50 protein-coding genes and 1 tRNA gene are annotated in these 49,542 nt (G+C 56.0%); 42 read left to right on the forward strand and 9 right to left on the reverse strand.

Features of this window, described 5'->3' with window-relative positions; translation table 11 throughout:
• The first annotated feature begins 77 nt into the window (after positions 1–77).
• From WMO26_RS10105 to WMO26_RS10240, 28 genes are all read left to right on the forward strand, one after another.
• A complete protein-coding gene (locus tag WMO26_RS10105; RefSeq protein ID WP_349220111.1) occupies positions 78–917 on the forward strand; it encodes a heme-binding Shp domain-containing protein in 840 nt (279 codons plus the stop codon).
• A gap of 13 nt (positions 918–930) precedes the next feature.
• Positions 931–1,821, forward strand: coding sequence for a heme ABC transporter substrate-binding protein IsdE (isdE, locus tag WMO26_RS10110; protein WP_349220113.1), 891 nt, complete (start codon positions 931–933; stop codon positions 1,819–1,821).
• Positions 1,822–1,901: 80 nt separating this feature from the next.
• Complete coding sequence (locus WMO26_RS10115; protein WP_349220115.1) at positions 1,902–2,894, forward strand: FecCD family ABC transporter permease; 993 nt, start codon at positions 1,902–1,904, stop codon at positions 2,892–2,894.
• Positions 2,884–3,660 (forward strand): ABC transporter ATP-binding protein, encoded by a 777-nt coding sequence (locus WMO26_RS10120; protein ID WP_349220116.1) that lies wholly within the window; start codon positions 2,884–2,886, stop codon positions 3,658–3,660. Before WMO26_RS10115 ends, WMO26_RS10120 begins: the two co-directional genes overlap by 11 nt.
• Positions 3,661–3,697: 37 nt before the next feature.
• Entirely contained in the window at positions 3,698–4,081 is a 384-nt protein-coding gene (locus WMO26_RS10125; protein ID WP_349220118.1) for a metal-dependent transcriptional regulator, read from the forward strand.
• 118 nt (positions 4,082–4,199) lie between these two features.
• Positions 4,200–5,936, forward strand: a complete 1,737-nt coding sequence (locus tag WMO26_RS10130) for an ABC transporter ATP-binding protein/permease (RefSeq protein ID WP_349220191.1) — start codon at positions 4,200–4,202, stop codon at positions 5,934–5,936.
• Entirely contained in the window at positions 5,933–7,591 is a 1,659-nt protein-coding gene (gene cydC / locus WMO26_RS10135; RefSeq protein WP_349220120.1) for a thiol reductant ABC exporter subunit CydC, read from the forward strand. Before WMO26_RS10130 ends, cydC begins: the two co-directional genes overlap by 4 nt.
• A gap of 99 nt (positions 7,592–7,690) precedes the next feature.
• Positions 7,691–7,903, forward strand: a complete 213-nt coding sequence (locus WMO26_RS10140) for a YbaN family protein (protein WP_349220192.1) — start codon at positions 7,691–7,693, stop codon at positions 7,901–7,903.
• Positions 7,904–8,207: 304 nt separating this feature from the next.
• Positions 8,208–9,104, forward strand: a complete 897-nt coding sequence (locus tag WMO26_RS10145; protein WP_349220121.1) for a YitT family protein — start codon at positions 8,208–8,210, stop codon at positions 9,102–9,104.
• 202 nt (positions 9,105–9,306) lie between these two features.
• Positions 9,307–10,218 carry a DMT family transporter gene (locus tag WMO26_RS10150; protein WP_349220123.1) on the forward strand — a complete coding sequence of 304 codons (912 nt, stop codon included), beginning with the start codon at positions 9,307–9,309 and terminating at the stop codon, positions 10,216–10,218.
• On the forward strand, positions 10,215–10,880 hold the full coding sequence (locus WMO26_RS10155; RefSeq protein WP_349220125.1) for a hypothetical protein: 666 nt from the start codon (positions 10,215–10,217) through the stop codon (positions 10,878–10,880). The genes WMO26_RS10150 and WMO26_RS10155 overlap by 4 nt, the downstream gene beginning before the upstream one ends.
• Positions 10,881–10,973: 93 nt before the next feature.
• Complete coding sequence (locus WMO26_RS10160) at positions 10,974–12,746, forward strand: bifunctional metallophosphatase/5'-nucleotidase (RefSeq protein WP_349220127.1); 1,773 nt, start codon at positions 10,974–10,976, stop codon at positions 12,744–12,746.
• Positions 12,747–12,913: 167 nt separating this feature from the next.
• Positions 12,914–13,843, forward strand: coding sequence for an LCP family protein (locus WMO26_RS10165; protein WP_349220129.1), 930 nt, complete (start codon positions 12,914–12,916; stop codon positions 13,841–13,843).
• Between the two features lie 18 nt (positions 13,844–13,861).
• A complete protein-coding gene (locus WMO26_RS10170; RefSeq protein WP_349220131.1) occupies positions 13,862–15,064 on the forward strand; it encodes a transglutaminase domain-containing protein in 1,203 nt (400 codons plus the stop codon).
• 15 nt (positions 15,065–15,079) lie between these two features.
• The gene (locus WMO26_RS10175) at positions 15,080–15,283 is read left to right on the forward strand and encodes a hypothetical protein (protein ID WP_349220133.1); all 204 of its coding nucleotides are present in this window, start codon (positions 15,080–15,082) and stop codon (positions 15,281–15,283) included.
• 126 nt (positions 15,284–15,409) lie between these two features.
• Entirely contained in the window at positions 15,410–15,970 is a 561-nt protein-coding gene (folE, locus tag WMO26_RS10180; RefSeq protein ID WP_494338190.1) for a GTP cyclohydrolase I FolE, read from the forward strand.
• A gap of 14 nt (positions 15,971–15,984) precedes the next feature.
• Positions 15,985–16,824: a dihydropteroate synthase gene (folP, locus tag WMO26_RS10185; RefSeq protein WP_349220135.1), complete on the forward strand. Its 840-nt coding sequence runs from the start codon at positions 15,985–15,987 to the stop codon at positions 16,822–16,824.
• A gap of 73 nt (positions 16,825–16,897) precedes the next feature.
• Positions 16,898–17,266 carry a dihydroneopterin aldolase gene (folB, locus tag WMO26_RS10190; protein WP_349220137.1) on the forward strand — a complete coding sequence of 123 codons (369 nt, stop codon included), beginning with the start codon at positions 16,898–16,900 and terminating at the stop codon, positions 17,264–17,266.
• Positions 17,267–17,270: 4 nt separating this feature from the next.
• Positions 17,271–17,798 carry a 2-amino-4-hydroxy-6-hydroxymethyldihydropteridine diphosphokinase gene (gene folK / locus WMO26_RS10195; RefSeq protein WP_349220139.1) on the forward strand — a complete coding sequence of 176 codons (528 nt, stop codon included), beginning with the start codon at positions 17,271–17,273 and terminating at the stop codon, positions 17,796–17,798.
• Positions 17,799–17,802: 4 nt separating this feature from the next.
• Positions 17,803–19,779 (forward strand): fructose-1,6-bisphosphatase, encoded by a 1,977-nt coding sequence (locus WMO26_RS10200; protein ID WP_349220140.1) that lies wholly within the window; start codon positions 17,803–17,805, stop codon positions 19,777–19,779.
• Between the two features lie 171 nt (positions 19,780–19,950).
• Entirely contained in the window at positions 19,951–20,217 is a 267-nt protein-coding gene (gene rpsO / locus WMO26_RS10205; RefSeq protein WP_349220142.1) for a 30S ribosomal protein S15, read from the forward strand.
• A 198-nt stretch (positions 20,218–20,415) separates the two neighbouring features.
• Positions 20,416–22,602, forward strand: a complete 2,187-nt coding sequence (locus tag WMO26_RS10210; RefSeq protein ID WP_349220143.1) for a polyribonucleotide nucleotidyltransferase — start codon at positions 20,416–20,418, stop codon at positions 22,600–22,602.
• Between the two features lie 178 nt (positions 22,603–22,780).
• A complete protein-coding gene (locus tag WMO26_RS10215) occupies positions 22,781–24,067 on the forward strand; it encodes a M16 family metallopeptidase (protein ID WP_349220144.1) in 1,287 nt (428 codons plus the stop codon).
• A gap of 31 nt (positions 24,068–24,098) precedes the next feature.
• Positions 24,099–24,896, forward strand: coding sequence for a glutamate 5-kinase (proB, locus tag WMO26_RS10220; RefSeq protein WP_349220146.1), 798 nt, complete (start codon positions 24,099–24,101; stop codon positions 24,894–24,896).
• A gap of 28 nt (positions 24,897–24,924) precedes the next feature.
• Positions 24,925–26,169: a glutamate-5-semialdehyde dehydrogenase gene (locus WMO26_RS10225; RefSeq protein WP_349220148.1), complete on the forward strand. Its 1,245-nt coding sequence runs from the start codon at positions 24,925–24,927 to the stop codon at positions 26,167–26,169.
• Positions 26,170–26,200: 31 nt separating this feature from the next.
• Complete coding sequence (locus WMO26_RS10230) at positions 26,201–26,890, forward strand: hypothetical protein (RefSeq protein WP_349220149.1); 690 nt, start codon at positions 26,201–26,203, stop codon at positions 26,888–26,890.
• A 184-nt stretch (positions 26,891–27,074) separates the two neighbouring features.
• Complete coding sequence (locus WMO26_RS10235; RefSeq protein WP_349220151.1) at positions 27,075–28,778, forward strand: GDSL-type esterase/lipase family protein; 1,704 nt, start codon at positions 27,075–27,077, stop codon at positions 28,776–28,778.
• A 37-nt stretch (positions 28,779–28,815) separates the two neighbouring features.
• Positions 28,816–29,127 carry a hypothetical protein gene (locus tag WMO26_RS10240; RefSeq protein ID WP_349220152.1) on the forward strand — a complete coding sequence of 104 codons (312 nt, stop codon included), beginning with the start codon at positions 28,816–28,818 and terminating at the stop codon, positions 29,125–29,127.
• A 72-nt stretch (positions 29,128–29,199) separates the two neighbouring features.
• Here the strand turns inward: WMO26_RS10240 and WMO26_RS10245 are convergent, their stop codons facing one another.
• The 5 genes from WMO26_RS10245 to WMO26_RS10265 all read right to left on the reverse strand — a co-directional run bounded on the left by WMO26_RS10245 (position 29,200) and on the right by WMO26_RS10265 (position 33,654).
• Positions 29,200–29,679, reverse strand: a complete 480-nt coding sequence (locus WMO26_RS10245; RefSeq protein ID WP_349220154.1) for an acyl-CoA thioesterase — start codon at positions 29,677–29,679, stop codon at positions 29,200–29,202.
• A 188-nt stretch (positions 29,680–29,867) separates the two neighbouring features.
• Positions 29,868–31,391 carry a YifB family Mg chelatase-like AAA ATPase gene (locus WMO26_RS10250; RefSeq protein ID WP_349220156.1) on the reverse strand — a complete coding sequence of 508 codons (1,524 nt, stop codon included), beginning with the start codon at positions 31,389–31,391 and terminating at the stop codon, positions 29,868–29,870.
• A gap of 118 nt (positions 31,392–31,509) precedes the next feature.
• Positions 31,510–32,391 carry a hypothetical protein gene (locus WMO26_RS10255; protein ID WP_349220158.1) on the reverse strand — a complete coding sequence of 294 codons (882 nt, stop codon included), beginning with the start codon at positions 32,389–32,391 and terminating at the stop codon, positions 31,510–31,512.
• 1 nt (position 32,392) lies between these two features.
• Complete coding sequence (locus WMO26_RS10260; protein WP_349220159.1) at positions 32,393–33,073, reverse strand: class D sortase; 681 nt, start codon at positions 33,071–33,073, stop codon at positions 32,393–32,395.
• Between the two features lie 2 nt (positions 33,074–33,075).
• The gene (locus WMO26_RS10265; protein WP_349220161.1) at positions 33,076–33,654 is read right to left on the reverse strand and encodes a hypothetical protein; all 579 of its coding nucleotides are present in this window, start codon (positions 33,652–33,654) and stop codon (positions 33,076–33,078) included.
• Positions 33,655–33,915: 261 nt separating this feature from the next.
• Between WMO26_RS10265 and WMO26_RS10270 the strand changes: the two genes are divergently transcribed.
• From WMO26_RS10270 to WMO26_RS10300, 7 genes are all read left to right on the forward strand, one after another.
• Complete coding sequence (locus WMO26_RS10270) at positions 33,916–35,322, forward strand: hypothetical protein (RefSeq protein WP_349220163.1); 1,407 nt, start codon at positions 33,916–33,918, stop codon at positions 35,320–35,322.
• A 36-nt stretch (positions 35,323–35,358) separates the two neighbouring features.
• Positions 35,359–36,060 (forward strand): response regulator transcription factor, encoded by a 702-nt coding sequence (locus tag WMO26_RS10275; protein WP_349220165.1) that lies wholly within the window; start codon positions 35,359–35,361, stop codon positions 36,058–36,060.
• 2 nt (positions 36,061–36,062) lie between these two features.
• A complete protein-coding gene (locus tag WMO26_RS10280; RefSeq protein ID WP_349220166.1) occupies positions 36,063–37,559 on the forward strand; it encodes a sensor histidine kinase in 1,497 nt (498 codons plus the stop codon).
• A 277-nt stretch (positions 37,560–37,836) separates the two neighbouring features.
• Complete coding sequence (locus WMO26_RS10285; protein WP_349220167.1) at positions 37,837–38,658, forward strand: zf-HC2 domain-containing protein; 822 nt, start codon at positions 37,837–37,839, stop codon at positions 38,656–38,658.
• 79 nt (positions 38,659–38,737) lie between these two features.
• The gene (locus WMO26_RS10290; protein ID WP_349220169.1) at positions 38,738–38,851 is read left to right on the forward strand and encodes a zf-HC2 domain-containing protein; all 114 of its coding nucleotides are present in this window, start codon (positions 38,738–38,740) and stop codon (positions 38,849–38,851) included.
• Positions 38,852–39,146: 295 nt separating this feature from the next.
• Positions 39,147–39,641, forward strand: coding sequence for an RNA polymerase sigma factor (locus WMO26_RS10295; protein ID WP_349220171.1), 495 nt, complete (start codon positions 39,147–39,149; stop codon positions 39,639–39,641).
• Complete coding sequence (locus WMO26_RS10300; protein WP_349220173.1) at positions 39,638–40,477, forward strand: zf-HC2 domain-containing protein; 840 nt, start codon at positions 39,638–39,640, stop codon at positions 40,475–40,477. The genes WMO26_RS10295 and WMO26_RS10300 overlap by 4 nt, the downstream gene beginning before the upstream one ends.
• Positions 40,478–40,509: 32 nt before the next feature.
• Here the strand turns inward: WMO26_RS10300 and WMO26_RS10305 are convergent, their stop codons facing one another.
• The 3 genes from WMO26_RS10305 to cimA all read right to left on the reverse strand — a co-directional run bounded on the left by WMO26_RS10305 (position 40,510) and on the right by cimA (position 43,878).
• Positions 40,510–40,917, reverse strand: a complete 408-nt coding sequence (locus WMO26_RS10305; RefSeq protein WP_349220175.1) for a Mini-ribonuclease 3 — start codon at positions 40,915–40,917, stop codon at positions 40,510–40,512.
• An 18-nt stretch (positions 40,918–40,935) separates the two neighbouring features.
• On the reverse strand, positions 40,936–42,204 hold the full coding sequence (gene obgE, locus WMO26_RS10310; RefSeq protein ID WP_349220176.1) for a GTPase ObgE: 1,269 nt from the start codon (positions 42,202–42,204) through the stop codon (positions 40,936–40,938).
• 93 nt (positions 42,205–42,297) lie between these two features.
• Entirely contained in the window at positions 42,298–43,878 is a 1,581-nt protein-coding gene (cimA, locus tag WMO26_RS10315; RefSeq protein WP_349220178.1) for a citramalate synthase, read from the reverse strand.
• 142 nt (positions 43,879–44,020) lie between these two features.
• Here cimA and WMO26_RS10320 point away from each other — a divergent pair, with 142 nt between their 5' ends.
• The 4 genes from WMO26_RS10320 (at position 44,021) to WMO26_RS10335 (ending at position 45,900) form a co-directional block, all read left to right on the forward strand.
• Positions 44,021–44,374, forward strand: coding sequence for a cupin domain-containing protein (locus WMO26_RS10320; RefSeq protein WP_349220180.1), 354 nt, complete (start codon positions 44,021–44,023; stop codon positions 44,372–44,374).
• A gap of 71 nt (positions 44,375–44,445) precedes the next feature.
• Positions 44,446–44,530: transfer RNA gene (locus WMO26_RS10325), tRNA-Leu, on the forward strand.
• A 449-nt stretch (positions 44,531–44,979) separates the two neighbouring features.
• Positions 44,980–45,177 (forward strand): hypothetical protein, encoded by a 198-nt coding sequence (locus WMO26_RS10330; RefSeq protein ID WP_349220182.1) that lies wholly within the window; start codon positions 44,980–44,982, stop codon positions 45,175–45,177.
• 519 nt (positions 45,178–45,696) lie between these two features.
• On the forward strand, positions 45,697–45,900 hold the full coding sequence (locus tag WMO26_RS10335; RefSeq protein ID WP_349220184.1) for a helix-turn-helix domain-containing protein: 204 nt from the start codon (positions 45,697–45,699) through the stop codon (positions 45,898–45,900).
• Between the two features lie 150 nt (positions 45,901–46,050).
• Here the strand turns inward: WMO26_RS10335 and mscL are convergent, their stop codons facing one another.
• Positions 46,051–46,464, reverse strand: a complete 414-nt coding sequence (gene mscL / locus WMO26_RS10340; RefSeq protein WP_349220185.1) for a large conductance mechanosensitive channel protein MscL — start codon at positions 46,462–46,464, stop codon at positions 46,051–46,053.
• Positions 46,465–46,690: 226 nt separating this feature from the next.
• Here mscL and tsaA point away from each other — a divergent pair, with 226 nt between their 5' ends.
• The 3 genes from tsaA to WMO26_RS10355 all read left to right on the forward strand — a co-directional run bounded on the left by tsaA (position 46,691) and on the right by WMO26_RS10355 (position 49,473).
• Entirely contained in the window at positions 46,691–47,413 is a 723-nt protein-coding gene (tsaA, locus tag WMO26_RS10345) for a tRNA (N6-threonylcarbamoyladenosine(37)-N6)-methyltransferase TrmO (RefSeq protein WP_349220186.1), read from the forward strand.
• A 72-nt stretch (positions 47,414–47,485) separates the two neighbouring features.
• Positions 47,486–48,262 (forward strand): DUF4253 domain-containing protein, encoded by a 777-nt coding sequence (locus WMO26_RS10350; protein ID WP_349220188.1) that lies wholly within the window; start codon positions 47,486–47,488, stop codon positions 48,260–48,262.
• A 38-nt stretch (positions 48,263–48,300) separates the two neighbouring features.
• A complete protein-coding gene (locus WMO26_RS10355; protein ID WP_349220190.1) occupies positions 48,301–49,473 on the forward strand; it encodes a MalY/PatB family protein in 1,173 nt (390 codons plus the stop codon).
• The last annotated feature ends 69 nt before the right edge of the window (positions 49,474–49,542 follow it).

Raw genomic sequence — 49,542 nt, forward strand, 5'->3', positions numbered from 1 at the left:
GATGTTATACTGGACGGTATAATTGGCGTCGCCGTAGATTTCCCCGTTATGGGTGCTCAAGGGCACGTAGTAATCCATTGGCGAGCATCACTGCTATACCGGCCTTTGCCGCCTCCAACGGCATCTATACCGCGACTGCCGCTTCTCATTACAAGCATCCCACCACCGGGAAAATCGAGGATTCCGGCGGCGAAGGTTCCTACGTTCTCGGCCAGTCCATGACCGAAAGCGCCCTGAATAAAGCCGCCCTGGTGGAGGTGGACTCCAGTGGGAACACGTGGGTGACCATCCGCTTAAACCTGATGGACAATATCCAGTCCCCTCAGTTCCAAGTGGACGGCAGCCGCAACGGGAACTTTTCCGCCGTTTCCGCAACGGTGATGCAGGAGGATTTTACCACAAACACCACCGACTTCCGGATGCAGGTACCCAGTGAGAATGCCGTCATCCGCTGCAATATGTACGTCGTTCCCATGGGGCGCGAGGTGATCTTCTACATAACCGTAGGAAACCTTCAGTCTGGTTCCGGGGATTTTGTCACCAGCATAAAGGTGGAGCAACCGAAAAACCCTGAGCCGAAACCGGAACAGCCTGCCGCCACCGCACCGTCCGTCCAGGCGCCAGCCAGCCAGACGCCCGTCTCCGCCGCCCCTTCTTCGGAAGCTTCTTCCAGCAGCGAGGCGGCCGGCAGTGAAGCTGCTTCTGAAGCATCTTCGAAAGAAAGCAGTTCCTCCACCGCGGGCGGCCTGGAGGAATTCGATGAATCCGGGAATGAGGTGAGCAGCGCCTCCACCGAAACGGAGATAATCAGCAGCAGCGGGGATCCGGTCATCTGGTGGGTGATCGGCGGCATTGTCGTCGTGGCGATTGCTGGCGGCTGCGTGTGGTATTTTGGATTCTTCCGCAAAAAGAAATGAGGCGTGACATCCGATGAGATTTCGAAAGATTATTTCCCTCTGCCTTGCCGGGACATTGGCACTGTCCATAACCGGCTGCGTCAACCAACATCCGGAGGAAACGGGCGGGACGGAAGAGAGCGAAAGCCCCCGTCTCATCGCCACTTCTCCGGCGGCCGTCACCATCTGCGACAAGCTGAACCTGGATTTAGTCGGGATTTGCGAATCCAGCAGCGACCTGCCGGAACGGTACGGCGGCGTGACCACAGTGGGCATGGCCATGAACCCGGATCTAGAGATTATCAAGTCCCTCAATCCGGATTATGTGCTATCTCCCAACACCCTGCAAAACGATCTGCAGCCCAAGTACGCCTCCATCGGAGTCAGCTCCCTGTTTCTGAACCTGCGGAGCGTAGAGGGAATGTACGCCTCCATCTCGGATTTGGGCAAGAAGTTTGACCGGGAGGAAGAAGCACAGAGCTTAGTGGATGAATACAGCGCCTTTATGGAGGAGTACCGCGGCAAAAACGTGGGCAAGGAATCTCCCCAGGTGCTGGTGCTCATGGGCCTGCCCGGTTCCTATATTGTGGCTACCGACAACAGCTATGTGGGCAGCCTGGTAAAGCTGGCGGGCGGAACCAACGTCTACGGTGACGGGGGCGGGCAGGAATTTCTGTTCGCCAACACCGAGGATATCAAAACCAAGGAGCCGGACGTCATCGTTCGCGCCGCCCACGGCCTGCCGGACCAGGCCAGGGAGATGTTTGCGGAGGAATTTGAAGCCAACGACATCTGGAAGCATTTCAAGGCGGTGCAGGAGGGCCGGGTGTACGACCTGGATCCCAACCTGTTCAATATGAGCGCCAACTTCAATTATGAGGAAGCATTGGAGCAGCTCCAACCCATGCTCTACGGCGAGGAATAACCCCTAAAACAAAACGCGAGGCGGCCGGGCTTTTCCTGTCTGGAGAATTCCGGCCGTTTTTCTTGAAGGAGATTTTGCTTATGGTAAGCAACCGAAAGAAAATTCTCTCCTTTGTAATCACCGCTCTGGGGCTGCTGATTCTGTTTCTGGTTGCCGTGAATACCGGCAGCCTGAAGGTGACGCCCCCTGAGCTGTTCAAAGGATTGTTTGTGGAATACAACGAAAACGTGGCGACAATTTATGATTTGCGGTTTCCCCGTATCTTTATTGCCATCTTCGGCGGCGCAGCGACTGCTGTTTCCGGCGTGTTGCTGCAGGCCGTGATGAAAAATCCTCTGGCCGACCCCGGCATCATCGGCATCAGCTCCGGAGCAAGCCTGACGGCGGTGCTCATTACCGCCTTTTTCCCGACACTGTACTTTTTTACCCCCTTGTTTGCTTTTTTAGGCGGAATGATCGCCTTTCTGCTGGTTTATTCTTTGTCCTGGAAAGGTGGACTCAGCCCCCTGCGGATTATCCTGGTAGGCGTGGCGGTGAACGCCATGTTCACTGGCCTTATGAGCGCTTTCAATTCCGGCACTGGGAGCAGCTATTCCGGCGTGGCCAGCATCGTCAACGCCAACATCACCATGAAGACCTGGGACGATTTTCAAACTCTGCTGCTCTATGTGGTAATTGGTTTAATTGCCTCCCTCTTCGTGCTGGGGCAGTGCAATCTGCTGGCGCTGGAGGATAAGACGGCGAGGAGCCTGGGGGTAAACGTCACAAGAAGCCGGATCATTATTTCGGTGATTGCGGTGCTTTTGGCTTCCATCAGCACGGCAGTCATCGGCCCCATCAGCTTCCTGGGTTTGATCGTCCCGCATATTGCAAGACTGCTGGTGGGGAGCGACCACAAGGTGCTGGTTGCGTACAGCATTTTGCTGGGGGCGTTTACCCTGCTGCTGGCGGATACGCTGGGCCGGACCATTGCTTCCCCCTATGAAATCAGCGCAGCTATCATCATGTCGGTGGTCGGCGGCCCGTTCTTTATCATTCTGCTGAGGAGGTCGAGACAAAGCTATGGCCCGTAATGTATTTACCGTAAAAAGCCTCTCCTTTGCCTACGGCAAACAGCAGGTGCTCAACGGGCTGGATTTAGAACTCCACGAAGGGAAAATTACCACCCTTATCGGAGCCAACGGCTGTGGGAAGAGTACCCTGTTCAACCTGATGACCAAAAACTTAAGGCCGGATAAAGGAGAAATCCTTCTGCGGGACGGCAACGTCGCTGATATGCGGCTTAAGGACTTCGCTAAAGAAGTTTCCATCGTTCACCAGTACAACACCGCTCCGGTAGATCTCTCCGTGGAAAATCTAGTGGCATATGGAAGAACGCCCTACCATACTATGGGGCTGTCCTCCGATTCGAAGGAGGACGCGGAGAAGATCCGCTGGGCGCTGGAGATCACCCACACCCTCAAGCACAAGGATAAACCGGTATCCGAGCTGTCCGGCGGACAGAAGCAGCGGGTGTGGATTGCCATGGCATTGGCCCAGGACACAAAAGTTCTGTTTTTAGACGAACCTACCACCTATCTGGATATCCGGTATCAGCTGCAAATACTCAAACTGATTCGCCAGCTCAATCGGGAATACGGCATCACCATTGTTATGGTATTGCACGATATTAACCAGTCGCTGTATTACAGCGACGAAATCGTCGCCATGAAGGACGGAAAGATGATCGCCCACGGTCTGCCTGGGAAAATCATTACAAGCAAACTGGTTCAAGAGGTTTACGACGTCGATTTGAATATCCAAAGCGTGGACGGCAAACCCTTTGTGATTCCAGTTTGAGTTTTCCGAGGCTGGCAAAAAGGAGGTGGAAAGCCGCATGAAACAAAAGAAAACCGTAGAGGATTATCTGAAAACCATCTATCTTCTGCAAAAGCAGAACAGCTGTGTCCGGGGCGTGCATATCGCCGTACAGCTGGGCGTATCCAAGCCTACCGTCTCCATTTCCCTTAAGGGGCTGGAACAGGAAGGGTACCTGTTCCTGGACGAAACTCATGAGGTGCATCTGACCGACACCGGGCGGAAAATCGCCGAAGCAACCTGGGAACGGCACCAGACCTTTCAGGCCCTTCTGGAAAATCTGGGGGTAGACGGAAAAACAGCAGCGGCAGACGCCTGCCGTATGGAGCATGCCGTCAGTCCCGAAAGCTATCGGGCACTGAAAAAGCTGGCAAAAGGAAAGAAGGCGGGCGACCGTGAATGAGGCAATACAGCCTTTGGGATACGGCCTATTGTCTTTCCTGTTTGCAGCGGCCATCGCCGTGTTGTGCTCCGGCATCAAGACGGCGTTAAAAAATCATTAAAAGGCGGACAAAAACATGATGATCAACAAACGGCTCATCGGCACAGTGGCTGAGAGCAAAAAATATATTGCTGGAAACGTCATGCTGCAATGGTGCTCTTTAGCGGCGAATATCGCCATGATGTTCAGCATTACAGACCTGCTCGCCGGGCTTTATTACAGAAACACCAACGCCGGTACTCTATGGACGACGGCGGCCGTTGTCGCAGCGGCGCTTCTGATCCGCTTCCTTTGTGCTACCCTGGCCAGCCGGATGAGCTATCTGTCCTCCAAGGCGGTCAAGAAAACCCTGCGGGAACGGATTTATGAGAAGCTGCTGCGCCTGGGCGCTTCCTACAACGAACAGGTGAAAACCAGCGAAGTCGTGCAGGTGGCCGTCGAGGGTGTGGATCAGCTGGAAACCTACTTTGGCGCATACCTGCCCCAGTTTTTCTATGCCATGCTGGCCCCTTTGACTCTGTTTGCGGTGCTCTGCTTTGTGAATATCCCGGCAGCCGTTGTGCTGCTCATCTGCGTGCCGCTGATTCCCATAGCAATCGCGGCGGTACAGACCTGGGCAAAAAAACTACTCACCAAATACTGGGGGCAGTACACGGCATTAGGGGACACCTTTTTAGAAAATCTGCAGGGACTCACCACCCTGAAAATCTACCAGGCGGATGAATTCAAGCACAAAGAGATGAACGCCGAAGCCGAAAAATTCCGCAAAATCACCATGAAGGTGCTGACTATGCAGCTCAATTCCATTACTATTATGGATTTGATTGCCTACGGCGGCGCGGCCCTGGGCGTGATTATGGCGGTGACGCAGTACACAAGCAATCGTGTATCTTTGGCTGGATGCCTGCTGATTATCCTGCTGGCGGCGGACTTTTTCCTCCCCATGCGGCAGCTTGGTTCCTTCTTCCACATCGCCATGAACGGCATGGCGGCCAGCGACAAGATTTTTCGGTTGCTGGATTTGGAGGAGCCGGAACAAAAAGAAACGGAAACACCGAAAGACCGTTCCATTGTATGTTCTAATCTGCATTTTTCGTATGAAGCAGACCGTGAGATCCTCCACGGCGTGGATTTGCACCTTCCACAGGGCGGCTTTACTGCCCTGGTGGGAGAAAGCGGCTGCGGAAAGTCCACCATTGCGTCTATCCTGATGGGGCGGAACAAGGGATATACCGGTTCGGTTTCTGTCGGCGGCGTGGAGCTGAAAGAAATCAGCGAAATTTCCCTGCTGCAAAACATCACCTACATCAGCCACCAAAGCTATTTGTTCAAAGGCACGGTGCGGGACAATATGCTCATGGGCAGGCCAACTGCTTCGGAAGAAGAATTATGGGCAGTGCTGGAACGGGTTAATCTGGCCGGATTCCTGAAAGCGGAGCAGGGCTTAGACACGCCGCTTTTGGAAAAGGCGGGGAATCTCTCCGGCGGGCAGCGCCAGCGCCTTGCACTGGCCCGCGCCCTGCTCCACGACAGCCCGGTGTATATCTTCGACGAAGCTACTTCCAACATCGACATAGAGAGCGAAAACGACATTATGACTGAAATCCATAAACTAGCGAAACAGAAAACGGTGGTTCTCATCTCCCATCGGCTGGCAAATGTGGTGCAGGCGGACAATATCTATGTACTGGAAAACGGCTGCGTCGCGGAAAGCGGCAGCCACAAGGAATTGCTAAACCGCCACGGCCTGTATGAACGCCTGTGGAACGCCCAGCAGGCGCTGGAAAACTACCGAAAGGAGGACGGCATAGCATGAAAAGACGAAGCGGATTTGAAGTCATGGCCCGGCTGATCGGGCTGGTAAAGCCGCTGACTGGCTTTATGCTCCTTGCCATCCTTATGGGTCTCATCGGGCACCTGTGCGCCGCCTTTATCACTATCTTCGGCGGCTATGCGGTGCTCACTGCCCTGCGGTTTGATACGCCCTTCACTCTTACCGCCCTGTTTGTCTGCGTAGCGGTCTTTGCCATCGTGCGCGGTTTCCTCCGCTATGCAGAGCAGGCGTGCAATCACTTCATCGCTTTCAAACTGCTGGCGCTCATTCGGGACAAAATATTCCGGGCGCTGCGGCGGCTCTGTCCTGCCAAGCTGGAGGGCCGGGACAAGGGAGATTTGATTTCGGTTATTACCTCCGACATTGAACTGCTGGAGGTCTTCTACGCTCACACCATCTCCCCGGCGGCGATTGCTTTCCTGTTTACCATTGTGATGTGCCTGTTCATCGGCAGTTACCACTGGCTGCTTGGAATTTTGGCGCTGGCGGCATACCTCGTGGTGGGTATCGCGGTTCCCCTGATTACCTCCAAGCTCAGCGGGGACGATGGGATGCGGTTGCGTACTAAGTCCGGAGAGCTTTCCGGCTTTGTGCTGGACAGCCTGCGGGGGCTCTCCGAAACCCAGCAGTACGGCCAGGGCAAGAAACGGCTGGCACAGATAAATGAGAAAACAGATGAGTTGGCAAAGGACGAGGAAAAAATGAAGCGCACCGCCGGGCGCAATTCTGCGGTGACCAGCACCGTGGTGCTGGCCTTTGACCTGATTATGCTGTTCGTATCTGCTCTGCTGTGCCAAAACGGAGAGGTGGGCTTCGACGGCGTTCTGATCCCCACTATCGCCTTGTTTTCCTCCTTTGGCCCGGTAATCGCGTTGGCGGCCCTGGGGAGCAGCCTGCAAAACACCTTTGCGGCGGGGAACCGGGTGCTGGATATCTTGGACGAGACGCCTGTGGTGGAGGAAGTCACCGGCCGGCCTGAGATCGCCTTCACCGGCGCGGCGGCGGAGCACGTCACCTTTTCCTACGGAAACGAAACCATCCTGTCGGACGTGTCGGCAGAGATCCCGCAGCACAGTGTGGTCGGTATTGTGGGACGCAGCGGCAGCGGGAAATCCACGCTGCTGAAGCTCCTGATGCGGTTTTGGGACGTGCAGCGGGGCAGCGTAAAGCTTTCCGGCACAAAGGCGGCGGATATCAATACCAAGAACCTGCGGGAGATGGAGAGCTTCGTCACCCAGGAAACCCACCTGTTCCACGACAGCGTTCGCAACAATTTAAAAATTGCGAAACTGGACGCCACAGATGAAGAAATCAAGGAGGCCTGCAAAAAGGCGTCGGTGCATCATTTCATCATGATGCTGCCGCAGGGTTACGACACCCCCGTAGGCGAGCTGGGCGACACCCTTTCCGGCGGGGAACGGCAGCGGCTGGGTCTGGCGCGGGCCTTTCTGCACAACGCGCCCTTTCTGCTGCTGGACGAACCCACCAGTAACCTGGACAGCTTAAATGAGGCGGTGATCCTAAAGTCGCTGCATGAAGAACGGGAGGGCAAAACCGTGGTACTGGTATCCCACCGGCAGTCTACCATGCGGATTGCGGATACCGTCTACTCCGTTGAGCATGGGAGGATGAGTTAAATTGCATAGAGGGATACTTCATTCTATGATACTGAAACGGCTGGTTTTTTGATTATAGGTTTTATCTGCCTGGGCTTGGCTGTGTAGACGTTGCCCACCGTGCCCTTCTTTCCGGCGACAATGTTTTGCTTCACCAATTCATCACAGAAGCTGCACAACAGGTTTGTGAATACCAAGCTTTACAAAAAGCATCTGGAGCGCTTTAAGGACGGCGCTCTAAACCGAACGGTTAGCAGAAATATGGGAAAGGCTCCATACAAACGGACGGCCGCCATCTTTGCAGATGGCGGCTGTTTGCTTGAGGAAAGATGAACGGATCGAGCAAACATACTCGTGCGAGAAGCTCATACCGATTATGCTCTCAATCACAAAAGAAAAGATGCTTCGATGCCCGAATGGAAGCCCGATGATCTTCAGAACCGCCTTCGCTTTTTCAGTCTTCCAAAATCCTCCGCACCTGGCATCCGGGCGAGACAGCCCTTCTCCGCCGGCATGCCCCAGCCCGTCTTTTTTCCCATGTACGCCTGCTTTTTCTTTCCATTGCGCCCTGACTTTTCTTATGTCTTATGATAAAATAAGGATATCTATATGGACTTTTCAGTTGGAGGGTCGCTTTATGAAATACCATCGTTCCTCTGTTCCTTCGCGTCCAACGCTTTCCGCAATACGGGAGCATGCCCTGCGATTGAGCCTCATTGTCCTGGCTTCCGTCATCATGGCCGTCAACATCAAAAGCTTTGTGGACGCAGGCGGCCTGTTCCCGGGCGGGTTCAACGGCCTGACCCTTCTCATCCAGAGAAGCGCGCAGCAGTATCTGAGCCTTTCTCTTTCCTTTTCGCTCATCAATTTCCTGCTAAACGCCATTCCCGCCGTCATCAGCTTTCGCTTCATCGGCAAGCGGTTCACTTTGTATTCCTGTCTGATGATCGTGCTGACAAGCGTACTTACCGACCTGCTCCCCTCCATGCCTCTGACCAACGACGTGCTGCTCATCTGCATCTTCGGCGGTATCATCAACGGTCTCGCCATCAGCCTGTGCCTACTGGGGCACGCCACCAGCGGCGGCACCGACTTTATCGCTGTGGCCCTTTCGCAGCGTCTGAATGTAGATTCCTGGAACTATATTTTTTTGGGAAACGTAGCAATGCTGATCGTGGCGGGCCTTTTGTTCGGATGGGACAAGGCCCTTTACTCCATCATCTTCCAGTTCGCATCCACGCAGATTGTAAAGATGCTCGACCCCCGCTACAAACGTACCACTTTGTTTATTATTTCCGACAAGTCGGAGAAAATCTACGAGCACATCCGGGAATCCACCCATCACGGCGCTACGCTGTTTCGGGGGACCGGGCTTTATAATGGAGAGGACCGGTCGATGATCTATTCCGTCATTTCCGGCGATCAGGTCAAAAAGGTGACCAAAGAGGTGCGAAAGGTGGACCCAAAGGCCTTCATCAATATTCTGAAAACGGACCAGGTGGCAGGAAACTTTTACCAGAAGCCCCGCGACTAAGCGGTACATCCAATTTTCTTCGCGGTTTTTGCACGGTCTGCTTTGAAAAAGCTGCTTCTCCCTTAAAAAACATGGAAAAGGTGAAGACATATTTCCGAAAAACATGTATAATTGTAACGAATCATGCATGTTTATGCAAATAAAAGAAACGCCGGTCTTTCTTTGCCCTAGTAAACGGCCGGTTTGAATCGGGGGAGATTTTTTGAATAAAGCCCAGTCCAATTTTTGTCTTCTTTGTGTGACGCTATGCTGGTCAACGGAAGTCATCTTACTCAAAAACATTCCGACCGAGATTCCGTCCATTGCCATCACCGCCATGACCAATTTTATCGGCTGTGTGATTCTGATCGCCATCTTCTTTAAAAAGATCTTCCAGCCGCTTGCAAAACGCCAGTTGTTGCGGGTGGCGGGGCTGGGCGTGCTGAATATGGCCTATAACCTGTTGATGCTGTTTGGGCTTCAGTATCTCAACGTCTCTACCGGTATTTTCACCCTGTCGATGACGACGGTGGTGCTCCCGGTTCTCCTCCTTCTCAAACGCCAGAAAATCCGCGTCCATACCTGGGTGGGAGTGGGCCTGATTTTAACCGGGATTTTGCTGGCGGTCAACCTGCATGCCGACTGGTCTCAGCTGCCGGGAGTTGGAATCATGCTGGTGGTGTGTCTGCTTCGAGCCTGGTATATCATCAAGCTCAATGAAGCAGCGAAGGAAATGGAGCCCATTCAGCTGTCCGCCTTTATTTTGGGGGTGGTAGCGGTTCTTTCCTTTGTTATTTGGCTGTTTATCGAACCGAGAACCGTGTTCGCTCTCCCCTACTCCACAGAGATGCTCTCGAGCATTTTCGTTTACAGCTATTTTATCTGCGCGTTTGCCACCGTCATCAACATCTTCGCCCAAAAGCAGGCGTCCGCCCGGACCGCTTCGGTTATTTATTCGCTGGAGATCGTCTTTTCCACCATCTTCTCCGCCACCCTTCCGGCCATTTTGGTGGATCGCATTACCCTGACGCCCACTCTGATCATCGGCTGCGTCCTGGTGGCGGTGGGCGCGCTTTTATCGGAATTTGACGTGACCGGTCTGGTGTCGAGTTTGAAACGGAGGCGGTGCGCATGAGAATAGGGAGCAAGAGAACGGTTTGGCGAAAAATCGGGCAGTTTCTGTTTTTAGTGCTCATCCATATGGTCCTCTCTCTTCCCTTCAAGGTCATGATCATGATCCCCGGGTTTACCGATATCCGGCCGGTCACCTGCGTGCAGCCGATCTTCGGCCTGTTTTACGGGCAGACGGGAGCGCTTGCCTTTGCGGTGGGCAACCTGATCTCCGACGTGCTGTCCGACAGCCTGCAGTGGTCCTGCATTGCGGGGTTTATCGCCAACTATTTGTATGTGGTGATGGTTTACAAGCTGTGGCATCGGATTCGCAAAAAGGCCTTTGCTCTGCGGGAAGGGCGCGACTTTTTTTCGTATATTGTCATTATCCTTCTGTCCGCCACGGTACTGACCGCCATCATTACCCTTGGGGTTTACGCCGTCCAGCCGCAGGTAGATCTGGCCACCTTGATCGGCACGATTTTCTGCAACAACACGATTTTCCCGATCGTTCTGGGAGCGCCGATCATGATGATGATGCAGGAGGAATTTCATATTCCCGACCTGTGGACCAGGCGGGAAAAGGAGGCGGCTGCGGCGGCAAAAGCCACACAGGCCGTGAAACGGGACGGTGGCATGCAAAAAAACAGCTTTGGTGAAGGCGGGAACGGAGACGACGCCGTATAACCTGTCCAGACGGGGGTTGTATGCCTTTGCTCCTTGCCAATGGGCCCAAAGGCCAGTATAATGAAAGAAAATGAAATTTGGAGGTGTGTTTCGTTGAAAAAACAGATTGTTGCGGTGCTGACCTGCGCCGCGCTCTTCTTTGGCGGCGCGGTTTCCGCTGCGGCTGCGCCGGACAGTGGATCCGACTCTAGGACCACCATCCAGATCGTACATACCAACGACATCCACGGCTATTACGAGCAGCCGGATTCCGGCAGCCGGGCGCCTACTACCGTAGGGTTCGAAAAGCTCAAAACCATCGTGGACCTGGTGGACGCGGACCTGGTTTTGGATGCGGGCGACACGTTTCACGGTCAAGCCTTCGCCACGGTGGAGAAAGGCCAGAGCATCCTGGAGCTGATGGAAGCGGTGGGGTACGACGCGATGACCCCAGGCAACCATGACTGGAGCTACGGCAAGGACGCTCTCAAGAGCCTGGGAGACGCCATGCAGGCAGAGACCGGCGGCGTAATCCTGGCCGCCAATGTAGCAAAGGAGGACGGCTCCGCCTTTTTCGACACCCCGTATCGAATCAAGGAAATCCCGGCTGAGGATGGGAGCACCATCCGGGTGGGCGTATTCGGCATATACGATCCCAGGCTTTCTTCCTCTACGGCGCCCAAAAACGTAGAGGGCTTGGTTTTTCTCGACGACGTACAGACAGCAAACGACCTGGCCGCGCGGCTGAAAACCCAGGAGGGCTGCGACTTAGTGATCCTGCTCTCCCATCATCTCGACTGCGCCGCCTTTGTCGCCCAGACCCGGGGCATCGACCTGATGATCGCCGGCCATGAGCACAAGGTGATCAACGAGGATGCCGCCGATTTGGACGGAAAGCCGGTGCGCATAGTGGAAACCGGCTCGCATTTTGCGAATGTGGGTGTGCTCTCCCTGGTGTATGACACCCAGAAGGAACAGCTGGTCCCGGAACTGACTCAGGAACAGCTCATTTCCGCCGCCGACAGTGAGGCGCTGCCCGACGACCCGGCGGTACAGGCGAAGATCGACGAAATCACGGCTCGCCAGGCCGGAATTCTCAAGCAGGTGGTGGGGCACAGCGAGGAGGCCATGCCCTATTCCTGGGAGGACATCCGGGTGGCAGAACAGAAGGTAGGCCGGGTGGTGACCGCCTCCTATCTGGCCCAGACCGGGGCGGACGTGGCCATCGAGAACGCGGGCGGCATCCGCGGCGGCATTGACGAGGGCGACATTCTCTATCAGAACATCATCAGCATTTCCCCTTACGGCAACTACATTGTGGTCAAGGAAGTGACCGGCGCTACGCTGCTGAAAACGCTGGAAACCTCCATTGAAATCGGGCTGCAGAGCAAGGCTGTGTACGACAAACAGCTGGCGGCGGTGGAAGCCGGGGAGGATCCCATGCAGTACACCTGGCCGGACAATTCCGGCAGCTATCTGCAGTTTGGCGGCATCACGGTGGAATACGATCCGGCCAAAGAGGCGGGAAGCCGGGTGCTGTCGGCAACCATTGACGGTAAGGAACTGGATCCGGACGCCCTTTACCGGGTGGCTACCAACAACTATGTGGCAACCAGCTCCGATTATCCCGATTTGGCGGCATCACGGTCGGTCAACGAGTACGGCACCTGCGAGGAAGCCATTCTGGCCTTTGTAAAGGACGGTGACGCCTTAGCGGCGGCGGCCAACACTCCCAATCTGACGGCTAAAACAGCGCAGACCCCCGTTACCCCCGACGAGGAACCTTCTCCCGACACCGGCCTTGCCCAGACCGCGCCGGTTGTGGCAGTTCTGTTCTTCGGGGCCGCGGCCTTCTGCCTTCTCGGTCGGCGCCGTCGCCGGGCATAAGCCCTTTTCTTTCATAGGAAACCTGCTCTTTTCCCATACGGATTCATTTGACCGTATGGGAAAAGGCTTTTCTTTGACAAAATATCCGTATATAATAGAAAAGGTGGGCAGTACGCCCGGACAAACCAGCGATATCAAAACAAATTATAATAACAGGAGTGGACGCTATGCCAGCCCGCCATCCGGCAAAAAAGAAAAAGGAACGCAGCGTATTCGGGAATATTGCGTTGTTCACCGCCACGCTGCTGATCATATGCGTGGCGCTCATCGCCATTGCCGGGGTTTATTTCCTGGTGATCGCGCCGCCCAAGCAGCCTGACCGGCTCAATACCTCGGAGCTGTCCGACGAGTTGATTTTTTCCGCGGAGGATTGTACCAATATTTTCCTAGTCGGCACCAGCAACGATAAAAATACGGCGGGCCTTTTTGCCCTGGTCCGGCTCGACCCGGAACAAGGGGCGGTCTATGTGACTTCCCTGCCGCCCATCGCCCAGGTGACGCTGGAGGACCGCACCGATACCCTGGCGGGATACTTCTCCTACGGCGGGGTGCTTTTAGCGAAAGACGCCACAGAACAGCTACTGGGTGTAGAGATCGACAAGTACGTTTCCATGCCTGCTTCCGGCGCTCAGACGGTAATCAACAAGTTCGGCGGGGCTACGCTGGATTTGCCGGAATCGGTGAACTTTACGGATGAAAGCGGCGAGACGGTCAACGTGGTCAAGGGCAAGCAGTCGCTAAATGGGCGGCAGCTCGTAAGCCTTTCCAAGTATTCCGGATGGACGGAATTTCACGGCAGCTGGGACTTTACCGGCTACGCGCTGTGCTCCATGCTCAACGAATACATGACGGAAAACAACCTGGAAAACAAGGACGCGCTGTTTTCCCTGGCGTTCAACGAAAGCCGCACCGACATCAGCGCGCTGGATCTTTTAAAGATGACCCCCGCTCTGGAGCGGCTGGTGTCTCTCAACGCGGAAGGGACGGTGGCCCAGCAGATCAAAGTGACTGGCGAAATCACGGCGCAGCAGGTGTTCATTCTGTCGGATGAAACGGTGCACGCCATCGCCGACGCTTACGGAAGAACCTTAGGATAAGAACGGAGGACCGGATTTTTGAAGAGACGATATACTGCTACGCTTGCTTTGCTGCTGGCTTTATCGCTTACGGCCTGTTCCGCCGGGGGCGGCCCCTCCCAAAGCGGGAGCCCTATCCTGCCCGCCCAGTCTTTCCCCTCTGATCCCGCCACGCTGGAGGCGGAGATCGCCGTCGACACGGCGGACCAGTACCGGGGGCTCAACGAACTGGGCCAGACCATTTACCGGCGCATCGTCTATGCGGCCAATTCCCTCAATCGGTCGGCAGTGGTTTTGCCGGCCGAGACGGTGATGGCGGACATCGACAGCGCTTTCAACGCGGTGATGGCGGACATGCCGGAGCTCTTCTGGCTGCAGAAATCCTTAAAGATGATCACCGACAACGGGGAAGTGCGCATTTACCTGGATTATTCGGTGGATTCGGAAGAAGAACTGCGGGAAAAGCAGCTCAAGCTGGAAGAAGCGGTGGAGGAGGCCATGGCAGTTCTGCCGGAAGGGGCGGACGAATTTAACCGGGAGCTTCTTCTGCACGACTGGGTGGTGCGCCGGGTGGAATATGACAGCACCGCCGCAGCCGACCAGACCGGCGAGTACCCCCAGGCCTACACGGTGTACGGGGCGCTGGTGGAAGGCAAGGCGGTGTGCGAAGGGTACGCCAGAGCGATGCAGCTGCTGCTGCGCAAGGCGGGGATGGGGTGCAGCCTCATTTCCGGTAAGGCGGGGGGCGACGAGCATATGTGGAACCTGGTGACGGTGGATGGGGCATTGTACCATCTGGACGCCACCTGGGACGATTCCATTATGACCGAAGGCGGCCAGGAAATCAGCCATCTTTACTTTAACCTAACCGACGAAGAAATTTCCGCCACCCATTCCGATTTTGCCTCTCCCGGCTGCGCGGCGGGAGACAACAACTACTTTGTGCGGATGGGACGGATGTTCGACGTCTTTGACGACAATACCAGGGCGGCCATCGTTTCCGCCATTGCCATGAGCGCCATGAGCGGGGAATCCACTCTGGAACTGCGCTTTTCCTCGGCAGAAGCGGCAAACGCCGCATACGACTCTCTCGTGCGCAATAATGAGATTTTTTCTCTGCTGACCCAGGCGAACGGGTCGCTGGAAAGCCCGCTCTTGGACGACACCAACGTGGGCTTTGGAACGGCGGACGAAAGCCTGCATGTGATCACCATTCTGCTGCATTTTGCAAGCGCTGGATAAAAGGAGGGGGGTTCGTTGGACGTTTGGGATATCGTTTGGGTCGCGGTGCGGATTTTGTTTGCAATTTACCTGGTTTTCGGATTCTTTTTCTATCTGAAGGCCCAGTCGGCTGCGGCCCAAGAGCAGGTGGACGGGAAGCCGGGCAGCGTTTCGCTTGGCACGGCGGTGTTCATCATCCTGCTGTGGCCCGCGCATTTGCTGCAAAAGAAAAAGGGGTAAGCTCCTGCCGGCGCCGTTTTTTCGAAAACGGCGCTCCTTCGTGTTGTCATAAGGTCCGCATCCTCCCAGCGGCGGAGGCGGAACCTGTTCATTGCCGCTGGAGAAACGGCGGTGACGAATCAATTGGTGGATAAGAAACGAATTGAAGCGGCGGTGCGGGAAATCCTGCTGGCCGTGGGCGAGAACCCGGACCGGGAGGGCCTTGTGGAGACCCCTGAGCGGGTGGCCCGGATGTATGAGGAGATCTTCTCCGGCTTAAACGACGACCCTAAGCGGCACCTGAAGGTGTTTACCGACACCCAGCATGATGAGATGGTTCTGGTGCGGGACATTCCGCTCTATTCCGTATGCGAGCATCACCTGCTCCCTTTCATCGGCAAGGCGAACATCGCTTACATCCCCCGAGGCGGAAACGTGCTGGGGCTTTCCAAGCTTGCGCGGATCGTGGACAGCTTTGCCCGCCGTCCCCAGCTGCAGGAGCGGCTTACTTCCCAGATCGCCAACTTCCTGATGGACGAGCTGGACCCTTACGGGGTGGCGGTGGTCATCAATGCCGAACACCTGTGTATGACCATGCGGGGCGCCAGGGCCGCCGGGGCCAGCACCCAGACCTCCGCCCTGCGGGGGCTGATGCGGTCAGACGCACGGGCCAGGGCGGAGGTTATGGCTCTGCTCAGCGGCAAATAACAGGAGGGATGCGCATGCAGTTTTCCGGCAACGGGTTTTCTTTTCCTTTGGGGGAAAAGACCTATATCATGGGGATTGTAAACGTAACCCCCGATTCCTTTTCGGACGGGGGCCAATATCTTGACCCCGAAAGGGCGGTGGCCCACGCCCTGCGCCTGCAACAGGAAGGGGCGGATCTGATCGACATCGGCGCCCAGTCCACTCGGCCGGGGTTTACACCGGTGTCTTCTTCCGAGGAATGGGAGCGGCTGCGCCCGGTGCTCGAAGGGCTTTCGGGGAAGCTTTCCGTCCCCGTCTCTGTGGACACCTTTTACCCCGATGTGGCCGAGCAGGCCCTCAAGGCCGGGGCGCACATCATAAACGACATCACAGGCGGCAAAGAGGAAGCCATGTTCACGATTGCGGCCCGCTGTCAGGCGGGCCTGATCCTGATGCACCCAGGCGACGCGGCCGATACGGCCCAGTATGCCGGGAGCAGAGACATTGGGCAGGCGGTGCATGACTTCCTGCTTGCCGCGGCGGAAAAGGCGCTGGCCAAGGGGGTAACGGCGCAGCAGATCTGCCTGGACCCGGGGATTGGGTTCGGCAAGACCATGGAGCAAAACCGGGCGCTCCTTCTTTCTAAAACCGCCCGGGCGGAGGGCTACGCTTACCTGGTGGGGGCCTCCCGCAAACGGGTGACGGTGGACGCCTGCCCGGCCCCGCCGGACCAGCGTGTAGGCGGCACGGTGGCAGCCCACACGCTCGCCCAGCTTGCCGGGGCGGACATCCTGCGGGTGCACGACGTGTTCGAAGCGGCGCAGGCGGCGCGGCTGACCGACGCGGTGTTACGGGAGACGGGATTCTCCCTGTAATCGGCCCTGGGGTAAGGCGGGTTTCTTTCCCGCCGCCAAAAAATCCGGTTCGGATGTTTACTTGGAGGAACCTATGGACAAAATTATACTTAAGGGACTTCGTGTTTTTGCAAACCACGGGGTATTTCACAGCGAAAAACAGGCGGGGCAGCCCTTTGTGCTGGACCTTACGCTGAAAGTGAACCTTTTAAGGCCCTGCCGCAGCGACAACGTGGAGGACACCATCAATTACGCCGAGGTGGCGAAGGCGGCGGTGAACACCATGCAGGGAAGCTGCTTTAATCTGATCGAGCGGGCGGGACAAGCCGTGTGCGACGCGCTGCTGGAACGCTTCCCGGAAATCCGGGAAGTGGATTTGACCCTTTATAAGCCCCGGGCACCCATCGCGGCGGACTTTGAGACGGTGGCGGTGCAGCTCAAACGCAAACAGACGGGGGTGTGAGAATATGGCGGACGCGGTCATCGGCCTGGGCGCCAATTTAGGCGACCGGCTGGCCGCCCTGCAGGGGGCGGTGGATGCACTTTCCCTTTTGCCCGGCACGAAGGTGACGAAGGTTTCGGCGGTATACGAAACCGATCCAGTGGGCTATGCCGAACAGCCAACCTTTTATAACGGTGCGGCCGTACTGTCTACTGCCCTGTCTCCTCATGCGCTTTTGGGTGCGCTTTTGGGGATTGAGGCGGCGGCTGGGCGAGTGCGGCGGATGCAAAACGGACCGCGCACACTGGATTTGGACCTGCTTTTGTACGATGGGGCCAAGTGTGACGACGCGGAGCTGACCCTTCCCCATCCACGGATGCTGGAGCGCGCCTTTGTGCTCGTCCCGCTTTTGGAGCTTTATCCGGAGGGAACCGCCCTTTCCCTCCCTTTTCGGGAAGCGCTCGACAAAACAGGGCAAAGCGGGGTGCGCAAAACCGGGTACAGGCTGGCTGTTTCAGAGCCGCAGCCTGATTCATTTCACTCTGGGAGGTAGGAACATGAACTGTGACAAAGCCGAGGTCCTGGGCGATCTGCGTTATTTAAAGCTGCTGGCCAAGGAATACCCTTCCATCCAGTCGGCCTCCACCGAGACCATCAACCTCCAGGCCATTCTGGGCCTTCCCAAAGGCACCGAGCATTTCATGAGCGACCTGCACGGGGAATACGAAGCCTTTGAGCACATTCTCAACAACTGCTCCGGGGTAATCCGGGAAAAGGTAGATATTCTCTACGGCAACTCCATGTCCAAGCGGGACCGAGCGGTGCTGTCTACCCTGATTTATTACCCCCACCAGAAGCTCGACGAGGTCAAAAAGACCGTGACCGACATGAACGAATGGTACCGGCTGACCCTTCACCGGATGATCGAAGTGTGCCGGCTGGTGGCGTCCAAATACACCCGCTCCAAGGTGCGCAAGCTGCTGCCGCCGGACTTTCAGTTTATCATCGACGAGCTTTTGCATACAAACTACGAAATCAAGAACAAAGAGCAATATTACGAGAGTATCATTCAAAGCATTGTGGACCTGGACCGGGCGGACGCGTTTATTGAGGCGCTGGCCGGGCTCATCAAGCGTCTGGTGGTGGACCGGCTGCACATTGTAGGCGATATTTACGACCGGGGCCCCAGGCCAGACATCATCATGGAACGGTTGATGAGCCACCACTGTGTGGACATCCAGTGGGGCAACCACGACATTCTCTGGATGGGCGCGGCGGCGGGAAGCCCCGCGTGCATTGCAAACGTGCTCAACAATTCCATGCAGTACAGCAACTTAGACGTGATCGAGAATGCCTACGGCATCAACCTGCGGCCGCTGGCGGTGTTCGCTCAGGAGACCTATCATTATTCCTCCTGCTTTGCGCCCAAGAACGCCAAGGACGAGAAGAAATACGGGCCCAAGGATTTGCGGCTGGTAAGCAAAATGCACAAGGCGATTTTGGTCATCCAGTTCAAGCTGGAAGGGCAGATCATCAAGCGGCATCCGGAATTCCAGATGGAGGAGCGGCTCCTGCTGGACAAGGTGGATTACCAGAACGGCACGGTGACCATCGGGGAAAAGACGTATCCGCTTAAGGACTTCCAGTTCCCCACCATCGACCCCAAGGATCCTTATGCCCTGACCGAGGAAGAGGAAAGCGTGGTCGAGCAGCTCATTTCCTCCTTCAAGGGCAGCGAAAAGCTCCAGCGGCACACCCGGTTTCTCTATTCCGAGGGCGGGCTTTACAAATGCTTCAACGGAAACCTGCTTTATCACGGCTGCATCCCCTTTCAGGAGGACGGCAGCTTTATGGAGTTCTCCTTCGGAGGGGAACGCCTTTGTGGCAAGCAGCTGGTGGACTATGCGGAGGAAGTGGCCCGGCAGGGGTATTACAGCCGGCCCGGCAGCCCCCAGAAGCAGTACGGGGAGGATTTTCTCTGGTTTTTGTGGTGCGGGAAGAATTCGCCCTTGTTCGGCCGGCTGCGCATGGCTACCTTTGAACGGATGCTGATTGAGGACGAGTCCACCTGGGTGGAGCCGAAAAACGCCTATTACACCTTAACTCAGCAAAAGGAAATCTGCGAAAAGATTTTAAGCGAGTTCGGCCTGGGAGATAAGCCCTATTCCCACATCATCAACGGCCACATCCCGGTGCGCTCCCGGGACGGAGAGGACCCGGTGCGGGCGGACGGCAAGCTCATCGTCATCGACGGCGGCTTCTGCAAGGCTTACCAGAAGGCCACCGGCATTGCCGGGTATACCCTGTTTTATAATTCCTACGGCATCCGTCTTGCTTCCCACGAGCCTTTTGACTCCACCGTGTCCGCCATTCAGCAAAATAAGGACATTATCTCCACCTCGGTGGTTTATGAAACCGCCCAGCATCGCATCCTGGTGCGGGAAACGGATACCGGCGCCCAGCTTCTGGCGAAGATTGCGGATTTAAAGCGGCTGCTGGCCGCGTATATGCTGGGCGTCATCAAGGAAGACTAAACCGTGTAAATTTCCATTTGGGCCCTTTACTTTTGTAAACGCCGATGTTATAATGAGACGGTTACTTTTGACCCATTTCGCAGCCGTTGGGTTTTGCGCCCCGTTTCGGGGAATTTCACCTGCCGCGCGCTTCGATTTCGGGCGAATCTTAGAAAGAGGTGTATCTGCGCTATGATGCTCAAAGAAGAAAAGCAAGCCGTCATCGTCAACAATGCCCGCCACGAAGGGGACACCGGTTCTCCTGAGGTCCAGATCGCCATTCTCACCAAGAGAATCAACGATCTGACCGAACACCTGAAGGTGCATAAGAAGGACCATCATTCCCGCCGCGGCCTTCTGAAGATGGTCGGTCATCGCCGCAACCTGCTCAACTATCTGATGAAGAAGGATATTGAGCGGTACCGCGCCGTCATCGAGAAGCTGGGCATCCGTAAGTAAAGTAGCTTTGGGAGGCAGGCGCGAATTGCGCCTGCCTCATGTTGCTTTTGTTCTTTCCCTCGTCCGCCTGTTCACCGGAGTACGGAAGCGATTTTAGCAGTAAAACGAGCGTTCGGAATCTTTGCCGAAGGCTGGTTTCATTGCTAAATGCGCGCCGGCCTCCACGACTGAAATTCTTACTTTGGAGGAATTGCATCTATGTTTGAAAACTTCCGCGTATTTGAAACGGAGCTGGCTGGCCGGCCGCTCAAAATCGAGACGGGCAAAATGGCGTGCCTGGCAAACGGCGCATGCCTGGTCCGCTACGGCGACACCGCCGTCCACTGTGCGGTCACCATGTCCGCAAAGCCCCGGGACGGCATCGACTTCTTCCCGCTCTCGGTCGACTTTGAGGAAAAGCTCTATTCGGTGGGCAAGATTCCCGGCTCTTTCCTGAAAAGAGAAGGCCGCCCGTCCGACAAGGCGATTCTCGCCTCCCGTTTGATTGACCGGCCGGTGCGCCCCTTGTTTAACAAGGACATGCGAAACGACGTGTCGGTAGTGGCTACCGTCATGTCGGTGGATCAGGACTGCTCCCCGGAAATCGCCGCCATGATCGGCGTTTCCACCGCTATCACCATTTCCGACATTCCTTGGAACGGCCCGATTTCCGGCGTTTCGGTGGGCTATGTGGACGGGGAATACGTCATCAACCCCACCGCCGAGCAGAAGGCCAAGTCCCAGATGGCGGTAACAGTGGCTTCCACCGAGAAAAAGGTGGCCATGATCGAGGCGGGCGCCAATGAAATCCCAGAGGACGTGATGCTCGAAGGCATCCTCTTCGGCCATAAGACCAATCTTAAAATCGTCCAGTTTATTCAGGACATCCAGGCCCAGATCGGCAAGGAAAAGGTGGTCGTGCCCTCTTTGGAGCCCGATCCCGAGCTGCTGGAGGCCGTCAAGGCGTTTGCCATCGAGGACGTGAAGGCGGCGCTGGACACCGACGACAAGAAGGTGCGCGACGAGCGCTTAAAACCGGTGTACACGGCGGTGCATGAAAAGTTCGACGAGCTGTACCCCGACCAGGCGGCCGCTATCGACGAGTGCCTCTACCGCACCCAGAAATACGTGGTGCGCCGCTGGCTTTTGGACGAGCAAAAGCGGGTGGACGGCCGCGGCATGGACGAAATCCGTCCCTTAGCGGCGGAGGTTGGTCTGCTGCCCCGGGTACACGGTTCGGGTATGTTTACCCGTGGCCAGACCCAGGTGCTCACCGTGGCGACTTTGGGTCCGGTCAGCGATCAGCAGATGCTCGACGGCATTGATCCCCAGGAATTCAAGCGCTATATGCATCAGTATAACTTCCCGTCCTACTCGGTGGGCGAAACCCGGCCCAGCCGCGGACCCGGCCGCCGGGAAATCGGCCACGGCGCCCTTGCTGAGCGCGCCCTCGAGCCGGTCATCCCGGACGTGGACGAATTCCCCTACGCCCTGCGCCTGGTCAGCGAGGTGCTTTCCTCCAACGGCTCCACCTCCCAGGGCTCCATCTGCGGTTCTACGCTGGCGCTGATGGACGCGGGCGTTCCGATCAAGGCGCCGGTGGCGGGCATCTCCTGCGGCCTCATCACCGAAGGCGAGCGCTGGATGACCATGGTGGACATCCAGGGTTTGGAAGACTTCTTCGGCGACATGGACTTTAAGGTGGCCGGTACCCACAAGGGCATCACCGCCATCCAGATGGATCTGAAGATCGACGGTTTGACCCCGGAAATCATCAAGGAAGCCCTGGAAAAGACCCGCAAGGCCCGCCTTTACATCCTCGACGACGTGATGCTCAAGGTCATCCCCGAGCCCCGCAAGGAGCTCTCCAAATACGCGCCCAAGATGCTTTCCACTACCATTCCGGTGGATAAGATCCGCGACATCATCGGCCCCGGCGGCAAGATCATCCAGAAGATGTGCGCCGAGTGCGACTGCAAGATCGACGTGGAGGAAGACGGCCGGGTGTTCATCGCCTCGGTCAATACCGAGGGTGCCGAGCGGGCGCTCAACATGATCAAGACCATCACCAGCGATCCGGAGATCGGCGCCATCTACAAGGGCAAGGTTACCCGCTTGATGACCTTCGGTGCTTTCGTGGAAATCGCTCCGGGCAAGGAAGGCTTGGTGCACATTTCCCGCCTGGACGTCAAGCGCGTGGAAAAGGTGGAGGATGTGGTCAACGTGGGCGACGAAGTGATGGTCAAGGTCACCGAGATCGACTCCCAGGGCCGCTTAAACCTGTCCCGCCGGGATGCGCTCATCGAAGTGGAGGGCCTGGTTCCGGAGAACGACGTGCCTCCCACCCGGCCCCAGCGCAGCGGCCGGCCTCCCATGGGCGGGCATCGTCCTCCCAGAAGGAACTAAGGATTCGGTTTGTAAATGTTACAAGGGCCGGATGTCAGAAACGCTTCTGGCATCCGGCCCTTTTGTTTTTCGGCGCATGTCTGCCCCCGGAGGCGGGAAGGCTAAGGAGGACAGCGCTATTGGCATGGGCCGACCGGTGACGGCCAACGTATCCAGTTCTTCACCGGAGAAACGGCGGATGACAATGGAACAAAAGACGTTGCAAAATGGACTGACGGTGGCATTCGAGCCCATTTCCTTTTTTCGTTCGGCCTCCTTCGGCATCTGGGTGCGCTGCGGCTCCCAGTACGAGACGGCGGCGGAAAACGGAGCCTCCCATTTCATCGAGCATATGGCGTTTAAGGGGACAAAGCGCCTGTCTGCCATGGACATTGCGGTGAAAACCGATTTGTTCGGTGGCCAGGTCAATGCCTACACCACCAAGGAATACACCTGCTTTTACGCCCACACGTTGAGCACCCATGCGCCTGAAGCCTTCGAAATGCTGTGTGACATGGTGGCCAATCCCCGCTTTGACGAAAAGGACGTGGAAACCGAACGGGGCGTCATTCTCGACGAGATCGCCATGTATGAGGACAGTGCCGACGACGTGGCAGCGGACCTATTGTACGCGGGCGTATGGCCGGGGAAGCCGCTAAGCCGCCCGATTCTCGGCACCGCCGAGACGGTGGGGGCGCTGACCGCCGAGAGCCTGCGTGCCTTTCACGCCCGGCACTATACCCCCAATCATCTGGTGATCTCCGTGTGCGGCAATTTTGACAAGGATGCGTTCCGGGACATCATCGACCGGTATTTCGGGGACGCGCTTCGGGGCCAGGAGGCGAAGGCACCGGAATGTGGCCTGTGGACTCCTTGCCTTTCCCTGCGGGAGAAGGACTTTGAGCAGACGGCTCTGCTTTTGGGCCTGCCCGGCCTGCCTTCACAGGACGAACGGCGCTACGCCCTGGCCGTCTTTTCCAACATGGCGGGCGCCAACGCCTCTTCGCGGCTTTTCCAGCGGCTGCGGGAAGAGCTGGGACTTGTTTATTCGGTGTATTCCTACCATGTAGCCCACGCGAAGGCGGGGCTTTTCGGGGTGGCGCTGACGGTAACGCCTGACTGCGAGGAGCAGGCGCTGGAAGAGACATTTCGTGTGCTCTGCTCCATGCGGACCTCCATGACCCAGGAGGAGCTGACCCGCAGCAAGGAGCAGCTCAAGGCGGGGCTGGTGATGAACGGGGAAGGTATTTCCGCCAGGTGTGGCAACGCGGCCAGAGGGATTCTCTTGGAAGGCCGGGTGCGTACGGAGGATGAGCTTTTGGACATTGTGGACCGGATGACCCTCGAGCAGGTAACCGAGGCGGCCGAGCACGCGCTGGACTTTGAAAAGCTGGCGCTGGCGGCGGCCGGGCGGGTAAAAGCAAGGGACACTTACCAAAGGCTGATTGACGCGGGAGAACAGGAAGGGTATACTAAACAACGATAGAATTCTTTTTGGAAGGGAACGGAACCAGAGCATGGGACAGGATTTACAGGACGCGCGGCGCATTGTGGTGAAGGTGGGGACCTCCACCCTCACCCACGAAAGCGGAAAGCTCAACTTCCGCCAGATTGAACGGATTGTGCGGGTGCTGTCCGACTTAAAGAACGCAGACCGGGAAATCATTCTGGTGACTTCCGGCGCCATCGGGGTCGGCGTCGGAAAGCTGGGGCTGCCGCGGCGCCCCTCCGACGTGGGCGGCCGGCAGGCGGCTGCGGCGGTGGGCCAATGCGAGCTGATGTTTACATACGATAAGCTGTTTTCGGAATACGGTCAGATCGTCTCCCAGGTGCTTTTGACCCGGGACGATATTGACGACAAGGAACGCTGCCACAATGTGGTCAACACCTTTGCACGGCTTTTGGACATGGGTGCGGTTCCGATTGTCAACGAAAACGACACGGTGGCGGTGGACGAACTCATCGGCATCAATTTCGGGGACAACGATTCGTTGTCCGCCATCGTCGCCAAGCTGATGAAGGCGGATGCGCTGGTCATCCTCACCGACATCGACGGGCTTTACACCGCCGATCCCCACAAGCATCCGGACGCAAAACGCATTCCCCGGGTGGAGCACATCGACGATTCGGTCAAAGCGCTGGCCGGCGGGGTAGGCTCTTCCCGCGGCACAGGCGGAATGATCACCAAAATCAGCGCCGCCGAAATCGCCACAGGGGCCGGCATTCCCACGGTGATTATCGCCGGGGAAACGCCTCAGCTTTTGTACGACCTGTTTGAAGGGAAAGAGGCCGGGACGATTTTTTGTGCTAGGTAACTTGTACTAATTTTTAGGGGGGAACCATATGTATGATTTGAACACCTTAGGAAGAAAAGCCAAGTCCGCCTCCCGCATTCTGGCGGTAACCGGAACTGCGGTGAAGAACGCCGCGCTGCTCGCCGCCGCCGATGCTCTGCTCGCCCACATGGATGAAATCCTTGCCGCGAATAGCCGGGACCTGGAAGCCGGAAAGGCCGCGGGGCTGCGGGAATCGCTTTTAGACCGGCTGGCGCTGAGCCCTGACCGGATCGCCGGTATGGCCGGGGGAATCCGGAAGGTTGCGGCGCTGCCCGACCCGGTGGGCCAGCTGGTGGAAGGTCATACCCTGCCAAACGGCATCCAGCTTTCCAAGGTGCGGGTTCCCATGGGGGTGATCGGCATTATCTACGAGGCGCGGCCCAACGTAACCTCCGACGCCGCGGCTCTCTGCCTAAAGGCGGGTAATGCGGTCATCCTGCGAGGCGGCAAGGAGGCCTTTGAGTCCAACAAGGCGGTTACCAAGGTCATGCGGGAAGCGCTGGCCGGGACGGGGCTGCCGGAGGACTGCGTGGCGCTCGTGGAGGACACTTCCAGGGAAACAGCCACCGCCCTGATGCGGTTAAACAAATACTTAAACGTGCTCATTCCCCGGGGCGGCGGCGGGCTCATCCGCTCGGTGGTGGAGAACGCCACGGTGCCGGTCATTGAAACAGGTGTGGGCAACTGCCACGTGTACGTGGAGCAGAGCGCTGACGTGCAAATGGCGGCGGACATCGTCTTTAACGCGAAGACCCAGCGCCCCTCCGTGTGCAACGCCGCGGAAAGCATGCTGGTGGACGCAGCCATTGCAGAAAAAGCCCTACCGGTGATTGCTGAGAAGCTTTCCGCGAAGAAGGTCGAGCTGCGCGGCTGCCCGGAGACCTGCCGGATTTTGCCGAGCGCGGTTCCCGCTTGCGAAGAAGACTACGACACCGAGTTTCTCGATGATATCCTGTCGGTTAAGGTGGTGTCCGGCGTGGAGGAAGCGGTGGCGCACATCAACGCCCACGGCACCGGCCACAGCGAATGCATCGTCACCGGCAGCTACGAGGCCGCCCAGCAGTTCACCGACGGGGTGGACGCGGCGGCGGTGTACGTCAATGCCTCCACCCGGTTTACCGACGGAGAGGAATTCGGCCTGGGCGCCGAAATCGGCATTTCCACCCAGAAGCTGCACGCCAGAGGGCCCATGGGCCTTTTGGAGCTGACCTCAACCAAATACATTTTACGGGGCAACGGGCAAATCCGCTGACCTCGACCTTTTTCAGTCAGGAGGGACCCACATGGCGGCGCATCCGTTTGTCCGCTGCGGCCTTCCGAAACCAAGACGTTCAAAAGCTCCGCGGATCGCGGGGCTTTTTCTCTTGCTTTCGGCGGCTGCGGCGCTGCTCTATGTTCTTTCGCCGGTCTTTTCCGGCATGGGCGGGCTCTTTGACCAATCTGAACAGCGCGCTCAGATCGAAGCCCTGCTCGCCCCCGCCGTTATGGTGGACCCCGCGCCTTTTTCCGACCTGTCCCAGGCGGACCCGGTACAATTGACGGAAATCGCCCTGCGGGCTGCTCTACTTTCCTCCTATGAATCCGCCGCCTCTCCCCTGACCGACGACAGCGGCCGGATCATCGTGTCCTTTGACCTGGTTCGGCAAAAAGGCGCGGCCTTATTCGGGGACAGCGTGACACTGACGCCCGCCACCATTCAAAGCGGTTCCACCATCTTTGAATACGTGGAGGCGGAAAACTGCTACCATGTTCCCCATGTAGCCCAGACGGGGTATTATATTCCAAAGGTCACCCAGGTCACCTCCAAAAACGGCGTGATGACAGCCCAGGTCGCCTGTATTTCCACCGCTGCGGGCGGGTACCAGCGGGACAGCGAGGGAAACACCATTCCTCCCAGCCCGCAGAAAACCGTCAGCTACACCCTGGCCGCCCAAGACGGGTCTTACCGCATTACCGGGCTTGCGGCGGCATAGGGGTTCTTCCGGCAAAGCTGCTGGAAAATGCGCAGGACGGTTCCCATCCGCATGCGGGTGTGGTATACTTAAGATTATTGTGTGCGCGGCGGTTTTTCTCTGCGCCGTCCGTCTTTTTGCAGGGCTCGGCCCTTCCTGGCGGAACGGCGCGGGACCCCGCGACTTTTGCAAGGATGTGAAGGAAATGGAACAGATTCAACGGTTTTGCTTCGGCGCGCCCCGGGAGGGCTTTGTTCTCGTGGAGGCCAGCCATTTGATGGAGGCGGACGCATACGGCTTTCGCCTGTTCTTGGACGAGGACAACCGTCCTTTGTCCCAAATCCAGGCAGGCTCCACCGGCGTTTGTTCCAGCCGGGCGGACGTGCCTTTGCAGTTTGAAGCGCTGGTGAAGGAGCCGGGGGTATACCGGGTGACGGTAACGCTGCAAGGGGGCAACGCAGACGGCAGGGTCACCCTCTTCTCTACCCATCGGCGGTTTCATCTCATCGACTGCCCGGTGAAGCAGGGCGAACAAAAGGTGGTTTCCTTCTCGGTAAACGTCTGTGACGTGCAGCCAAACGAGCTCCCCTTGGTAAAGGGAGACCGGGTATGCATCGGTATTCTGGGCGAAAACGCGGTGTTGTCGGCAGTAGAGATCGAAAAAGCGGCGGGGGTGACCGTCTTTGTGGCGGGAGACTCCACCGTGACCGACCAGAGCGCCAACTATCCTTATTGCCCCAAAACCAGCTACTGCGGCTGGGGACAGATGCTGTCCCAGTGGTTTTTGCCCGGCGTGGCCATCTCCAACCACGCCCAGTCCGGCCTGACCACCGACACCTTCCGAAACGACCTACATTGGAAAGTGGCGCTTGCGAACATGAAGCCTGGGGACTTCTGCCTCTTCCAGTTCGGCCATAACGACCAGAAATGCGACGAGCTGCAGGCTTTCGGCGGATATCTGGACAACCTGCGCCGGTACGTGGGCGAATGCCGGGAACACGGGGTGCAGCCCATCCTCTGCTCTCCCATCAACCGCATCCTGTTTGAGGAAAACGGCGCTTTGCGCGATCTGCTGGGCGAATACGGCGAAGCGGTGCAAACGGTGGCCCAGGAGGAAGGGATCCCGTTTATCGACCTGCTTTCGCAGACCACCGCCATTTTCACCGATTTCGGCCCCGAAAAGGCTCCCTCCTTCTTCTGGAACGACGGCAAATCGGTAGACCGCACCCACCCCAACGATTTGGGCGGCGCGCTGATTTCCCGTCTTGTGGCAAGCGAAATCGTCCGCCAGGGTATTACGCCTCTGTGCGGCTTTATCCGGGAGGATTTCGTTCCCTATGAGGTGCCCGCATGTAAAATCCGGCCGGTCCAGAGTGCGGGAGGATCCACCAGCTTTTTGCTCAACGATCAAATCAAGATCAACACCGCTACCGTCACCGATCTGGCCGGCTGCCCCCAGAAGGCTGCCGTGCTGGAGCTGCTGGCAAAAGGCGTCCTAAGCCCGGTTTCCCCCGGCGTCTTCTCTCCTGACGCCCCGCTTTCTCTTAAGGACGCCGCCACCGCCATGCTTCGTTCGCTGGGCCTTCCCGGCGAAGGCGTGGAGGACGCAAAGGCCCGGGATCTCCTTCCCTTCGACGGGGAAAATTCGGAACCGGTCACCCGCGAACAGCTGGCGGCCCTGCTGGTCTCTACCTATAACCTCCGCGCACCGGACAAGGCCATCATCGGCAGTGTTTCCCATTATCCGGACCGGGCGCAGATTTCGCCCTGGGCTCTCGACTTCGTGCGGGCAGCGGACGAAATGAAGTTCATGGGCCCGGAGGACGAATCGGGCGCATTTGCGCCGAAAAATCCAGTCACCCGTGCTCAGGCCGCCGGGTACCTGCGCAAAATGATGGCGACCCGCTGACCAAACACAGGAACTAGAACAAGGAGGACGCGCTGCATTGAAACAGACCACCGAAAAAAAGCCCCTCAAGAAATGGATGCTGGGCCTTCTGATTTTTTTGATCGGCTTTACGCTGAATACCTGCATGAACCTGTTTCTCAGGGATCCTATTGTATCCTTGATCTCCATTGTCGGCTACGGGCTTTTGGCTTTTGTGCTGGAGGTTGTGAGCTTCACCGGAATTTTGATCTTCGGCCTTTCCTTTCGGGGAAAGCACCCTTGGGTCTGCATCGGCCTGGTGGGCCTGGCTCTCTTCTTATATCTAATCTCCGGCGGTGCCTTGATTCAGATGCTCACCACTCAGCTGTAACCGCCTTCTTTGGAAAAGAAACAGCGCCGGACTGCGACATCAAGTCGTGGTCCGGCGCTGTGTTTCGTTTCCTTAAAAAGCCTCTGCCCGGCGCTGCTTTCTCAGCTGGTTGCGACGTTTACCCGCTTCCCATTCCGCCTTTTCCTCATCTGTTTCCAGAATCAGGCGGGGCACGGGAACGGCCTTTTCCTCCTTGTCCAGCGCCACCAGCACCAGATAAGCCCGGTTGATCATTTTGCGCTCGCCCGTCAGCTTTTCCACATAGGTATCCACCCTCACCTCCATGGAGGTGTTGCCCACGTAAGTGATCTGCCCGATCAGAAACAGAGTGCTGTTGACATGGGCCGCTGCCTTGAATTGCAGGTTGTCGATGGAGGCGGTGGTCACGTTGCAGCCGGAATGCCGCCGGGCGACAACCGCAGCCACCACGTCAATCCATTCCATCAGCCGACCGCCGAACAACCGGTCATACCCGTTGATATGCTCGGGCATCAAAATCTGAATTTGCTCGGTGCGCGATTCGCTCACCCGTTTTGCTCTGGGTCCTTCCATAAAACCGGCCTCCTTTTTCTACCCAATGGTTTCCTCACATTATACTAGTATACGCCCCAAAAGGGAATGGCTTGCACCCATTTTCATCGTTTTTTTGAGAATCGGTCTTTCCCTGTCACCGATTTCTGGGCAAGGCGGCGACGACTTTTTCCGTTTACAGAAAAAAGCGCCGTAAAACCGGCGCTTTCTTATCTCCAATATTTGCGGTCCAGGCTTCGAAACTGCACCGCCTCGGCAATGTGGGGCGACTGGATTTGCTCGGCCGCGTCCAAGTCCGCAATGGTGCGGGCTACCTTGATGAGCCGGTCGTAAGCCCGGGCGGACAGCCCCATCCGCACGAACGCCTGCTCCAAAAGGCGCTTCGCGTCCAGCGTCATGCGGCAGTGCTCCTGCACCAGGGCGGGAGTCAGCCGGGCGTTGCAGGACACGCCGGTTCCCTCATACCGCTCCAATTGAAGGCGCCTTGCCGCGTTGACCCGGCGGCGGATGTCCTTAGAGCATTCGGACTTTTCTTGTGACGAAAGCTCGGAAAACTCCACCGGCGGCACCTCCACATGCAGGTCCAACCGGTCCAGCAGCGGGCCGGACACCTTCGCCAGGTAATTGGCCGCCGCCCCCTTTTTACAGGTACACGGCCGGGTGGGATGGCCGTAATAACCGCAGGGACAGGGATTCATGGCACACACCAGCATCACTGAGCAGGGATAGGTAAGCGTACCGCTGACCCGGGAAATGGTGGCCTGCCCGTCCTCAATGGGCTGGCGCAGCACCTCTAAGGTGTTGCGGGGAAATTCGGGCAGCTCGTCCAAAAAAAGAACCCCGTTGTGGGCCAGGGACAGCTCCCCCGGATGGGGCAGGGAACCGCCGCCCGCCAGCGCCGCGGGCGACACGGTGTGATGAGGCGCGCGGAAGGGACGGACGGTAATAAGCGGCGTATCCTGGGGCAGGCAGCCGGCGATGGAATGCACCTTCGTGACTTCCAGTTCCTCCTCAAAGGTCATTTCCGGAAGGATGGATGGCAGGCGCTTGGCGAGCATGGACTTGCCGGAACCGGGCGGGCCGATCAACAAAACATTGTGTCCTCCGGCGGCGGCGATTTCCATGGCCCGCCTTGCCTCCAGCTGTCCTTTTACATCGGCAAAGTCCGGCACGCCGAAAAAGGACGCCTGGGGCAGCTGCTCCATATGCACCGGTTCAATCAAATCCTTCCCCTTGAGATGAGAGAGCAACTGTGTGACCGACTTGACCGGGTAAACCTCGATGCCGTTCACCACCGAGCCTTCCGCCGCATTGTCGGCGGGAATAAAAATGCTCTGAAAACCCACCCGCTTGGCTTCCATCACCATAGGAAGCACACCGTTTACGTGCCGCACCTCCCCGGTCAGGGAAAGCTCTCCGGCAAACGCCATGCCGGTGGGATCAAAGTCCAGCTGGTTGGATGCCAGAGCAATGGACAAAAACAAAGGCAAATCGTACAACGGGCCCTCCTTGCGGATGTCACAGGGGGCCAGGTTTGCCACGATCCGTCCCAGCGGCACCTCCATGCCGCAGTTTCGCAAAGAGGATCGCACCCGTTCCCGCGCTTCCTTCACCGCCGCGTCGGGAAGGCCCACCACATCAAAGCCGGGCAGGCCCGTAGAAATATCCGCTTCCACTTCTACCTCGAAGGCCTGCATACCGAAAAGGCCCATGCTGGAAAGCCGTGCAAACATACCTGCCCCTTCCTGCGCGCCTTTTTGGACGCGCGCTTTTTTTGACAAAAAGGCGGCAGATGTCACCATCTGCCGCCTATCATTATAATACCATTCTTCGATAAAATCAAATCAATTATCAGTTAATTGGTGCTGGTTCTCTGTTTTTTCTCCTCTTTGCCGCCAGGCCCGCGCCCACCGCTGCAAGGACGCCCAGCGTCAGCGTCGCGATGGACAAAAGAAGAAGCAAAAACAGCGCGTTTTGCACGAACTCCCGGGCAAAAATCGAGAAGTAGTCCATCGAAAAGAAAAATTTATTGACCAGATGAGAGGTGGTCAAAAAAATCGTAGGAATCAAGACAAAGAAACCGCTTGCAAAAAGAGTTCGGGAAAGCCATGGTAAAAACCGCCGCTTGCCCGCCGCAAAAAACAGCCCTGCCAAAAGCAGAACCGCCGCGCCCGCTCCAATGCCGAATGCCATCGGCACCTTCAGATGAAAGCTGCGAACCACCGCCGCCAGGTTGTCAAAAGAAACCAGCGGAAGAACGTTGGAAGCATAGGTAGACAGGATCCTGCGTTTAAACACGGTGATGTTGTCACGCAAAGCCTGGGAATCCTCCAAGCCTTTCGCCGCAACCGACTCGTCGATGCGCTCCTGCAGCTTTTGCTGCAAAACCGGAGAAGGGACTTCCATATCCACCGCATCGGCTTCCCCACGGATGTAGGCGTAGAACCCGTCGATAAACGCGGACAGGTCCTGTTCCACCATTTGAGGTGTAGCCAGGTCCTCGAATAATTCCTCTTCAAAACCGGACTGCACAATATAATCCCCAAAGTCCTCCTGGGCCTTCTGCGCCGCTTTTTCAAAATAATCCATTTCCGCAAAGGAACGCAGGATTGCATCCTTGTTTTCCACCGTCAGCAGATAGGTGGATCCCAATTGAATTCCCGCCACCAGCAGCATCAGCAAAAGGGCCAGCAGGTAACAGACCGCACTGCGTATGTAACGTATCTTGTTCATATCAACTCTCCTGCCCGCTGCTTGAAGCTTCCACCGGGTCACAGTGCACCAAATAACGGGTGCTGGGGAATCCGGCCGCATTAAAGGGATAACAGGTATACAAAATCAGCTCTTCCCGGTCTCGGTTGATGGGCGGTTCGTTGATGATGTCCACCACTTCTCCCAAAGTCACTTGATAGGTGAAGGTACCGTAGCTGGTCGTAACGATCACTTCGTCGCCCGGCTGCAGTTCCCCCAGCCGCCCGAAAATCTTGCGGGCGTTGTGGCCGGCGTACAAAATCGTACCGCCTTCCCCAGGCATATAGCTGCCGGTAAACTGGCCCACGTTCTTCTTAATGAGCTTAAGGTCATCCCCAAAGGTAACGTCCAGCGTCAGTCCCAGCGCGGGCAGCTCCAGAGTGGCGTATACCTCGCCGTATTCCGGGTATTCCATCCCGCTGGCGGTCACTTGGCCTTCTCCCTGGGCCGTGCCGGACGAAGGCGAGGAAGTAGTTGTGGCAGGGGACTCTTCCGAAGGAAGCCCTTGATCGGGTTCCGTCAGGAAGTAATCGGCGGAAGAATAGAGGGGAATCAGGATGTTGCCGCCCATCCCAACCAACAAAAATCCCACGAGAAAAAGGGAAGCAGTAATCGCAACATTCCGTGCAATTACTGCCGCCACTTTCTTTTTGTTCCAATTCATTCTTATGCAAGCGCCTTTTTACGCTTGTAAAGAACCGCGCCGCCAAAACCAGCCGCGAGAAGCAGAAGACCCGCCAGGCCAAAACCAGCCAGCATGGTAAAGAGATCCGCCGACGGATCGGCAGCCGTTACAGCGAACACGGTAGCGGGATCGACTTTGTCGTAAACCTTGCCGTCCTTATAGAAAATAAAAGAACCATAGGTGCCGGCAGTACGGTCGATCACGACCTCCAGGCCTACCGCCTTCGCACTGGCTTCAATGGCGGAAATAATGTCCGTCTTGTCCTGCGTGCTCAGAGTCTGCAGATTGGTGGACCCATTCTTTTCAAAGATGGCCTTGATCTTCTGGAAGTTTGCCATTACAATATCACAGGCCTCATCGCTGACGTCATATTCGCTCAGGTAACGCTCCACCCGGACAATCTGATCGTCCTTAAAGCGGAAAACCTCACTGCCTACCGTATACTCGCCTTTGACAAAATTGAGAATATCCTGTTCGTTGTAAGCCGCCGCGCTGAAGGACGCTGTAGCAAACAGCATTACCGCCAATAAGGCAGCTAAGCATTTCCCATGTTTTCTCATAATGCACCTCTCTCAGAATCAAAATTTATTTGCTTATCTTTAAGTATAACAAACGAATCCCGTTTGTCAACCAAATCCGTTGAAGGAAGCTCCTTTTTTCCATTATTTATATCCATTTCGCGCCCATCCGCGCTTCTATTTTTCCTGCTCTCCTTTTCTGTGCGAAAACAGGCAAATTTGTAACCGTTTTGATACAGATTTCCCCTTCACGCGATGATACAATAGAAGCGGCAAAAAGTAAATCAAAGGAGCCAAAGACGAATGAAATACCCAAGAAAATGGAAGCTACTTCTCTCGCTTTTGGCAGCCGTTTCGGTGATGCTGACCGGCTGTTCGGGAGGCGGCTTGTTCGCCGGCTTCGATATGAACAATTTGATGAAACCGCCCAAGCTGACCGGCAGCCAGTCCGGCATTCAGCAGGCGCTGGAGCAATCTTTAAAAAACAAAAGCTATACCCTCAAATACCCGAAAAGCGGAAAGGAACGATCCGCCTTCATTCCGGTAGATTTCGGGAAAAAAGGCGCGGCGGTGCTGGCCCTGTATAAACAGGACGGAGCAAAAATCCACATCAATGTCATCGTAGAGCAAGACGGGGCCTACCGCTCCATCGACGACATCGAGGGGGCAGACAGTGAGGTTTACGCGGTGCAGACCGCTGATCTGGACGGAGACGGAAGCGTGGAGGTCATCATCAGCTGGCTGACCACCAGTTCTTCGGACAAATGGCTTACCGTCTATAGTTTTGACGGCGAGGAGGCCGAACACGCCCTTTCTTTGAAGATGGAGGCCGGCTTTACCGGTATGCAGATTGTGGACCTGGACGGGGATTCCCAGGACGAGCTGCTGCTGATGCAGGTGGACTCCACCAACAAAACCGCTATGGCCACCTTATACCGGCTGACTCCGGATGGGATCGACAACGAGCACATGTATAAAGCGATGATGGACGGAAACGTTTCCCCCCGCACCACCGGCGCGTCCCCTTATCTGGACATCAAAACCGCCCAGCTGCGCAGCGGCATCAACGCGGTTTTTGTGGACGGCGCGAAGGGAAGCGAGTATACCATTACCGAGGTGCTCTATTGGAACGGGTCAGGATTGAGCAACCTGTTTTACGATTATACCGCGGAAAGCGTGGTGGAAACCATGCGTCCCAGTTCGATGCTGTCTATGGACATCAATAAGGACGGCTGGATTGAAATTCCGCAGGTGTCGGAGCTGCCGGGCTATTTCGACAAGAAAGCCTCGGAAAAGCTGTGGCTGACCACCTGGTACCGGTACGACGGGCGGGTGGACGAAGAAACCGGGAAGGATGCGCAAAAGGTGCTCTCGTGCAACATCAACAGCACCGACGGGTATTATTTCAGTTTCCCGGAAGAATGGGTATCCAAGCAGTCGGTAACCATTGAGCGTAACTCCACCGACCGCACCTCCAGTTTTTACGCGTATGAATGGGACGGAGAAAGCTTCCGCCGCACCGACCTGCTGATGACTCTGCGGGCCTTTACCAGCGCGGTGTGGGAAAACAGCGGTTCGAATGCGGGCTACGAATATCTGGGTGAGCACGGCAGTGTTGTGTATGCGGTAAAAATATCGCGCAGCGGGGCCGATTTCGGCATTGATCTTGACTTTGTCAAGGAGAATTTCGTCATTATGGCGGATCTCTGAGGAAGGCAGACTACCACTTGGAAATGAGGGAACGGGATGAAAAGCATTTTGGTAGCGGAGGACGAAGGCGCGATCCGCGAATTTGTCGTCATCAATTTGAAGCGGGCGGGGTACACCGTCTATGAAGCGGAAAACGGAAAGAAAGCGTTGGAACTGTTCGACAGCCTCCAGGGAGACGTGGACATTGCCCTTTTGGATATCATGATGCCGGAGATGGACGGGCTGGCCGCCTGCCGGGAGCTGCGGCAAAAAAGCCCCAACCTGGGAATCATCATGCTCACCGCCCGGTCCCAGGAAATGGACCGGGTCAGCGGTTTGATGATCGGGGCGGACGACTATGTGACAAAGCCCTTCTCCCCCTCCGAGCTGGTGGCACGGGTGGACGCCCTCTACCGCCGGGTGGAGATGAACGGCAACAAGCCCAAAAAGGCCGCATCGGAAGAAATTGTCTCGGGTGACTTTGTCCTTAACGTACGCAACCGAACCCTTTCCCATAAGGGAAAAATGATCGAGCTGACCCATGTGGAATACCAGTTCATGGAGTGTTTCATGACCAATCCCGGCAAGGCTCTGGGCCGCACCGATATACTCAACAAGGTCTGGGGCGAAGGGTACTTTGGGGAAGAAAAAATCGTGGACGTCAATGTGCGGCGGCTGCGGATGAAGATCGAGGAGGAGCCATCGGCCCCCAAGCACATCATTACCGTCTGGGGCTTGGGGTATAAATGGCAGGCATAACCATGCGAAAAAAACTATCGTTGCCGGGTGTGGAGCACATGTCCTCCAAGGGCATTACCCAGCGGTGGCTCTTCAACAGCCTGGGGCTGATTTTGGCCATTCTGATCGTCATTGAGCTGGCCATGGCCTTTATTGTGCAGGACTATTACTACAGCGGCATCCGCTGGCAGCTGGGGAACATCATGACCACCACCCAGGAGAGCTTTTCCCGTTACGCCAACCAAAGCCAATCGGAATTTGCGTCCCGCTCCATCAACGCGGTGGAAAATTTCAGCCTCAAAGAACAGGTGGAATTGCAGGTTTTTGATCAAAACGGCGACTTTATTCTTTCTTCCACCGGCTTTACTCCGGAGCTCGACCAGCGGCCGGACTATGACATGGCGCTGAAGGTGCTCAATGAGAAATCGGGGCAGCCCATCGGGGTCTCCTCCTACCACCTTTCCAGCGGCGAAAACGTTATGGCGTATACCTATATTCTCACCAACGCCGAGATAATGACGGGCGCCGTGCGGCTGGTGGTGTCCCTTTCGGGAGCGGACCGGCAGATTTTCATCATTGTGTCGGTGCTGCTGGTGATCGGCATTGCGGTGATTTTGTTTGTCATCATGTCCGGCTCCTATTTTATCAATTCCATTGTCATCCCCGTCAAGGAGATCGGCGTGACGGCCCGCAAAATCGCCTTAGGCGATTTTAACGCCCGGCTGGAAAAGAAGTACAACGACGAAATCGGCGACCTGTGCGACACCATCAATTATATGGCAGGCGAGCTGGGCACCACCGAAAAAATGAAAAACGATTTCATTTCCTCCGTTTCTCATGAGCTGCGCACCCCTCTGACCGCCATCAAAGGCTGGGGGGAGACGCTGATGGATCTCGACCCGGTCAAGGACCGGGAAATGATGGAGAAGGGCATGGAGGTCATTATCGGGGAATCGGAACGACTGTCCGGAATCGTGGAGGAGCTTCTGGATTTCTCCCGGCTGCAAAGCGGAAGGCTGACCATGAAGATGGAAAAAATCGACATCCTCGCAGAATTGGGCGAGGCGGTGTTCATGTTCCGGGAACGCTCCAAACGGGAAAACATCGAACTGATCTATTACGAGCCTGAGTTGCTCCCGCCTGTTTTGGGAGACCGCAACCGGCTCAAGCAGGTGTTTGTGAATATTCTGGACAATGCTTTTAAGTATTCCGACGCGGGAGGCCGGGTCCGGGTGGAGGCAGAGGAAGGCGACGGAGAAATCCGTGTGGTCATCAGCGATACCGGATGCGGCATTTCCGCAGAAGACTTATCTAAGGTAAAGGAGAAATTCTATAAGGCAAATCACACCCGCCGCGGCTCTGGAATCGGGCTGGCGGTGGCGGATGAAATTATCCGCATGCACGGCGGCAATCTAGAGCTCCGATCGGTGGAAAACTCCGGCACCGATGTCATCATTACCTTGCCTGTCGCCGGCACGTCGGAGGGCGGCGAAGAAGATCCCCCTCAGCAATTGCAATAGAAAATGCCTGGACAGCCGTCTTCCTACAGGGCGGTTGTCCAGGCTTCTTTTTTTGGTGATAAATATTCATATTTTCGCCTTATAACATCAAAGGCGGTTGACTCGCCGCTCCTTTACAACGGTTTCTTTTGTGCGGCAGGTGCCAGGGGCGACTGCAAGGCGGTTCTAACGAGGCTTGGAGGAAAGTTTCGCTCATTTGAAAGTAGGATAGAATTTAAGGAAATCCGCGCCGCTTCTTTTTAAGGCCGGCGTGCAAATAAAAAGGAGGGAATTTTTCATGAAATCCGATTGCAAACAGGTGCGACAGCTGCTGCCTCACTATGTACAGGGCCTTTGCAGTGAGGAAGAGCGCAGAGCAGTGGAAGAACACGTACGCGGGTGCGAGGAATGCCGGGAGCTTCTCGATGCGATGGAGGCAAACGAAGTGGAGCTTACCGATGATCCGCCTGCCGCTAGGAAGAAAGCATCGCCCAAGAAGCGGCGGCGCAGGCGGATTTTCGCATTGGTCACGGCGGTGGCACTGGTTTTCACAACCGCAGCCGTCACCCTTGTCTATAACCCTAACCTATATTACCAGTACCTTTATTGGGGCGACCGGATGCACATAACTCTCACCGTTGACGGGTTGTCCCCTTCTTTCCCTACCGACGAATGCCTAAAGCTGAGTTATCTCTATGTGGGGGAGGATACCACGACCTACAGTGCCGTAAAAAACTATGACTGGATTTATCCCATTCCGGGCACCTTTGACGCTTCGACACTGGATTGGGTTCCTCTGGAATTGGAAAGTCATCTAGAGAGCGATTCCCTTACCACCGGGTTTCCGGGCGGGCAGCCTGGGTACTATATTCTAAAAATTGAGGTAACTCCTTCGCTCTATAATTCGCTGCATCCTGGCCTGTCTACACAGGAGCCCGAATTGGGGCGGGTTTACGTCTTTGATTTTTACAATGCAAATGGGTGGGATACCTGGAAAATGGACCTTGACCTGAAGACCTCTTTTTCCACAGATGGATACCGCACTATGCTGGCCAGAAGGATGCGCTGTCTCACGCAGCCGGTATCCGCAAATGAGCAATGGCACTATTATCACGGCTGACAAAGCCGCCATATGCTTCTTCGTCAAATGAAAGCGCAGATAAGGTCATTATAAAAATATAGATTAGGGAAGTGAAGCTATGCAAGCAAGTTGCCGGGAACTGCGACAGCTGCTGCCCCACTATGTACAGGGCCTTTGCAGCGAGGAGGAACGCAGAGCAGTGGAAGAACACGTACGCGGATGCGAGGAATGATGGGAGCTTCTCGACGCCATGGAGGCAAACGAAATGGAGCTTACCGATGATCCGCCTGCCGCAAGGGAGAAAGCATCGCCCAAGAAGCGGCGACTTAACTGGTTTTTCGCGTCGAGCGGATACCCAAACCGTGTTTTAAAATGACACCGTGGGGATAAAGGAAGATTGCCCGGACTGTGGTCAATCAAACGACCTAGTCCGGGCATTTTTTGCTATCATATCTGCTTACAAATCCATAACACTTGTGACATTTCGCATCTTTTGGGTACTTATGATCGAAAAAGGGGGGAATGGGATGGGGCGGATGGACGACATGGCAGAGCAATACTATTCACAGGTTTATCACTATCTGGTTTCCTTGACCAAAAACGCCGCGCTGGCCGAAGACCTGACCCAGGAAACCTTTTGTCAGGCAGTGGTGTCCATCGACCGGTTTCGCGGCGAATGCACGATGTATGTTTGGCTGTGCCAAATTGCAAAGCATCAGTTTTACAAATACCTGCGCAAAAAGAAACGGCATGCGGAAGTAGCCTTTCCGGAGGAAGAGCTTCTTTCCTCTTCGGTTGTGGACGAAGAGTTTCTGGCAGCACAGGGAGCCATGGAAATTTACCGGGCCATTCACCGGCTTGCGCAGCCTTATAATGAAGTGGCAAACCTGCGCCTTTTCGGCAACCTGAAATTCGCGCAGATCGGGGAACTTTTCGGCAAAAGCGAAAACTGGGCTCGGACCACCTTTTACCGGGCGAAACTGAAAATTCAAGCGAATCTAAAGGAGGGAACAAACGAATGAGTTATCCATGCAACATCATTCAGGATTTGCTGCCAAGCTATGTGGACGGTCTTTGCAGTGCGCAAAGCCAGCAAGCCGTGGAAGAGCATGTGCGCGGGTGTGAGCCTTGCCGGCAGATGCTCGACGCCATGCAGGCAAAGGAGTATGAGCTGCCAGACCCGGCCCAAAACCTCAAAAAGAAACGGCCCTTTCAAAAGCTACGCAACCGGGTGCTGTCTTTGATTATGGCGGTGGTGCTGGTCTGCGGGAGCGTGTCGGTCTTCTTCCTTTATAACCAGAACTTCTATTATCAGTATCTTCACTGGGGTGACCGGGTTCATATCAATTTGACGGTAAACGATATTGATGCGTCGGTTCCCATTGAGGAATGCGTTGCATTCAGCTATGCGTATATCGGCGACGATCTGGATGCGCCAATCAAGATCAGAGAGATACTCAGACGGTATACAAGCAACCTTTCAGACGCTCTTCCGATGGATTATACCTCTACGTATGGATATGAATGGGTCCCTCTTACGCTTGACCGTACGGGAGATCATTCTTTTAGTACCAGCTTTCCAGGTGGGGAAAAGGGCTATTATATGATTCGTGTGGATGTAAAGCCGCCCTTGTATGACTATATCTTTCCCAATCTTCCGAACCCCGATCCAAATTGGAAAGGTGTTATCTTTACATATGATATTTTTAATCTGGACGGCTGGGAGACTTGGGATTATGATCTTATCATGCAAATGGAGTACTACGAAACGAATTGCTCGGTCCAGATCAGCGATCAATTTACAACCTGTTCCAGTTCCGGCACTTACACATCGAAATGGAAGCATAATATCAGATAAGAAAGAAGGAGGCCATCGGGCCTCCTTCTTTCTTATCTATCCGCCTCTTCTTTCACGGCTTCTCTAAAAAGCGCCCGAAGCCGTTCGCCGTCCCCTTTCAGGTAGAGCCAGCCGAACAGGCATTCCAGCGCCGTTGCCTGGTGGTACTCCTCCACCGACGCGTTCTGCGGCACCCGCCTGGCCGGGTGGGCATTGCGTCCCCGGCGGAAAACCGCCTGCTCCTCTTCGGTGAGCAGGGGAAGAATCCGGGCGGCAGCAGCAGCCTGGGCGGGCGCCTTCGCCAGAGCCACCGCCGCCGTGTGCAGCTTTTTGGGCGGATAGTTTCCCGCCCCAATCAGCCGCTCCCGGATCATCAGCTCATAAACCCCGTCGCCCACATAGGCCAGGGACAGGGGGCTGATGGTCTTTAGATCTCCTGCAAAGGGGAAGAACTGCTGCATTCCCTTTCTTCCCCTTCCTTAGTTGACAAAGTCAAATTCCAGGTCGTAGATACACACGGTATCTCCCTCCTGGATGCCTTCGTTTCGGAGCGCTTCAATGATTCCGCTCTGAATTAAAACACGCTGAAAATACTGCATGGATTCATAATCATCGAAGTTCACCCCGGACATGACCTTCAGCAGCCATTCGCCTTCCACAAACCAGACGCCGTCCTGATGGCGGATGGTGAAGGGACGGCCTCCCTTCTCAAACTTTTCCTGAGGCGCAGGCTCCGGCTCGTAGGTAACGATGGGAGGCAGCTTGGAAAGCTCCTCGGTAATCTTTTTGATAAGCGGGTCCACCCCGTAATGGATGGCTGCCATAATGGGGAAAAATGAGTACCCCTTTTCTTTGACATAGGCTTCGAATCTGGCCACCTGCTCATCGCTTGCCAAGTCACACTTGTTCCCGGCCACCAGCATGGGGCGGCCTGCCAGCTCCTCACGATAGGCGGCAAGCTCCTTGTTGATGGCCTCAAAATCCGCAATGGGATCCCGGCCTTCGCTCCCCGCCACGTCCACAATGTGAACCAGCAGCCGGCAGCGGTCGATATGGCGCAGGAACTCATGCCCCAGGCCTACGCCTTCGCTGGCCCCCTCGATGATCCCGGGTATGTCCGCCATGACGAAGGAAACGCCCTCGGCGATGCGTACCACGCCCAGTACCGGGGTCAGGGTGGTAAAATGGTAGTCGGCAATCACGGGCTTTGCCTCGCTGACCACCGAAATCAGGGTGGATTTCCCCACATTTGGAAAGCCCACCAGCCCCACGTCTGCCAGGAGCTTGAGCTCCAGCTTCAGCTCCAAGCTTTCCCCCGGCGTCCCCGGTTTGGCAAAGCGGGGAACTTGACGGGTGGCGGTGGCAAAGTGGGTGTTTCCCCAGCCGCCCCGGCCGCCCTTGGCAATAACCACCGGCTCGTCCGTGGACAGGTCCGCAAGCAGCCGGCCTGTCTGCGCTTCCCGCACGACAGTACCCCGCGGGACACGGATGATGGTGTCCTCCCCGCCCTTGCCAAAGCAGCGGTTTGCACGCCCCGCCTCGCCCGTCTGGGCGGTATACTTGCGTTTGTACCGAAAGTCGGACAGGGTGGTGAGATTGTCGTCCACCTGGAAGACAATGTCCCCCCCCTTGCCGCCGTCCCCGCCGTCCGGCCCGCCTGCGGCAATGTATTTCTCCCGGCGGAAGGAAACGCATCCGTTTCCTCCGTCGCCGGCACGTACCATGATTTTTGCACTGTCTACAAACATGCTGTTCTCCTATTCTGTGAGACGTCCCTTTTTGCAGGCCGCATGTCCGGCGGCCTTAGCTTACTATGCTTAGTATAAACCGGCCCCGCCCTTTTATTGGGCCGCATGGTCCCGGATCAGCCGGTATTCGAAGGAATCCACCAGGGCAAGCCAGCTTGCCTGAATGACGTCGGTGGAAACGCCCACCGTAGTCCACACGTCCTTGCCGTCGGTGGAGGTGATGAGAACCCGGACGTTGGCGGCGGTGGCCTGCTTGGAGTCCATCACGCGCACTTTATAGTCGATCAACCGGCACCGGCCCATGGACTGGTAAAAATGGGACAACGCTTCCCGCAGAGCCAGGTCCAGCGCGTGAACCGGGCCGTCCCCTTCTGCCGCCGCAATGCAAAGCTCGCCGCCCACCCGGATTTTGATGGTGGCGGTGGCGGAATTGCCGGTGTCGTCCCTGGGCTCTTCGTCGAGCACCTTATAACTGACCAGTTCAAAAAAGGGCTCGTACATCCCTAGCGCCTTGCGCACCACCAGTTCAAAGCTGGGCTCCGCCCCCTCGAACTGATAGCCGTCATGCTCGAGCTGCTTTAACCGGTCGAGAATCACCTGGGTTTCCCGGGACTCCCTCGTAAGCTCCGGACAGACCCGCTGCACCCGCTGCAAAACAGCCGCCCGGCCCGTTTGCTCGGACATGAGAAACCGCCGTTCGTTTCCCACCGATTCCGGGCTTACCTGCTCAAAGGACCGGGACAATTTCAGCACCCCGTCCGCGTGCATCCCCGCCTTATGGGCAAAGGCGGAGGCACCGATAAAGGGCTGGGTATGGGGAATGCGAACGTTGGCGATTTCCGCGATTTCCCTGGAAACCGGCGTCAGGCTTGCGAGGTTCTCCGGCGGGATGCACAAAATTCCCCGCTTGAGCTGCAAATTGGACGCAATGGTGGAAAGGTTCGCATTGCCGCACCGCTCGCCAAAGCCAAGCCAGGTCCCCTGCACCTGAACAGCCCCCGCCTGCACCGCGGCTATTGTCCCCGCGACCGCCATGCCGCAGTCGTTGTGGCAGTGAATTCCCACTGTCCCTTCCGGGAACTGCTTCACCACCTCGCCGGTAATTTTTCCAATCTCATCGGGGAAGGTGCCGCCGTTGGTGTCGCACAAAACCAAGCGTTCTGCGCCTGCGTCCGCTGCTGCCTGCAGCGCTGCCAAGGCAAACGCCGGATCGTCCTTATAGCCGTCGAAGAAATGCTCCGCGTCAAAAAAAACCTGTTTCCCGTTCTCCTTGAGGTAACGAACCGTGTCCCCGATCATGGCAAAGTTTTCTTGAGGGGTGGTCCCCAGGATTTCCGTCACATGCAGCTTCCAGCTCTTTCCGAAAATACAGCACACTGGCGCGTTCGCCTGCAAAAGGGCCTGCACGTTCGCGTCCTGCGCCGCTTTTATCCCTTTTCGCCGGGTGGAACCGAAGGCGACGATGGTCGCGTGGGCAAGCGTCATCGTTTCAATCTGCTGGAAATATTCCATGTCCTTTGGATTGGAGGCCGGGTTTCCCGCTTCAATGTAGGCGACCCCCAAGGAATCCAACAGCCTGGTAATCGCCAGCTTATCCTCCACCGATAGGGAGATTCCTTCTCCCTGCGCACCGTCGCGCAAGGTGGAATCAAACAGTTCAATTTCGCGCTGCATAACCGACACCCCCAAATTTTGATTTGCCTTTCATTATGGAGGAATTTTTCCCGCTTGTCAACCGCCGGGCCTTGGTTTTCCTTGTAATTTTCGGGGCAAGCGAGTAGAATAAGAATAGAAACAGGAAAAGGGGGTTTTGGCCATGCTGGTACGCAACTTCTTGGAATGCGACCGGGAATGGAACCAATCGCACGGAAGCCAGGCAAAGAGCTTTTCCGGCTTTGTTTTTAAAGAGCCGGACTTTGAGGTGCCCATTCGTTTTGTCCGTTTCTCCACCTATCCACCCGGCTCCGGCGTGGGGCTGCACACCCACGGCAACGACCAGGAGCTGTACATCATCCTGGAGGGCAGCGGAGTCTGTGAGGTCAATGGGGAAAAGAGGGAGGTCGCGGTGGGCGATATCATCGTCAACCCGCCCTACGGCACCCACGCGCTTTACAACACCGGAGAAACCAACCTAACCATGCTTCTTTTGGAGGTATACAACAAAGCCTAATTTCGCTCTTGCGTTCTTGGGGAAAATCCAGTAAAATAAGGAGGCTGCCGGAGCAGTCTCCTTATCAATCGGCGGGTATGGCGGAATTGGCAGACGCGCAGGATTTAGGATCCTGTGCCGCAAGGCGTGCAGGTTCGACCCCTGTTACCCGCACCAGCGGCCAGTCGCCGCAAACAAATCGCGCACTTATCTGAGTGTGCGATTTGTTTTTTTATACCTGCAAACACGCCACATTCTGTTTGCCGTCTCGCTTTTGATGATCTTTCTTTTCCTGCATATCGGCCAAGGGCGCAGGCCTAATCAACAATGTCCATCGTGTGCTCTTCTTTGATCAACGTAGGAAAGCACTCCAAATAATAGTCGCATTCGTCGCAGCAGCATTCAATGGGAAGGCCATTATTATCGGTATGCTCACCGTTACCAAGGCAATCGTCTCCGTTATTCCCAGGGGTGAGAGGAATGCCCGTTACATCAAGAATCATCTATTCATTCCCTATCTTTTCTTTCGTATAAATAGAACGCCTTTGTATATGATAACACAGTGTTTGTATCAACGCAAGTCAATAGTCATTAAAATGTTATCATATTGATAATGAGGTGTTTTTGTGGCTACTGAAAAAATTCAGACGGGTATTCGTTTTACAGAGGATATGCTTTTAAAAATCACCTATATTGCTAAGAAAAATCACCGCTCTCTCAATGCGCAATTGGAATATCTCGCACAAAACTGCATTGAGGAATTCGAGTCGGAAAAAGGTGAAATCGTGTTGTCTGAAACAGACAGGCTGAAATATAGGAAATAATTTGGATGTAAGCGCTATCGACGTACCCAGACAAGTCCCCGCGGATCAATCGCGCACGGTAACAAGTGCGTGATTTTTTGTACTTGCAATACTCATATGGATGATACGGAGGAGGAAATGTTTAAGCATAAGGCAAGTGGCGGTACCCGAAATTTGTGTGGTAAAAAAATCGCTGCATTGAGAAAAAATTTACCGGAAAAAAATCACAGAGATTGCTTGCTGAAAAAATGCAGATAAAAGGGATTGACATGGATAAGACCGCAATCAAACGAATTGAAAATGGCGAAAGATATGTGACTGATATCGAACTGAAAGCATTTTCGGAACTATTTTGCGTAAGTGCGGATTTTTTATTGGAATAACAAACCAATGCGGTTTTTGATGCAATTCACGCGCCAGTGTAACACTGGACGCAGTCGAATTGCAGAATGCCTCTGACAAACGGACATGGGGATTACATCCCCTTAATATTTGAGATTATAACCCCCATAATAGCAAATGTTACGGTGGGGGTGTCCTATGATCGTTTTTAATAAGCTGTGGGATGTTATGAGAGAAAAGAACGTTTCCACTTATCAGCTGCGTGAAAAATGCGGCATTGACAGCAAAACCGTTCGGCGGCTGAAAGCCAATGAAAATGTGGAGACCAAAACTTTGAATAAAATCTGTGTTGTTTTGGATTGCAAGCTGGAAGATATCGCCGAGTTTATCCCGGAACCCTGACAAGAAAGTTCTGCCGGCTCAACACAGCTTAGGTATGACAATAAATTATGTATATAAGTAAAGTAAAAAGAGTCCGGTCAAATGACCGGACTCTTTTTACGCATATTTGAACGAAAAACGGCCTCTTTTACCCCAATAGCGAAATCAGGCTTATTCCTTCTCTACTTCCATGTGCAGTTCAGACGTACAGTGGGGGCAGCGCGTCGCTTCGATGGCAATTTCGCTCATGCAATACGGACATTTTTTGGTGACCGGGGCTGCCGCCTCTTCCTTTTTCCGGCCCAGCTTCATAAGCTTATTGATGACTTTGAGCAGGCAGAAAAGCACCAACGCCATAATGAAAAAGTTAACCAAGGCAGACACAAACGACGAGGCGAAACCCGCCACGTCCTGCAGATTGTATCTTTCCGCCCCGGTAACGAACTTCAAAATCGGCGTAATAAAATTATCGGTCAAGGACGTGACAATCCCGGAAAAGGCGCCGCCGATGAGAATGCCCACCGCCATATCCATCATATTGCCGCGCAAGGCGAACGTCTTAAATTCTTCGATAAACTTCTTCACATTATTCTCTCCTTTTTCTCATGTTCTGTAATCCCAACATAGCATACTCCTCATGGTTTTTCAACAAACAATGCGCGTTTTTTTAGCGGAAATCTTTTGTTTGTAGATGAAAGAAACACAAGGCCATTCGTATAGACGCCAAGCTGTTGCAGAGCCTGCTTGAGGCTTGACCGCGGCCCGCTCTCCTTTTATACTGGAAGATACCCAATGAAATGGAGATGAAGACATGCTGCAACCGGTCGAGATGCGGATCATCGCCCGCATTCACAGCGATTTCCCCTCGAAATTCGGTATTCCCCGCCAAAGCGGTTTGGTTGACGCGTTGACATCCACCATCGTATTTGAGCCGGACTACCGCAATCCCGACGCCCTGCGCGGCCTGGAGGGGTATTCCCACATCTGGCTGCTGTGGCAGTTTTCCGAAGCCGTGCGGGAAGGCTGGTCCCCCACCGTGCGGCCGCCCCGCCTGGGCGGCAACACACGCATGGGCGTATTCGCCACCCGCTCGCCCTTCCGCCCCAACCCCATCGGCCTATCCTCGGTGCAGCTTCGGGAAATCGCGATGGATAAAAAGCTGGGCCCTGTGCTGCGTGTGTCGGGCGCAGATTTGATGGACGGCACCCCTATTTTTGACATCAAGCCTTATCTCGCCTACACCGACGCCCATCCCCAGGCCACCGACGGCTTTTCCTTTTCCTCCAAAGAGGATGTGCTGAAGGTGGACGCTGCGGCCGGGCTGCTCGAGCGCGTTCCTCCAACCTGTCGGGACGCCCTCTTACGCGTGCTGGCGCAGGATCCGCGTCCCGGCTATCAGGATACGCCCGGGCGGATATACAAAATGGAGTTCGCCGGGGTAGAGGTGCATTTCACCGTGACGGACGGACGGCTTACCGTTTGTGACGTTCTTCCTGCAAAAGACGGGATTCCAGGAAAAACGGGATCAAAATAACGGCGCGTACTTCTGCGCCTCCGTGTAAAATCGGGTGTACTTTTTACCCGATGGAAAGAAAGGATGGAGCCAATGACCGACTATCAGCCCAGTGCTCTTGCCAAAGAGATGATACGGTATTTAGACTGCCCTTGTAAGGTATTCGCCCCTATGGCGGACGACGATCCTCTCCTGGCCGCTTATGAGGAAGCCCGGCAGGAGGGACTTCGGGAAGGATTTACCCCGGTGCTTGTGAAGGTGGACGATACGCTAATGGAGTGCCTGGTTATGAACGCGGACGAGGAAAACGAACCGGACTTCGCCTTATCCGCCGTGCGCGCTTACCGGGCCCGGCTTTTAAGCGAGGCGCTGCCCGACGGGAAGGACTGCCTTCAGGAATGGGAGATGCAGCGCCGGGAGGAAGCCGAAGACGACGGATTCCCCTGGGACGACGTGCTCGGCGAGAGGACGGGCGGCGAACCAAATGACCGGTTCTCCGCCTATTGGAATTACGAGACGTCCCTTACCGACGAGGTGATTCTGGCAATGATCCCCACCGACAAGGCCTGGCAGGTGTTCGCCTGGCTGCCCATGGGCAACTGGAACGACTGCCCCGACACGCCCGAGCTGATGGCGGTGGCCAAACGGTGGCAGGAGGCCTTTGGGGCGGTGCCTGCCTGTATCAGTCACGACGAGCTGGAGTTCCTGCTGCCTGCGCCGGTATCCGACCCAAATGCCGCTCAAAAGCTGGCGCTGGAGCAGTACGCCTTCTGCCCGGACCGGGTGGAGCAATGCGAAGAGGACGGCAGCGTGGGAAAACTGGCTGATTCTTTAACTAAGTCCACCGTTTGGTACTTCTGGTGGGATTGATTTTTGCGCAAAGGCGCGCGAAAGGAGCGAGCACATTTATGATCGACTTTGATGAAATCATCGACCGCACGGGTACCGACAGTCTCAAATACGACGGCGGCCCGGTGATGAACCCATATCTTCCGGACGAATATCTGCCCATGTGGGTGGCGGACATGGATTTCGCCTGTCCGCAGCCGGTGCTCGACGCCATGAAGGAGCGGCTGGACCGGCGGATCCTGGGATACAGCATGCTGCTGGATCCGGGGTATTTTAAAATTGTAACCGGATGGTTCTGGCGGCGGCACGGCTGGCGGGTGGACGCGGACAGCATTGTGTTCAGTTCCGGAGTGGTAAGCGCCATGCATACGGCGGTGGAACGGCTGACGAAGCCCGGTGACGGCGTCCTTCTCAATACCCCGGCCTATCACCCTTTTGACGATACCATCAAGCGCTTCGGCCGCACCCCGGTCTACTCCCCCCTTCTCTACCGGGACGGGACCTATACCATCGACTACGAGGACTTGGAGCGAAAGGCTAAGGACCCGCGCAACACCCTTTTCTTCTTCTGCAGCCCCCACAATCCCACCGGCCGGGTCTGGCGGGAGGAGGAGCTGCGGCAGGTGGCCAGGCTGTGCTTTGCAAACGGGGTGTTCGTGGTGTGCGACGAGATTCACAGCGACATCCTGCGCAAGGGGGAAACCCACATTCCCTTGGCAAAGCTCTACCCCGAGGAAACGCGGATCATCACCTGCACCTCTCCCAGCAAAACCTTTAACTTAGCTGGCAACCAGCTGGCGAACCTGGTGGTGGCGGACAAGGCCCTGGCCAGGGAATGGCGGGAGACACAGGCCTGCGGGTTTCCGAACCCGCTGTCCATCGCCGCCTGCAAGGCGGCATACACGAAGTGCGACGAGTGGGTGGCGCAGATGAACGCGTATGTGGATGAAAATTTCGCCCTAGTCAAGCGGCGTTTGCGCGTCGATCTGCCCAAGGCGAAGTTTTCCATCGGCCAGGGGACTTATCTTGCCTGGATTGACCTGCGCGGCTTCGGGCTCACCGACCGGCAGCTCAAGGAGCGCATTTCCAGGGCGGGGCTTTTCATCGAGTTTGGGGACGAATTTGTGGCAAACGGCGAAGGCTTTGTGCGTATCAATCTGGCCTGTCCCCGAACGCTTGTGGAAAAGGCCATGGATATTCTGGCCAGCTGCCTGGGAGAAACCCATTCTTAGTTCGAAAACAAACAACGCAGAGAAGGGGGGGGGGGGGGGGGGGGGGGGGGGGGGGGGGGGGGGGGGGGG

Origin of the sequence: Solibaculum intestinale, from assembly GCF_040096205.1 — a bacterium.
GTDB classification, from domain to species: Bacteria; Bacillota; Clostridia; order Oscillospirales; family Acutalibacteraceae; genus Solibaculum_A; species Solibaculum_A intestinale.

Excerpts from the sequence above, each read along its gene's own strand:
- isdE (WP_349220113.1), top strand. The coding sequence starts at position 931 with ATGAGATTTCGAAAGATTATTTCCCTCTGCCTTGCCGGGACATTGGCA.
- WMO26_RS10115 (WP_349220115.1), top strand. The coding sequence starts at position 1,902 with ATGGTAAGCAACCGAAAGAAAATTCTCTCCTTTGTAATCACCGCTCTG.
- WMO26_RS10120 (WP_349220116.1), top strand. The coding sequence starts at position 2,884 with ATGGCCCGTAATGTATTTACCGTAAAAAGCCTCTCCTTTGCCTACGGC.
- WMO26_RS10125 (WP_349220118.1), top strand. The coding sequence starts at position 3,698 with ATGAAACAAAAGAAAACCGTAGAGGATTATCTGAAAACCATCTATCTT.
- WMO26_RS10130 (WP_349220191.1), top strand. The coding sequence starts at position 4,200 with ATGATCAACAAACGGCTCATCGGCACAGTGGCTGAGAGCAAAAAATAT.
- cydC (WP_349220120.1), top strand. The coding sequence starts at position 5,933 with ATGAAAAGACGAAGCGGATTTGAAGTCATGGCCCGGCTGATCGGGCTG.
- WMO26_RS10145 (WP_349220121.1), top strand. The coding sequence starts at position 8,208 with ATGAAATACCATCGTTCCTCTGTTCCTTCGCGTCCAACGCTTTCCGCA.
- WMO26_RS10155 (WP_349220125.1), top strand. The coding sequence starts at position 10,215 with ATGAGAATAGGGAGCAAGAGAACGGTTTGGCGAAAAATCGGGCAGTTT.
- WMO26_RS10165 (WP_349220129.1), top strand. The coding sequence starts at position 12,914 with ATGCCAGCCCGCCATCCGGCAAAAAAGAAAAAGGAACGCAGCGTATTC.
- folP (WP_349220135.1), top strand. The coding sequence starts at position 15,985 with ATGCAGTTTTCCGGCAACGGGTTTTCTTTTCCTTTGGGGGAAAAGACC.
- folB (WP_349220137.1), top strand. The coding sequence starts at position 16,898 with ATGGACAAAATTATACTTAAGGGACTTCGTGTTTTTGCAAACCACGGG.
- folK (WP_349220139.1), top strand. The coding sequence starts at position 17,271 with ATGGCGGACGCGGTCATCGGCCTGGGCGCCAATTTAGGCGACCGGCTG.
- WMO26_RS10200 (WP_349220140.1), top strand. The coding sequence starts at position 17,803 with ATGAACTGTGACAAAGCCGAGGTCCTGGGCGATCTGCGTTATTTAAAG.
- rpsO (WP_349220142.1), top strand. The coding sequence starts at position 19,951 with ATGATGCTCAAAGAAGAAAAGCAAGCCGTCATCGTCAACAATGCCCGC.
- WMO26_RS10210 (WP_349220143.1), top strand. The coding sequence starts at position 20,416 with ATGTTTGAAAACTTCCGCGTATTTGAAACGGAGCTGGCTGGCCGGCCG.
- WMO26_RS10215 (WP_349220144.1), top strand. The coding sequence starts at position 22,781 with ATGACAATGGAACAAAAGACGTTGCAAAATGGACTGACGGTGGCATTC.
- proB (WP_349220146.1), top strand. The coding sequence starts at position 24,099 with ATGGGACAGGATTTACAGGACGCGCGGCGCATTGTGGTGAAGGTGGGG.
- WMO26_RS10225 (WP_349220148.1), top strand. The coding sequence starts at position 24,925 with ATGTATGATTTGAACACCTTAGGAAGAAAAGCCAAGTCCGCCTCCCGC.
- WMO26_RS10230 (WP_349220149.1), top strand. The coding sequence starts at position 26,201 with ATGGCGGCGCATCCGTTTGTCCGCTGCGGCCTTCCGAAACCAAGACGT.
- WMO26_RS10235 (WP_349220151.1), top strand. The coding sequence starts at position 27,075 with ATGGAACAGATTCAACGGTTTTGCTTCGGCGCGCCCCGGGAGGGCTTT.
- WMO26_RS10245 (WP_349220154.1), bottom strand. The coding sequence starts at position 29,679 with ATGGAAGGACCCAGAGCAAAACGGGTGAGCGAATCGCGCACCGAGCAA.
- WMO26_RS10250 (WP_349220156.1), bottom strand. The coding sequence starts at position 31,391 with ATGTTTGCACGGCTTTCCAGCATGGGCCTTTTCGGTATGCAGGCCTTC.
- WMO26_RS10255 (WP_349220158.1), bottom strand. The coding sequence starts at position 32,391 with ATGAACAAGATACGTTACATACGCAGTGCGGTCTGTTACCTGCTGGCC.
- WMO26_RS10260 (WP_349220159.1), bottom strand. The coding sequence starts at position 33,073 with ATGAATTGGAACAAAAAGAAAGTGGCGGCAGTAATTGCACGGAATGTT.
- WMO26_RS10265 (WP_349220161.1), bottom strand. The coding sequence starts at position 33,654 with ATGAGAAAACATGGGAAATGCTTAGCTGCCTTATTGGCGGTAATGCTG.
- WMO26_RS10270 (WP_349220163.1), top strand. The coding sequence starts at position 33,916 with ATGAAATACCCAAGAAAATGGAAGCTACTTCTCTCGCTTTTGGCAGCC.
- WMO26_RS10275 (WP_349220165.1), top strand. The coding sequence starts at position 35,359 with ATGAAAAGCATTTTGGTAGCGGAGGACGAAGGCGCGATCCGCGAATTT.
- WMO26_RS10280 (WP_349220166.1), top strand. The coding sequence starts at position 36,063 with ATGCGAAAAAAACTATCGTTGCCGGGTGTGGAGCACATGTCCTCCAAG.
- WMO26_RS10285 (WP_349220167.1), top strand. The coding sequence starts at position 37,837 with ATGAAATCCGATTGCAAACAGGTGCGACAGCTGCTGCCTCACTATGTA.
- WMO26_RS10290 (WP_349220169.1), top strand. The coding sequence starts at position 38,738 with ATGCAAGCAAGTTGCCGGGAACTGCGACAGCTGCTGCCCCACTATGTA.
- WMO26_RS10295 (WP_349220171.1), top strand. The coding sequence starts at position 39,147 with ATGGGGCGGATGGACGACATGGCAGAGCAATACTATTCACAGGTTTAT.
- WMO26_RS10300 (WP_349220173.1), top strand. The coding sequence starts at position 39,638 with ATGAGTTATCCATGCAACATCATTCAGGATTTGCTGCCAAGCTATGTG.
- WMO26_RS10305 (WP_349220175.1), bottom strand. The coding sequence starts at position 40,917 with ATGCAGCAGTTCTTCCCCTTTGCAGGAGATCTAAAGACCATCAGCCCC.
- obgE (WP_349220176.1), bottom strand. The coding sequence starts at position 42,204 with ATGTTTGTAGACAGTGCAAAAATCATGGTACGTGCCGGCGACGGAGGA.
- cimA (WP_349220178.1), bottom strand. The coding sequence starts at position 43,878 with ATGCAGCGCGAAATTGAACTGTTTGATTCCACCTTGCGCGACGGTGCG.
- WMO26_RS10320 (WP_349220180.1), top strand. The coding sequence starts at position 44,021 with ATGCTGGTACGCAACTTCTTGGAATGCGACCGGGAATGGAACCAATCG.
- WMO26_RS10335 (WP_349220184.1), top strand. The coding sequence starts at position 45,697 with ATGATCGTTTTTAATAAGCTGTGGGATGTTATGAGAGAAAAGAACGTT.
- tsaA (WP_349220186.1), top strand. The coding sequence starts at position 46,691 with ATGCTGCAACCGGTCGAGATGCGGATCATCGCCCGCATTCACAGCGAT.
- WMO26_RS10350 (WP_349220188.1), top strand. The coding sequence starts at position 47,486 with ATGACCGACTATCAGCCCAGTGCTCTTGCCAAAGAGATGATACGGTAT.
- WMO26_RS10355 (WP_349220190.1), top strand. The coding sequence starts at position 48,301 with ATGATCGACTTTGATGAAATCATCGACCGCACGGGTACCGACAGTCTC.